This window comes from Terriglobales bacterium (assembly GCA_035651995.1).
Taxonomy (GTDB): Bacteria; Acidobacteriota; Terriglobia; order Terriglobales; family Acidobacteriaceae; genus DASRER01.
Genome location: DASRER010000002.1, coordinates 228229 through 284493 on the forward strand (window position 1 = coordinate 228229; position 56265 = coordinate 284493).

Annotated in this window: 56 protein-coding genes (2 of these 56 cut by a window edge); 29 read left to right on the forward strand and 27 right to left on the reverse strand. The window is 64.1% G+C overall.

The features are described from left to right. The 4 genes from VFA60_01150 to VFA60_01165 form a co-directional block, all read left to right on the forward strand. Nucleotides 1-625 carry the 3' portion of a hypothetical protein gene (locus tag VFA60_01150; protein ID HZQ90380.1) on the forward strand. The gene continues 41 nt to the left of window position 1, outside the view, so 625 of the gene's 666 nt are visible here — the last part of the coding sequence; its start codon lies beyond the left edge, outside the window; it ends in the stop codon at nt 623-625. Nucleotides 626-799: 174 nt separating this feature from the next. Next, nucleotides 800-3028: a hypothetical protein gene (locus VFA60_01155; GenBank protein HZQ90381.1), complete on the forward strand. Its 2229-nt coding sequence runs from the start codon at nt 800-802 to the stop codon at nt 3026-3028. 9 nt (nt 3029-3037) lie between these two features. Beyond that, nucleotides 3038-4789 (forward strand): hypothetical protein, encoded by a 1752-nt coding sequence (locus VFA60_01160; protein ID HZQ90382.1) that lies wholly within the window; start codon nt 3038-3040, stop codon nt 4787-4789. 10 nt (nt 4790-4799) lie between these two features. Then, nucleotides 4800-5096: a hypothetical protein gene (locus tag VFA60_01165; protein HZQ90383.1), complete on the forward strand. Its 297-nt coding sequence runs from the start codon at nt 4800-4802 to the stop codon at nt 5094-5096. A 19-nt stretch (nt 5097-5115) separates the two neighbouring features. Here VFA60_01165 and VFA60_01170 read toward each other — a convergent pair whose 3' ends face one another. After that, nucleotides 5116-6288 carry a curlin repeat-containing protein gene (locus tag VFA60_01170; protein ID HZQ90384.1) on the reverse strand — a complete coding sequence of 391 codons (1173 nt, stop codon included), beginning with the start codon at nt 6286-6288 and terminating at the stop codon, nt 5116-5118. 246 nt (nt 6289-6534) lie between these two features. Between VFA60_01170 and VFA60_01175 the strand changes: the two genes are divergently transcribed. The 4 genes from VFA60_01175 (at nt 6535) to VFA60_01190 (ending at nt 9259) form a co-directional block, all read left to right on the forward strand. Beyond that, nucleotides 6535-7005, forward strand: a complete 471-nt coding sequence (locus tag VFA60_01175) for a hypothetical protein (protein ID HZQ90385.1) — start codon at nt 6535-6537, stop codon at nt 7003-7005. A gap of 992 nt (nt 7006-7997) precedes the next feature. Beyond that, entirely contained in the window at nt 7998-8402 is a 405-nt protein-coding gene (locus tag VFA60_01180) for a DUF6232 family protein (GenBank protein HZQ90386.1), read from the forward strand. Nucleotides 8403-8475: 73 nt separating this feature from the next. After that, a complete protein-coding gene (locus VFA60_01185; protein HZQ90387.1) occupies nt 8476-9036 on the forward strand; it encodes a hypothetical protein in 561 nt (186 codons plus the stop codon). 37 nt (nt 9037-9073) lie between these two features. Beyond that, the gene (locus tag VFA60_01190) at nt 9074-9259 is read left to right on the forward strand and encodes a hypothetical protein (GenBank protein ID HZQ90388.1); all 186 of its coding nucleotides are present in this window, start codon (nt 9074-9076) and stop codon (nt 9257-9259) included. A 325-nt stretch (nt 9260-9584) separates the two neighbouring features. On the opposite strand, the gene VFA60_01195 is transcribed toward VFA60_01190, so the two are convergent. Together VFA60_01195 and VFA60_01200 are read right to left on the reverse strand one after the other, a co-directional pair. Continuing rightward, nucleotides 9585-9833 carry a hypothetical protein gene (locus VFA60_01195; protein HZQ90389.1) on the reverse strand — a complete coding sequence of 83 codons (249 nt, stop codon included), beginning with the start codon at nt 9831-9833 and terminating at the stop codon, nt 9585-9587. 145 nt (nt 9834-9978) lie between these two features. Further along, on the reverse strand, nt 9979-11625 hold the full coding sequence (locus VFA60_01200; protein ID HZQ90390.1) for a lactate permease LctP family transporter: 1647 nt from the start codon (nt 11623-11625) through the stop codon (nt 9979-9981). Between the two features lie 199 nt (nt 11626-11824). Here VFA60_01200 and ada point away from each other — a divergent pair, with 199 nt between their 5' ends. Continuing rightward, nucleotides 11825-12928, forward strand: a complete 1104-nt coding sequence (gene ada / locus VFA60_01205; protein HZQ90391.1) for a bifunctional DNA-binding transcriptional regulator/O6-methylguanine-DNA methyltransferase Ada — start codon at nt 11825-11827, stop codon at nt 12926-12928. A gap of 6 nt (nt 12929-12934) precedes the next feature. On the opposite strand, the gene VFA60_01210 is transcribed toward ada, so the two are convergent. Next, nucleotides 12935-14410: a M20/M25/M40 family metallo-hydrolase gene (locus VFA60_01210; protein ID HZQ90392.1), complete on the reverse strand. Its 1476-nt coding sequence runs from the start codon at nt 14408-14410 to the stop codon at nt 12935-12937. 55 nt (nt 14411-14465) lie between these two features. On the opposite strand from VFA60_01210, the gene hemE reads away from it, so the two are divergent. From hemE to VFA60_01230, 4 genes are read left to right on the forward strand one after another with little or no spacing between them, the layout of a single operon-like run. Further along, nucleotides 14466-15515 (forward strand): uroporphyrinogen decarboxylase, encoded by a 1050-nt coding sequence (gene hemE / locus VFA60_01215; protein ID HZQ90393.1) that lies wholly within the window; start codon nt 14466-14468, stop codon nt 15513-15515. Continuing rightward, the gene (gene hemH / locus VFA60_01220; GenBank protein ID HZQ90394.1) at nt 15515-16480 is read left to right on the forward strand and encodes a ferrochelatase; all 966 of its coding nucleotides are present in this window, start codon (nt 15515-15517) and stop codon (nt 16478-16480) included. Before hemE ends, hemH begins: the two co-directional genes overlap by 1 nt. Then, entirely contained in the window at nt 16477-17925 is a 1449-nt protein-coding gene (gene hemG, locus VFA60_01225; GenBank protein ID HZQ90395.1) for a protoporphyrinogen oxidase, read from the forward strand. The genes hemH and hemG overlap by 4 nt, the downstream gene beginning before the upstream one ends. A 27-nt stretch (nt 17926-17952) precedes the next feature. Next, entirely contained in the window at nt 17953-18696 is a 744-nt protein-coding gene (locus VFA60_01230) for a hypothetical protein (protein ID HZQ90396.1), read from the forward strand. Between the two features lie 4 nt (nt 18697-18700). Here VFA60_01230 and VFA60_01235 read toward each other — a convergent pair whose 3' ends face one another. Beyond that, nucleotides 18701-21199: a M1 family aminopeptidase gene (locus VFA60_01235; GenBank protein ID HZQ90397.1), complete on the reverse strand. Its 2499-nt coding sequence runs from the start codon at nt 21197-21199 to the stop codon at nt 18701-18703. 119 nt (nt 21200-21318) lie between these two features. Between VFA60_01235 and VFA60_01240 the strand changes: the two genes are divergently transcribed. The 10 genes from VFA60_01240 to fabD all read left to right on the forward strand — a co-directional run bounded on the left by VFA60_01240 (nt 21319) and on the right by fabD (nt 30153). Beyond that, a complete protein-coding gene (locus VFA60_01240; protein HZQ90398.1) occupies nt 21319-22752 on the forward strand; it encodes a hypothetical protein in 1434 nt (477 codons plus the stop codon). Nucleotides 22753-22873: 121 nt separating this feature from the next. Then, nucleotides 22874-23650 carry a SpoIIE family protein phosphatase gene (locus VFA60_01245; GenBank protein HZQ90399.1) on the forward strand — a complete coding sequence of 259 codons (777 nt, stop codon included), beginning with the start codon at nt 22874-22876 and terminating at the stop codon, nt 23648-23650. A 77-nt stretch (nt 23651-23727) separates the two neighbouring features. Beyond that, on the forward strand, nt 23728-24855 hold the full coding sequence (locus VFA60_01250) for a peptidylprolyl isomerase (protein HZQ90400.1): 1128 nt from the start codon (nt 23728-23730) through the stop codon (nt 24853-24855). Between the two features lie 207 nt (nt 24856-25062). Next, a complete protein-coding gene (locus VFA60_01255; protein ID HZQ90401.1) occupies nt 25063-26127 on the forward strand; it encodes an HD domain-containing protein in 1065 nt (354 codons plus the stop codon). Nucleotides 26128-26274: 147 nt separating this feature from the next. Next, the gene (locus VFA60_01260; protein ID HZQ90402.1) at nt 26275-26496 is read left to right on the forward strand and encodes a YtxH domain-containing protein; all 222 of its coding nucleotides are present in this window, start codon (nt 26275-26277) and stop codon (nt 26494-26496) included. A 212-nt stretch (nt 26497-26708) separates the two neighbouring features. Further along, the gene (locus VFA60_01265) at nt 26709-27191 is read left to right on the forward strand and encodes a prepilin-type N-terminal cleavage/methylation domain-containing protein (protein HZQ90403.1); all 483 of its coding nucleotides are present in this window, start codon (nt 26709-26711) and stop codon (nt 27189-27191) included. A gap of 158 nt (nt 27192-27349) precedes the next feature. Next, complete coding sequence (locus VFA60_01270) at nt 27350-27904, forward strand: DUF177 domain-containing protein (GenBank protein ID HZQ90404.1); 555 nt, start codon at nt 27350-27352, stop codon at nt 27902-27904. A gap of 24 nt (nt 27905-27928) precedes the next feature. Beyond that, complete coding sequence (gene rpmF / locus VFA60_01275; GenBank protein HZQ90405.1) at nt 27929-28114, forward strand: 50S ribosomal protein L32; 186 nt, start codon at nt 27929-27931, stop codon at nt 28112-28114. A 9-nt stretch (nt 28115-28123) separates the two neighbouring features. After that, nucleotides 28124-29179 (forward strand): phosphate acyltransferase PlsX, encoded by a 1056-nt coding sequence (plsX, locus tag VFA60_01280; protein HZQ90406.1) that lies wholly within the window; start codon nt 28124-28126, stop codon nt 29177-29179. Nucleotides 29180-29181: 2 nt separating this feature from the next. Further along, a complete protein-coding gene (gene fabD / locus VFA60_01285; protein ID HZQ90407.1) occupies nt 29182-30153 on the forward strand; it encodes an ACP S-malonyltransferase in 972 nt (323 codons plus the stop codon). 6 nt (nt 30154-30159) lie between these two features. Here the strand turns inward: fabD and VFA60_01290 are convergent, their stop codons facing one another. The 4 genes from VFA60_01290 to VFA60_01305 form a co-directional block, all read right to left on the reverse strand. Then, the gene (locus tag VFA60_01290; protein ID HZQ90408.1) at nt 30160-30423 is read right to left on the reverse strand and encodes a hypothetical protein; all 264 of its coding nucleotides are present in this window, start codon (nt 30421-30423) and stop codon (nt 30160-30162) included. A gap of 150 nt (nt 30424-30573) precedes the next feature. After that, on the reverse strand, nt 30574-31308 hold the full coding sequence (locus VFA60_01295) for a DUF433 domain-containing protein (protein HZQ90409.1): 735 nt from the start codon (nt 31306-31308) through the stop codon (nt 30574-30576). A 95-nt stretch (nt 31309-31403) separates the two neighbouring features. Continuing rightward, the gene (locus VFA60_01300) at nt 31404-31865 is read right to left on the reverse strand and encodes a hypothetical protein (protein HZQ90410.1); all 462 of its coding nucleotides are present in this window, start codon (nt 31863-31865) and stop codon (nt 31404-31406) included. A gap of 139 nt (nt 31866-32004) precedes the next feature. Then, nucleotides 32005-33204, reverse strand: coding sequence for a D-alanine--D-alanine ligase family protein (locus VFA60_01305; protein HZQ90411.1), 1200 nt, complete (start codon nt 33202-33204; stop codon nt 32005-32007). Nucleotides 33205-33317: 113 nt separating this feature from the next. On the opposite strand from VFA60_01305, the gene VFA60_01310 reads away from it, so the two are divergent. After that, entirely contained in the window at nt 33318-33965 is a 648-nt protein-coding gene (locus VFA60_01310; protein ID HZQ90412.1) for an RDD family protein, read from the forward strand. Here VFA60_01310 and rocF read toward each other — a convergent pair. Genes rocF through ggt form a run of 4 tightly spaced genes read right to left on the reverse strand, consistent with a single transcriptional unit; the run spans nt 33962 to nt 38903 of the window. After that, nucleotides 33962-34918 carry an arginase gene (rocF, locus tag VFA60_01315; protein ID HZQ90413.1) on the reverse strand — a complete coding sequence of 319 codons (957 nt, stop codon included), beginning with the start codon at nt 34916-34918 and terminating at the stop codon, nt 33962-33964. The two genes, VFA60_01310 and rocF, sit on opposite strands and share 4 nt — an antisense overlap. A 35-nt stretch (nt 34919-34953) precedes the next feature. Further along, nucleotides 34954-36288 carry an asparagine--tRNA ligase gene (gene asnS / locus VFA60_01320; GenBank protein ID HZQ90414.1) on the reverse strand — a complete coding sequence of 445 codons (1335 nt, stop codon included), beginning with the start codon at nt 36286-36288 and terminating at the stop codon, nt 34954-34956. Nucleotides 36289-36312: 24 nt separating this feature from the next. Beyond that, nucleotides 36313-37161 carry a sugar phosphate isomerase/epimerase family protein gene (locus tag VFA60_01325; GenBank protein ID HZQ90415.1) on the reverse strand — a complete coding sequence of 283 codons (849 nt, stop codon included), beginning with the start codon at nt 37159-37161 and terminating at the stop codon, nt 36313-36315. After that, the gene (gene ggt, locus VFA60_01330) at nt 37161-38903 is read right to left on the reverse strand and encodes a gamma-glutamyltransferase (GenBank protein HZQ90416.1); all 1743 of its coding nucleotides are present in this window, start codon (nt 38901-38903) and stop codon (nt 37161-37163) included. The genes VFA60_01325 and ggt overlap by 1 nt, the downstream gene beginning before the upstream one ends. Nucleotides 38904-39240: 337 nt before the next feature. On the opposite strand from ggt, the gene rsgA reads away from it, so the two are divergent. Continuing rightward, complete coding sequence (rsgA, locus tag VFA60_01335; protein ID HZQ90417.1) at nt 39241-40335, forward strand: ribosome small subunit-dependent GTPase A; 1095 nt, start codon at nt 39241-39243, stop codon at nt 40333-40335. Between the two features lie 75 nt (nt 40336-40410). On the opposite strand, the gene VFA60_01340 is transcribed toward rsgA, so the two are convergent. The 3 genes from VFA60_01340 to VFA60_01350 all read right to left on the reverse strand — a co-directional run bounded on the left by VFA60_01340 (nt 40411) and on the right by VFA60_01350 (nt 43269). After that, a complete protein-coding gene (locus VFA60_01340; GenBank protein ID HZQ90418.1) occupies nt 40411-41574 on the reverse strand; it encodes a trypsin-like peptidase domain-containing protein in 1164 nt (387 codons plus the stop codon). A 79-nt stretch (nt 41575-41653) separates the two neighbouring features. Then, nucleotides 41654-42295, reverse strand: a complete 642-nt coding sequence (coaE, locus tag VFA60_01345; protein HZQ90419.1) for a dephospho-CoA kinase — start codon at nt 42293-42295, stop codon at nt 41654-41656. 2 nt (nt 42296-42297) lie between these two features. After that, entirely contained in the window at nt 42298-43269 is a 972-nt protein-coding gene (locus VFA60_01350) for a bifunctional 5,10-methylenetetrahydrofolate dehydrogenase/5,10-methenyltetrahydrofolate cyclohydrolase (GenBank protein ID HZQ90420.1), read from the reverse strand. 386 nt (nt 43270-43655) lie between these two features. On the opposite strand from VFA60_01350, the gene VFA60_01355 reads away from it, so the two are divergent. Further along, nucleotides 43656-43895 carry a hypothetical protein gene (locus VFA60_01355; GenBank protein ID HZQ90421.1) on the forward strand — a complete coding sequence of 80 codons (240 nt, stop codon included), beginning with the start codon at nt 43656-43658 and terminating at the stop codon, nt 43893-43895. A 199-nt stretch (nt 43896-44094) separates the two neighbouring features. Here VFA60_01355 and VFA60_01360 read toward each other — a convergent pair whose 3' ends face one another. Together VFA60_01360 and VFA60_01365 are read right to left on the reverse strand one after the other, a co-directional pair. After that, nucleotides 44095-45336: an ABC transporter permease gene (locus tag VFA60_01360; GenBank protein ID HZQ90422.1), complete on the reverse strand. Its 1242-nt coding sequence runs from the start codon at nt 45334-45336 to the stop codon at nt 44095-44097. Between the two features lie 223 nt (nt 45337-45559). Continuing rightward, complete coding sequence (locus tag VFA60_01365) at nt 45560-45979, reverse strand: helix-turn-helix transcriptional regulator (protein ID HZQ90423.1); 420 nt, start codon at nt 45977-45979, stop codon at nt 45560-45562. Here VFA60_01365 and VFA60_01370 point away from each other — a divergent pair. After that, the gene (locus tag VFA60_01370) at nt 45978-46166 is read left to right on the forward strand and encodes a hypothetical protein (protein ID HZQ90424.1); all 189 of its coding nucleotides are present in this window, start codon (nt 45978-45980) and stop codon (nt 46164-46166) included. The two genes, VFA60_01365 and VFA60_01370, sit on opposite strands and share 2 nt — an antisense overlap. 6 nt (nt 46167-46172) lie before the next feature. Here VFA60_01370 and VFA60_01375 read toward each other — a convergent pair whose 3' ends face one another. The 6 genes from VFA60_01375 to VFA60_01400 all read right to left on the reverse strand — a co-directional run bounded on the left by VFA60_01375 (nt 46173) and on the right by VFA60_01400 (nt 51473). Continuing rightward, on the reverse strand, nt 46173-47120 hold the full coding sequence (locus VFA60_01375) for a hypothetical protein (GenBank protein HZQ90425.1): 948 nt from the start codon (nt 47118-47120) through the stop codon (nt 46173-46175). Nucleotides 47121-47191: 71 nt separating this feature from the next. Next, nucleotides 47192-48874 (reverse strand): M48 family metalloprotease, encoded by a 1683-nt coding sequence (locus VFA60_01380; GenBank protein ID HZQ90426.1) that lies wholly within the window; start codon nt 48872-48874, stop codon nt 47192-47194. 149 nt (nt 48875-49023) lie between these two features. Further along, complete coding sequence (locus VFA60_01385) at nt 49024-49194, reverse strand: DUF5989 family protein (protein ID HZQ90427.1); 171 nt, start codon at nt 49192-49194, stop codon at nt 49024-49026. Nucleotides 49195-49204: 10 nt separating this feature from the next. Then, on the reverse strand, nt 49205-50971 hold the full coding sequence (locus VFA60_01390; protein HZQ90428.1) for a carbamoyltransferase N-terminal domain-containing protein: 1767 nt from the start codon (nt 50969-50971) through the stop codon (nt 49205-49207). Beyond that, complete coding sequence (locus VFA60_01395; GenBank protein ID HZQ90429.1) at nt 50968-51201, reverse strand: hypothetical protein; 234 nt, start codon at nt 51199-51201, stop codon at nt 50968-50970. Before VFA60_01395 ends, VFA60_01390 begins: the two co-directional genes overlap by 4 nt. Next, the gene (locus tag VFA60_01400; protein ID HZQ90430.1) at nt 51198-51473 is read right to left on the reverse strand and encodes a hypothetical protein; all 276 of its coding nucleotides are present in this window, start codon (nt 51471-51473) and stop codon (nt 51198-51200) included. The genes VFA60_01395 and VFA60_01400 overlap by 4 nt, the downstream gene beginning before the upstream one ends. Before the next feature lie 198 nt (nt 51474-51671). Between VFA60_01400 and VFA60_01405 the strand changes: the two genes are divergently transcribed. After that, entirely contained in the window at nt 51672-52880 is a 1209-nt protein-coding gene (locus VFA60_01405) for a GDSL-type esterase/lipase family protein (GenBank protein ID HZQ90431.1), read from the forward strand. A gap of 781 nt (nt 52881-53661) precedes the next feature. On the opposite strand, the gene trxB is transcribed toward VFA60_01405, so the two are convergent. Continuing rightward, on the reverse strand, nt 53662-54597 hold the full coding sequence (trxB, locus tag VFA60_01410; protein ID HZQ90432.1) for a thioredoxin-disulfide reductase: 936 nt from the start codon (nt 54595-54597) through the stop codon (nt 53662-53664). 192 nt (nt 54598-54789) lie between these two features. Continuing rightward, nucleotides 54790-55539, reverse strand: a complete 750-nt coding sequence (locus VFA60_01415) for a hypothetical protein (protein ID HZQ90433.1) — start codon at nt 55537-55539, stop codon at nt 54790-54792. Nucleotides 55540-55601: 62 nt separating this feature from the next. On the opposite strand from VFA60_01415, the gene VFA60_01420 reads away from it, so the two are divergent. Next, on the forward strand, nt 55602-55802 hold the full coding sequence (locus tag VFA60_01420; protein HZQ90434.1) for an allantoinase: 201 nt from the start codon (nt 55602-55604) through the stop codon (nt 55800-55802). Nucleotides 55803-55823: 21 nt separating this feature from the next. On the opposite strand, the gene VFA60_01425 is transcribed toward VFA60_01420, so the two are convergent. Further along, nucleotides 55824-56265, reverse strand: the 3' portion of a protein-coding gene (locus VFA60_01425; protein ID HZQ90435.1) for a DUF4118 domain-containing protein. Its footprint extends 1007 nt past the window's final position; 442 of the gene's 1449 nt are visible here — the last part of the coding sequence; the start codon falls outside the window, past its right edge; its stop codon occupies nt 55824-55826.

Sequence of the window (56265 nt, forward strand, 5' to 3'; positions counted from 1 at the left end):
GCAGTCGCAGTTTTATGACTTGGCGACTGATCAGATGAAGCAAGTATTCGGCGACTCTTCCGCCGTGTTTGCCGATCTGCGGGATACGTTTAGGCCTATTGTGGCCGCTGGCCCGAATCAACGCGGCTTCTCGGACGAAGAGCGAGGTTCGCTCAATACGCAGGCCACTGAAGGCACAAGCAAGATTTACGAGCACGCCTCCAAGGCCCTCAACGAGGGACTGGCAGCGCGCGGCGGTGGCAATGCGTTCATCCCGAGCGGCGCTGACGAACAGTTGCGGCAGGAACTCGCCAGTTCAGCGGCGGAGAACGAAGCGAACCAAAAACTCCGGATCGTGCAGGCCGATTACGACACCGGGCGCGACAACTATTTCCGCGCTGCGACCGGCCTAGCCGGTGCGCCGAGTGTCTTCAATCCGGCCATTGGGTTTACAAACGCGGCGACAAGCGCCGGTTCAGCCGCAGCCGACACAGCGAACCAAATCACCCAAGCGAATAATTCTTGGGTAGGCGCGGTGACTGGCGCACTCGGCGGTATCGCGGGCGCGGCTGTTACAGGCGGATTTGGAAAATCTAAACCGTCCGGCCCTGCTCCTGCTCCAAGCAGCGGCGGCACATGGATGTAAAGGTGTACTAGAGGGCGCACTCCCAACCGCGTCTCGGCTCGCGCCCGCCGCTGTTGCTGCGGAACATTAGGGCCGAGACGCATTTGTCTTTCATTTCTGGCGCAACCTATGACGGCGAGCCGCGCCAGCGGGTTCTGCCCCGAATCCAGGCTCGCCGTCTTTCTTTGAGGAATCATGCTCTACGCCAACCCAGATGATGATCTGAACGCACAATCGCAAGCGGACGTACCGAGTACGCCCGCGCCGCAGCAGACTGCCGCACAGCCGGTAACGCTACAGAATCCCGGCCCTAATCAGGCTCCTGTTCAAGTGGCACAGCAGCCGAAGATCGTCCGCAATCCAGGCGTACCGGCACAAGCTCAAGATGCAAACGCGCCTGATCCTGCCGTGCAGCGAGCGCAGCAGAAGGGTACCTTCATTCGCACGCTTGCAGAATCACTAGCAGGTGGGCCGCGCTTTCAGACGGTCATCAATCCGAGCACCGGAGAGACGCGGCATGATCGCATTCCCCTTTCGCGCGGCGAGATCGGCATGGCAATCGCGCTGGAGGCGATCAGCGGCGGCTTGGCTGGCCTGAGCGCACGCGGGCCGAACGCTACGGGGCAAGCTGGCCTGCTCGGGCTGCAACAGGGACAGAAGATCAAGGCCGAGCGCCAGCAGCAACAGCAAGAGCAAGACGAACAGGCGAATAAGGATTTCGTTCGCAGGGCCGCCGTTGCTGAAGCGAACTTGCGAATGCTGAACAACGCCGTTCAGGTTGGACGGTTGCAGCGCGAAGATCACGATTCGATGGTGAGCGCCTACGCGGATCAGCTTCAGGACTTCAAGGACAACTCGCCGAATGTAATCAAAGCGACTGGCCTTTCCGAAGACGAAGCAAAAGATGTACAGAAATGGCCGCTCGCTGACTTCCTTCGCATCCCTGATGGCACGGTGCCGCGCCTTGGCCCTGACGGGCAGCAGATCAAGAGCAACGGCGTCCCGCAGTGGGATAACACGTATGCGCTCGTTGATAAGAACGCGAAGGCATCACTCACCAATGCGGACGGTCAGCCCGCACAGTGGGTAAAAGATGCGGTCGCATGGAATCTGCCGGGATACCAGCAGTCCATTCTCACAGGATTGGGAGCCGGTTCTCAGGTGTCAGCGGCAACAGCCGGAAGAGCGCAGCATCAAGTTGTGATGCTGAACGCACTGCAAAGCGAGTTGAACTCCTTCGCGGCGTCGTTCGGAAAAGACAAGGGCGGCAAGCCGGTAATGTCTCCGGTTGATCTGAAGGCGGCTCTGCAATCCGATCCGCGCTTGCTTACAGCAGTGCAGTCCTTCCAACGAGCAGCGGGTGCGAGCACACAGCCGGATCGTCAGATTGACGCGATGCGGCAAGACCCGAAGACCGCGCCGTATGCGGCCCAGATCATCAACCTGTTTGGGGCTGACAACCTGGAGAAATTCAAGAGCGCACGCGAAGCCCGCGAAGCTGCCGAGAAGACCCGCGCTGAAGCACAGGCACGCGCGGACGTTGATATTGAAAAAGAGACGAAGCTCGGGCCAATCCGTACAGCGAACGAGCTTGATAAAGAAAAGAAGCTCATCCCGGTTCGGGCTGCGACCGCTGGCGCGGAAGCGAAAGCACGCGCTGAGGCGACGGCTACGGCTCCGAAGAACGAAGACGGCAGTTGGAACATGAGCAGTGTTCCTGTTCAGCTTGTCGAGGGCACGATTGATCCTTCTCAGCTTTCCAAACGTAGTCAGCAGTACAACCAAGTCATCGAAGCCGCGAATGCGTATTCGCTCCAGAGGTACGGCAAAGCATTCGATCTGGCACAGGCACAGAGCGATTACCGTTTCGCCTCGAACCCGAGCACGCAAAACACACTGCGATACCTGAACTCCCTAACAGGTGCAGACAATCGCTCCGGTAACTTGGGCGCGTTGGTTTCGCTGTCAAACAAAATCAACCGGACGAGCTTCCCCGCGCTGAACGACGCGGCTGCATGGGCACGGCTGCAAACCGGCGATCCGCAGATGGCTTCCTATCACGCTGCTGTTACGGAAGTGGCCGATCAGATTGCGAAGATTCTCCAAGGGGGAGGCAGCGGTTCAGGCACGTCAGACGCGAAGCTGAAACAGGCTGCTGAACTCTTCGACAAAGGCTTTAACAAAGATCAGATCACGGGCGTAAGCGATACGCTGCGCACGCTGCTGGCAAACCGCAAAACGGAACTGATCGGCGACAACCGATATCTGCGTAAGCAGTTTGGGCAACCCAATTCGGCTGCTCCGGCCCTTCAGCAAGGCTTTGTGCGCTTCCAGGACTCGCAGGGCGGGCTTCACGATATTCCGCAAGCGAACCTCCCAGCGGCTCGGCAGCGCGATCCCGGCTTGCGCGTGGTTCAGCAGTAAAGGACATCCATGAGCACCAATTCACCTTTGAACTTTGACGATCTAGGCGCGAAACAGGTGTCTGTTGCACCAGCAACGGGCAGCTTGGATTTTTCCGATCTAGGCGCAAAGACGATTTCACCGGCTCCGCCTCCCACCGCACCAAACGCTCAGCCGCATTCCTTCACTGAAGACGTGGCACAGGGCTTTGGTGCGGCAGCCGGTGAGACGTTGATCAACGCGGGCAAGCTCGGCAGCAAGATTCCAGGCGTGTCCTATGTCGCTGAAAAGATCGGCGACGTTGCGGGCCTGCCCAAGCTCGCTCCCGGTACCGATCCCTACGCGGTTGTTGAACAGCGCACTGCTCCCGCGCGGGCCGCTGCGCTCAGCACAACTGCGGGGAAGATCGGCTACGGCCTGGAAGGACTCGCCGAGTTCATTGCAGGTGACGAAGCCCTCAAGGGCTTGAGCTATGGCGAAAGGCTGTTGAAGACAGCGCAGATCGCCAAGTTCCTTGAGAAGTCTCCACGCCTCGCAAAGGCCGTTGAAATCGGAATGAACGTTTTACGCACCGGTACTGTTGGCGGGACGCAGGGACTCGCTCACGGCGAATCACCGGGCGAGGCTGCTGCGACCGGAGCCGTTGCGGGTGGAACCGGTGCGGCATTTGAGTTAGCGGCAGAAGGCGCGAAGGCACTTGCTCCCACAATCAAGAAGATTGCGGGCGAAGCGATCCCCGTCCGCGCATCCCAGGAATCGAAACTGGCGAGCGCGGCTGAGAGCGTCTCACGCGAAGCCCCGTTGCAACGGTTCGATGTCGAACAGACACAGCCCGCCGCACGCAGAGCAGTCGGCAATGTCGCAACAGACGTAAAGAATACGGCTGCGCAGAAGATCGGCAGCGACACAGGCGATTTCAGGCAGGCCGTCAAGGAACTCGGTAACGGCAAGTCATTCGCCGATCTGCCCACAGGCGAGCAGAGCAAGATTCTCGCTCGCGCTCAGGAATTGAAGACCGCACGCAACGGACTGTCGGCTGCTTCCAAGGCTGCCGACTTCGGAGAAGCGGCGGATCAGATGCGAGCGCAAGCGAAGCCGATTTACGAAAAGCTGGACGAACTCACCAAAGATCAGGAAATGACATTCTCTGATCTTCAGCGAGCCGAGCGATCCGCTTTCAACAAAGGCGATTACGAAGCCGCAACGAAGGCACAGCGAGCACAAGAGAAAATCTTCGACGCCAACAAAGATCAGTTCTCCGATCCGGACGCTTACACGAACGCGCGGAAGGCATGGCGACAGGCATCAGCTTTGGACAAAATCCATGACACGATCACATCGAAGGGCGTCATGGAATCCACGCCGAACGATCTGATCCAGCGCGGTACGTCTGACCCGCGATACATCAAGGGCAAGCAATTCGCAGACACCGTTCTGTACTTGCGGGATACCGGCCTGCTCAAAGACGCGGGCCTGACTCCGCAGCACGTTCAGAACCTCCAGGACATCGCGGCGATACTGCGGAGCGGCGGAGAGGTTCAGAAAGCCAATCAGGTTGCGAAGGCTTTCAAACTCGCCAAGATCGCAGTTGGCGGGCCAGCAACAGCGGGCGCGGGTTGGGGAGCATCAGCCGTGCTCGGCAAGATTCTGACTGATCCGAAAGCGGCGGCACTGGCCGCGAAGACGCTTCAGGCGGGCGCGAAGGCTGCTCCGGCTGCTGTGTCACAAGGCGCGCGGGCGATCTTCAATGCCTCCAGGGATTCGCTCGGCGGGCAGCAGTAAAGGAACACACATGACAAAGACACTATTCCCAAATGACCAGACGAGATTGACGGTGGTTTACAGCATCACGCAGGCTGACGGGAAAAAGATCGCCTGGATTGACCACGGTTACGTAATCGAGTGGAACGGCTCAGAGATTTCGGCTGCTACGGAGTTGAAAGGTAGGAATCAGCCTCGTGATCACTTCGCTTCGTTCAATTACGTTGTTCAGGGAACAACCGGGATCGCGGCGACGGCGAGTATCAATTCGTGCGATTACACGGATGACGCGCGCTTTGCCGAGCTTGTGCAGGACATGATCGGCTAAATGGGGACTCGGCGAGTCGTCACTGTTTGCGGCCAACAAGAATTGTGATTGACACCTTGTCTGGGTTAACACCGATTTCGATCCCATTGCCGAGCGAGAACGCCTCGTCGATATACGTGCATCTCAGTCCCGCGGCTTCCGCCGCAGCCTTGAAGGTCTTGCCAGTTTCACTATTCCACTGATCTGAATAGCAGAGAATCCCGTGTACTGGACGGATGCGCATGTTGGCAGCCGTGCGCGGCCACTGCGCAGCCTTCGCTACACGAAATAATTGATCAATGAGTTCCTCAGCATCCTCGCTGATACCAGCCGGGAAAATCTTCAATGCGCCCGGAAAAGGTGCGATGGCCGCTGCAAAAGCGGGGAGGTTCGATTCATTTAGCGTGCGATCCGGCGGAGCCTCGTTAATTGTTGCGGAGTTGTTGTCGCCGATCTGGGCGATGTTATTCCTCCCACTTTGAGCAATGGTAGGTAGTGCGGCCTGTCGCACAGCCCGCGGTTTGGGCGATTGTCCTTCTGAAGAAGTGAGCGAACTTTGGTCGCCGAGTCGCCAGTGTTCACCCATCTGTCCGAGCCGGTGGTTAACCCAATCCTTAGGAAGCGGCTCAGCGCCGGTTGACATTCCTAGGCTCGCATCATGTGTCCTGATGTATTCGTTTCTCAGTTGAGAGAGAATAATTTGTCGTCGCTTCGCTTCCTCCGGGGTTGGCCCGATCACGGGGTGTTGAACGGTTGCAGTGACTTGAGCAGCGATCCCAACATGAGCGAGACTGGTATCCTCCTTGGGAAGTGTCATCTCTTTTACTCGTTCTGCGAGCCGGTCGATTGTCGCCCTGTTCTGAATGAGCGATTGACGAATATCCTGCTCGTGCGTCGGTAAGAACGTCGATCCTGCGGCGACGCCTGCCGCGATTGCAATTCCAAACGTCCAAATCTTGCTCCTTGCGCCAAATCGAGCTATGCGCTCGCCAGGAGCGATAATCGAGTCCCGTCGCGCTATGAGCACATAGACGGCCATTAACAACAATAGGCAGAAAACGCCCAAGGCGACGGTGCGAGCAATGGCAGGCGAAGTACCCGATGCGTGGGCGTTTTCAACGAAGCGGGACAGAGCTAGAAGGATCGCTCCCGAGACAACGTCGCAGAGAATCTGTTCAGCACGGTTACGAAGACGGTCGGAAACTCTAGCCATTGCTGTTCTTCAATGCTGCCGCTTTCGTTTGAACTGAAGATGGCAACACCGCATCGATTTTGCACATAACGCGCTCCTACCACTGGACAGCCGCCGCGATCAGCGATTCGGTACGCGGCGAGCTCTTTGAGTCGAACAGGTCTTCGGCGATCTTTGCCAGCAACCCGATTCCGGCCCTTCGTCCATTCAGGCATCCTAGTACTTTCGCCTTGTGTTCGCCAGATAGCCGGTGCTACTCTCCCCTTCATGCCTCACTTGTTCATCGGTTTCAGCGGGATCGCCTCTGGCGTTGGAATATTCATCATTGTGTGGCTGGTCGTGTGCTCAAGAACGGCTCAGTTTACCGCGTTCGCGTTTGACGCTCCAGGTGAGAACGGCAGATTCGAAAAACTGCTCCCCGTGTATCTGCGTGTCGCTGAGGTGATCATTGGTCTGGCGGCTGGATCGATTGTGCTTCTTATAGGATCATCCGCTTTCCGCACAGGTGGTCAGTTGCCTTGGTTCTTTGCCTCCCCGCTGTTTCTACTCGCTTTCAGCATCATCTACGGAATCTTGTTCATGGTCTTTGTGATCTTTGATTACGAAGCATATAGGCATCATCCAGATTCTCAATCCTACACCCGACTCAAGTACACCAAGAATCAAGCTTTGGGTTTCTCGGGCCTTTTCTGTTTCTGCGTTGGATACGCCTGGTTGATTATTACAGTCACCAGGTAAAGGCTTCTTCCTAACATTTACCTTTGGAGGCAGTGAGCATTTGCGAGCCAAGGTGCGGCCCAATGCCCAGTGTCCTTGCGGGAGCGGATTGAAGAGGCATCTCGATCACGTCGGGTGACAACATCCAACGAAAACAAAGTGCTATCGGCATCCCTTCCGTTCCCACTCGTCTTTCGCCTTCGCGTCCGCTGTCGTTTGCCATTGCATGTTGAACGGCGAGTCCGCCCCGCCACACGCCAACGCAATCCTGTGATCAATGACGTAACCGGGACAAGGCCCGGAACTCCTGCCGGTCGAGGGGCATGGATGTAAATGTTTGAAAGCGTCCTTCGCCGCTTCGCTTCGCTTTTCGCGTCCGCGCGAATCATGGCTAGAAAGTGAGGTGCTACGCCGATGCGTTGACGTTGCCCCTACCGGCCCGATCCTGGAAGGTGCTACGCTGCGCGTTCGGGGCGCGGCGTAATGTGTACGCGGCGTGCTGGATCGCCTTGGAGTAGTACCCGGAAGGCTGCGCGTGTGAGAGTGGACAACCGTTCCGTTGCGCCGCGTATACGTTCCTACGTGTACAGGCTTCCTCGTGCTGGAGCGACTGCTATAGCTGCGGCTGGAGTACGACCGGCTGGAATGCGCGCGGTAACTACGGCTTGAATAACCGCGAGAAGAGGAACGGGAGCGACCGCCGCGTCCCCGTCCAAAAAGAGGCAGGGCGATCAGCAGCGCGCAAAGGAAGGTGACGATAAACCGCCGCGCCATGTGCTCTCCAAACGCGAAAGCCTAACACCGGAGCACTCGCTACCCAAGAGTAAATACCCTTGAGCGCGCCCAAACGTGGTCGTCATTCCGTTGACACTATCAATGGCCTCAAGTAGGCTCCGCGAAGACTATTTCACTTCAGAGGCCGAGCAGTTATGTTCTGCAATAAGTGTGGAACAGACTTGCCTGACGATTCGCAGTTCTGTCGAAAGTGCGGCAAACCGCAGAACGCTGTCGCTATGCAGGCTGGAATTGGAGCCGCTCCCGCTCCTGCCCGTGAGGCGGAGAAGACGTTCTACCAGGGGAACGGGGTAACCGTAACCAGCACTCGTTTCATCGTTCCGGGGCAGACATACGCAATGGCGAGCGTGACGAGTGTACGGTTCGAACGGATTCCGCCCAAGAGAGGAGCGCCGATCCTAATCACGATAATCGGATTCCTCGTCCTCATGTTCCCAGAAGGACGTTGGTTCGGGGTTACGCTCTTGGTATTCGGTATTCTCTGGCTTCTCCTGTTGAAGACCAATTGTGCAGTTGCGCTTAGCAGCGCGTCAGGCGAAGTGCGCGCAATCAAGAGCACGGATTCAGACTTCATTACGGGCATCGTGGATGCGCTCAACGATGCCATTGTGTATCGCCGCTAATCTCTGATTGATGGCGGCCCGACACGCGCATCTTTTACGTGCTACATGGTGGTGGTCGTTACAGGAGCGATGAATGCCCGAATCCCTCGTTTATGAATGCGCTCCCCCTCCGTTTATTGCTCCGCCCGGAACGACTCCTCATACCGAGCAATTTGGGTCATTACTGCTGAAGGAATCGTACATTGAAGGAGACACACACCCGTACCGGCTGAGGATGGAAGCCCAACCATCCACGAAGGAGGAGGCACAACGCATCCACCATGAGGCATTGGATTTGGCAACCAACCTCGACAGGGTATGGGCTTACGTGGCAGGCGAACCGTTGTTTGCGAAACGGTTGATCTTGCGGCGAGCAGACGCGCCGGGAAAAACCGATACGCAACGTGAAGGCGCGCTATCGGCAGATGTGCGGAGCGAGTTACGCCAGTCGCTACATTGGCTATACGACATCGCAAACAATCGCCTTGAAGTCAGGCATGTGGTATCAAAAGGCAAGAGCGGCTCAGCCGGTACACTCCTGCCGAAGCTAACTGCGGCGGAACGCCGCGACTTCTTGCACGATGCAGACCTCGTGATTCGGGGCGTGGTGGAGCGGGAAATCGGAGTTCCAGCCGCAATTGTGCGAACGAGGTAATGGCTAAAAAAAAAAGAGCGGAGAAAGCTGAAGAGGAATGAGCATTACGAAGATCGAACAGATTTCAGGCGAGCTGAGCGCGACGGTATTCGCAGAGATCAGACTCGCTCCCGGCACGGCTGTGGAAGATGGCACCTACACATTGCGGTACAGCTTCGACGGGCAGCAATCAGCGACCGCCGTTCGAATCAAATTCGGACACTTGCTTGCAGCACACGGGTAGCAGTGTCCAAATTCACTGCATATTCCACTGCATGATGTTAGCCGAGTGTGGCTGATTCGACGTTATGGAGGGGATTCGAGCCGCGCTAACGCTTTGATAAGACGTGGAGCCGCTGAGGGCCTGCCGATTAGCAAACCGCCGCCTTAAGCCACTCGGCCACCTCTCCGGCGGGACGGGCACTGCTTCCAGCCTAACTTACCAGCGCTCGGGTGACAACTCTCCGCCTGAGCCGCCAGTCTTGTGAAGCTGTGTTTCATGCCGGCCGCGCGAATGTGCCGGGACTATTGTCCGTGTCCTGGAGCTGTGGAGGACGCTTCCTGCTTGGCTACATCGTCGGGCCGTAATAACCGCGCCGGGGACCGTAACGATAAGAATAGCGCTGGCCGTAGCGCCGTCCGAACAGGCCGTAGCGGCCCCAGGAGCGGAAGCGTTCGCGGCGGAGTTCACGGCGATATTGCCGTTCGGCGCGTATGCGCGCGCGGTACTCGGCGGAGCGGCAGGAGCGGGCGAAGGCGCTGCCCAGCGGCAGCGCGACGATGACGGCGAGCAGAAGCAGCAACCAGACTTTTTTCATTTGTCCCCCTCGGACTTTTTCCCTCGGACCCAGGTTGCGTTCACCCGAACTGCGGGCGTGTCGCACACCAATAGACGGATGTGCCGCACTGAGGTTAGTAACGCGAACCTGGCCGCCGCGGTTCCGGGAATGTGAGCGATCGCCCTTATTTTGGCACCAGCCCCGGCAGCCAGTAGGCGTATGCCATCACGATGGCGCCCACGATCGCGGCCAGCGCGATCGAGTGCCAGACGACGAAGCGGAAGATCAGGCCTTCGTTGCCCACCTGGTTGGTCGCTGCCGTGGCGACCACGATGGACTGCGCGTCCACCATCTTGCCCATCACGCCGCCGGCGCTGTTGGCGGCGCACATCAGGACGGGGCTCAGGCGAAGTTGCTCGGCGGTGATTCTCTGCAATCCGCCGAACAAAGCGTTCGACGAGGTGTCGCTGCCGGTCAGCGCCACGCCCAGCCAGCCCAGATATGTCCCGAAGAACGGAAACAGCCATCCGGTGCGCGTGAACGCGAGGCCGAGGACGGCGTCCATGCCGGAGTATCGGGTGACGAAACCGAGGCCGAGCATAAATGAGATGGCCAGCACGGCGAAGCGCATGCGCACCAGCGTCCGCCAGAAGATGCGCGCCATCGCCTTCGGCCCCAGGCCCAGCAGCACGCCGGAGAGGATCGCCGAAAGGAAGCAGCTCGTGCCCGTCGCCGACAGCCAGTTGAAGTCGTACTTGGCGTGCTCGGGCGCGGGCCGGGCGACCACGGGCTGGGCACGCAGCACCGCATCGTGCAGCAGCGGCACGTCCCAGCCGCCGCGCGCGAATGCCGGCGTAGTGGCCTTGTTCAGCGCCGTCTTGATGTTCGGCAGCCCCCACAGCAGGACGACGACGGAGAGGATGGCGAACGGCATCCAGGCGCGCGCAATCCGCGCCGCTGTGTGGCATTGCGTTGCCGCGGCAGCTTCAGGCGGCTCGTCGGCAAACCGGCAAATCCGCATTGGCTGCCAGAAGCGCAGGAAGATCAGCGTGGCCACCAGCGACACCACGCCCGAAGTGATGTCCACCAGGTTGCCGTCCATGTAGTTCGACCAGAAGAACTGCGTGGCCGCGAACGACGCGCCGACGACCACGATGGCCGGCATCACTTCCCAGGTCTCGCGCCAGCTCACCATGGAGCGCACCAGCCAGAGCGGAATCAGCAGCGCCGTGAGCGGCAGGATGCGTCCGATCATGGCGTTCAACTGCGGTTCGGGCAGCGCGCTCACCACCGCCAGCGTGTGCACCGGCGTGCCGATGGCGCCGAATGCCACCGGCGCGGTGTTCGCGATCAGGTTCAGCGCGGCTGCGTGGAACGGCTTGAACCCGAGCCCGATCATGAACGCTCCGGCAATTGCCACCGGCGCGCCGAATCCCGCGGCGCCCTCGATGAAGGCACCGAAGCAGAACGCCACCAGCAGCAGTTGCAGCCGGCGATCGCCGGTGATGGCGGCCACCGACTGCTTCATGATCTCGAACTGTCCGGTCTCGACCGAGATGTCGTACAGAAAAACCGCCGCCACCACGATCCAGGCGATTTTCAAAAGTCCGAAGGCGACCCCGTAGGCGAAGCTCACCACCGCCAGCGTGGCCGGCATGTGGAACGCAAGGACCGCGGCGACAATTGCCGTCACCGCGCCTGCCAGCGCGCAGCGATGCGGGCTCACGCGAAATCCGGCGAGCAATCCCAGCAGCACCAGGATGGGCAGCGCCGCGACGAGTGTCGAGAGCCACCAGTGGCCCAGCGGGTCGTAGATTTGCGTCCACGTCATGCGCGGGAAGGTGTGCGTTTGTAAGTTGTAGGAGCGGCAATGTCAAGAAACTGACCCGAGGGAGCCCCACTCAAGCCGTCTTTTGGCTTGAATGGGCTTTGCCGCCACTTTCCATTTCCCCGCTTTGACGCCACAATTCGGATAGCAGGCTTTTTCAGGCGAGGCTAGTGTGATGGCAGCGAAAAGGAGAACCGAGACCATGAGCACAGCCAACACCATCGCCTTCCCCGCCGACAGCCTGTGGCGCGCCGTGATGGAGCGCGACCACAACTTCGACCGCCGCTTCGTGTACGCGGTGCACTCCACCGGAGTGTTCTGCCGGCCGTCGTGCCCCTCGCGGCGTCCGCGTCGCGAGCAGGTCAGCTTCTATAACGACGCGCCCTCGGCCGCCGGCGCCGGGTACCGGCCGTGCCTGCGCTGCCATCCGGCGGCCGCCGAACCTCAGGCTGAGGCGCAGTTGCGCCGCGTCTGCGACTACATTGACGCGCACATTGACTCGCCCTTCCGCCTGGCCGACGCCGCCCGCGCCGCGCGCCTCAGCTCCGCCCAGGCGCAGCGGGCGTTCATGCGGTTGCTTGGAATTACTCCCCGCGCTTTCGCCGACGCGCGCCGCGTGGCGCTGCTCAAGCGCCGGCTGCGCAACGGGAGCGACGTGACCAGCGCCGTCTACGACGCCGGCTACGGCTCCAGCAGCCGCGTCTATGAGCGCGCCAGCAGCCACTTCGGCATGACGCCCGCCACCTATCGCGCCGGCGGACGCGGCGAGCAGATCAGCTTCGCCATCGCCGACTGCGCGCTGGGAAAACTGCTTGTGGCGGCAACGGCGCGCGGCGTCTGCGCGGTCCGCCTCGGCGACTCCGAAGCGGAACTTGCCGGCGGGCTGAAAGAAGAATTTCCCGCCGCCACGCTCGACGCCGGCAATCGCCGGCTGAGAGCCTGGGTACAGCAGGTGCTGGTGACGCTGGATGGTGAAGCCCCCGCCGCCGAGCTGCCGCTTGATCTGCGCGGGACCGCGTTTCAGTGGAAGGTGTGGAACGCGTTGCGGCAGATTCCCGCCGGCGAAACTCGCACCTACGCCGATATCGCCCGCTCGATCGGGAGCCCCGGCGCGGTTCGGGCCGTGGGATCGGCGTGCGGCGCAAATCCTGTCGCCCTGGTCGTGCCCTGCCATCGCGCCGTCCGCAGCGATGGCGGTCTCGGCGGCTACCGCTGGGGACTCGAGCGCAAGCGCAAGCTCCTTGCCGGCGAGCACGCACGCCGCTCGAATCCGCCGGCGGAGAAGGCTCGGCGGGCGGCTCGCTGAGCCCGGTCAGTTCTGCGGAACGATCACCGGCGGCAGATGCGGCAGATCGCGAGGGAAGTTCGCCAGCGCGTATCCCAGGACCGCCATGACGGCGGCGTTTTCCGCCAGCTCGCGCGGCACAACTTTGTCTAACGTGTCGGCGGGCGTGTGGTGGTAGTGGAAATAGGCGCGGCCGTCCTGGATGGGGCTGAAGGTCGGCACGCCGGCGGCCGCGAGGCGTGAAATGTCGGCGCCGGTATCGTCGCTGACGCGCGCAATCGTGGCGCCGATGGGTTCCAGCGCCTTGGCGATCCAGGCCAGGTCCGGCAGGTCTTCGGTACGCACGCGCGCGTTGAACCCCGCCGGATGTCCGGCGCCGCTGTCGCTCTCGATGGCGGCGAAGAGCGAACCCATCTCCGCCAGATACTCCTTGGCGTAGCCACGCCCGCCGGCGCCGCCGTTTTCTTCGTTGATCCAGGCAATTACGCGCAGCGTGCGCTTTGGCCGCAAATGAAGCTGCGTCAGGATGTGCGCCGCTTCCATCGCCACCGCCACGCCGACGCCGTCATCCATTGCGCCGGTGCCCAAATCCCACGAATCCAGGTGGCCGGAGACGATCACCACCTGCTCCGGGTGCTCCGTGCCCTTCAGGTCGGCGATCACGTTGTAGCTGGGCTCATCGGGCAATGTTTGCGGTGTGAGCAGTAGATGCATGCGAACGCGGCCATCGGCTGCGAGCGCAGCGATCATCTCCGCGTCTTCGGCGGTGACCGCTGCGGCGGGAATTTTCGCCACGTCCTTCTGATAGTTGAGCGCGCCGGTGTGCGGCAGGCGGAAGTCGGCGCTGCCCACCGAACGCACCAGCGCCGCCACTGCTCCCAGCTTCGCAGCGGCGCTCGCGCCCTCGCCGCGATATCTCACCGCCTGGCTGTACGCCGGGAACGACAGTCCCTGCTCGGCCATGCGCTTGTCGTACTTCTCATTGAACAGGACGATCTTGCCTGCCACCTGCTGCGCGCCGAGCGCATCCAGTTCGTCGAAGTTGTTGACCACTACGACGTCGGCAGTCAGGCCATCGGCAGGCGTCGAAACGCTCCCGCCCAGCGCGGTGAGCACCACTTTCTGCGACGTCCCCGGAACCTGGCCGGGGTACTCCACCAGCGACGCGCTCTCGGCTCCGCGCACCCAGTGCGGCACCATCACGCGCTGGAGCCGGACATCAAGGCCGAGTTGGCGCAACTCGCCGGCCACGTACTCCACCGCCGCCGCCGCCTGCGGCGATCCGCTCAGCCGCGGGCCAATGCTGTTGGTCAGGTGCGCAAGCTCGCGCCAGGCGTAGTCGCTGGCCAGCGCCGCGTTGCGGATGTCGTTGAGCTCGGCCATGGTGGCCGGCGGAAACGGGTTGGGCGTTTGCGATGCGCGACGCTGCGCGAACGCGAGCGGCGAGGCAAGCAGACCCACGGAGATGAAAGCAGCGCACAACCAAGCATGAATGCGGATCATGAGCAGAGTTCCCGGAACCGATACTAACATCGGCAAAAGTGCTACATTCAACCCAATGTCGGCACCCGAGTCGCGATTTGTCCGCGCCGTGCGCGGCGAGCCGGTAGACGCCACGCCCGTGTGGTTCATGCGGCAGGCGGGGCGCTACATGCCGGAGTATCGCGCCGTGCGCAAGCGCCATTCGCTGCTGGAAATCTGCAAGGACCCGGCGCTGGCGGCGGAAGTGACCATCACCGCCGCGGAAAAACTCGGCGTGGACGCGGCCATCATCTTTGCGGACCTTTTGCTGCCCCTCGAGGTGATGGGCCTGCCGTTTCACTTCGCCGCCGGCGAAGGACCGGTGATCGAGCGTCCCCTGCGCACCGCTGGAGATGTTTCCGCGCTGCGCACCGACCGCGTCGCCGAACTAGGCTATGTGGCCGAGGCTGTAAAGCGCGTGGCAGGGCACTTCGGCCCCAAGCTTCCCGTGATCGGCTTCTGCGGCGCGCCGTTTACACTCGCCAGCTACATGATCGAGGGCGGCGGATCGCGCCACTACGTCGAAACCAAGAAGCTCCTGTACTCCGACCCGCAGGTCTGGGACGAACTCATGAGCAAGCTGGTCGTGGTGCTCAGCGCCTACGCGACAGAGCAGGCGCGCGCCGGCGCCGACGTTCTGCAAGTTTTTGACAGCTGGGTCGGCTGCCTCAGCCCCGACGACTACCGCCGCTACGTGCTGCCGCACACGCGGGCGCTGGTGCGAACGCTGCAAGCCGCCGCGCCGGTGATCTACTTCGGCACCGAGACAACCGCGCTTCTTGCCGACATGCGCCAGAGCGGCGCCGACGTGATCGGCCTCGACTGGCGCGTTCCCCTCGACGAAGGTTGGGCGGCGCTGGGGGACGGCGTGGGCGTGCAGGGCAACCTCGATCCAGTGGCGCTGTTTGCCGATTGGAAAGAGCTGCGGCGCCGCGCCGAAGACGTGCTGCGCCGCGCCGCCGGCCGTCCCGGACACATCTTCAATCTTGGGCACGGAATTCTGCCGGAGACGCCGGAAGAAAACGTGCGCGCGCTGGCCGAATTCGTTCGCGAACACTCCGCGCGCCCGGCCGCGCAGGCCCGCTGATGAAGACCGCCATCCTGTTGCTCGCGCATGGTTCGCCGGACTCGACCGCCGGCATGGCCGGCTTCCTGCGTAACGTCACCGGCGGGCGCCCGGTCAGCGATGAAACCGTGAAGGAGCTGGAGCATCGCTACGACCTGATCGGCCACTCGCCGCTCACCGAGATCACGTATCGCCAGGCGCAGGCGGTGGCGCGCCAGCTCGACCTGGCGGTGTACGTCGGCATGCGCAACTGGCATCCGTACATTCCCGATGTCGTGCGGCAGATGGAAGCCGACGGCGTGGATGCCGCGGCTGCCATCTGCATGGCGCCGCAGAACTCGCGCGCCAGCGTTGGCCTGTACCGGCGCGTGCTCATGGGCGACGACGCCGCCGCTCCTGGGCGCACGCATCCGCCGATCGGCGCGCCGCCGCGCTTTCGCGTGCACACTGTCGAGAGCTGGCACGACCATCCGCTGCTGATTCGCGCCTTCGCGGAAAAACTTTCCGCCGGATGGGAGCGCGCGCGCGCCGAGGCAGGCGCCCAGCTGCCGGTCATCTTCACGGCGCACAGCGTCCCGGAGCGGACCATCAGTGAAGGCGACCCGTACGAGCAACAGGCGCGCGAAACCGCGAAGCTGGTGGCCGGCGAAGCCGGCATCGGCGAGAGCTGGCGCTTCGCCTTTCAGAGCCAGGGCAGGGCCGGAGGACCGTGGCTCGGGCCCACGGTCGAGGAAACAATTCTCGCGCTGAAAAAAGAAGGCTACTCGGGCGTCTTCATCCAGCCCATCGGATTCCTCAGCGACCACATCGAGGTGCTTTACGACGTGGACATCGCCTTCCGCCAACACGCCGAAAAGCAGGGCATGCGTTTGTGGCGCGCCGAATCGCTGAACGGCTCGCGCCTGCTCACCGCCGCGCTGGTGGACCTGGCGCGCAGGGCGCTGACGCACTTCGGCGCGGCGCAGTCGCAGGGCGCGCGCCGATGAAGCGCATCGCCATCGTCGGCGGCGGCATCGCCGGTTTGAGTGCGGCATGGCGCGCCGAGCAATTGAGGCGGCAGCAGCCGGACCAGTTCAGCTACGCCCTGTTCGAACGCGCGAACCGCCTGGGCGGCGTGATTCGGACCGAGCACGTTGACGATTGCGTCGTCGAAGCGGGCCCCGACTCGTTCCTCACCGAAAAGCCCGCCGCCGCTGAGCTCTGCCGCGAACTCGGCATCGCCGGCGAACTCATCGGCTCGAACGACGCCACGCGCAAAACGTTCATCGTGGTCCGCGGCCGGCTGGCGCCGATGCCCGATGGATTGCAATTCATTGCGCCGACGCGCTTGCTGCCCACGGCCATGTCGCCGCTGTTCTCGCCTTCGACCAAGCTGCGCTTTGCGCGCGAATACTTCTCGGGACGGGCGAATTCAGCTTCCGTTGCAGACGAATCCGTCGCCGACCTGGTGCGCCGCCACTTCGGCCAGCAAGTTGTCGACCGGCTCGCCGATCCGCTGCTCGCGGGCATTTATGGCGGCAGGGCCGACCGCCTGAGCGCTCGCGCCGTCCTGCCGCGCATGGTGGAGATGGAGGCCCGCTCGGGCAGCCTGATTCGCGGCATGCTCGCCGCGCGCAACAAGATGCAAACGGCATCCGGCGCTCGGGCACGCCCGCTGTTCACCACGCTGCGCGGCGGCATGCAGCAGATGACGGACGCGATCGCCGCTCGCCTGGATCCGCGCGCGGTCCACGCGGGAACCGAAGTGGCATCGCTCTCGCGCGAGGGCGATGCCTGGCGTCTCGGACCACCGGCACGCGCCGAGCGCTTCGACGGAATTGTTCTTGCCCTGCCGGCCCACGCCGCCGCGGAGCTGTTGCGAGCCGCGCATCCGGAGCTGGCGCGAGAGCTGGCGGCCATCCCCCACACCTCTTCGCTGACGGTGGCGCTGGCGTACGACGCTTCTGCTTTCTCCACGCCGCTCGCCGGGTTCGGGTTCCTCGTGCCGCGGATGGAAAGCCGCGCGCTGCTGGCGTGCACGTATGTGCACAACAAATTTCCTCATCGCGCGCCCGCCGGACGCGTCCTGCTGCGTTGCTTCATCGGCGGCGAGCGCGCCGACGAGATGATGAATTGGGACAGCGAGCGAATTGTCGCCGCCGCGCGCGATGAACTGCGCGGCATTCTCGGCGTTACCGCGCGGCCGCGATCTGCCCGTGTCTTCCGTTGGCCGCGCGCCATGGCCCAATACGAGGTTGGACACCTGGAGCGGGTGGGGCGCATCGGGCGGATGCGACGCGAGCTTCCGGGTCTGGCGCTGGCTGGGAACTACCTGCGCGGCATCGGCGTACCTGATTGCATACAGAGCGGCGCCGCCGCGCTTGCCGAGATTGCACAGGCCGTCAGCGGAACCGCCCAGACAGCGCAACCCCGCCCCGAGGCGCGGGTTTAGTCAGACGGGCCGTTGTCAGGAGCACTTATGAAGATCCGTGTCGCTGCCGTTCTCGCCATTCTCGCGGCGTTCGCCCTCGCTCTCCGCCTCGCCGCCGACAGTCCCAAGCCCGCGCAGGACATGCAGGGCATGGAGCACAGCGCCCTGCAGATGTCCGGACACATGGAGATGAGCGCGCACATGCGTCTCACTTCGTTGCGCGCCAAGCAGCCGGGCGACGACGAGCGCGCCGCACAGGTGGTTGCAGCAGCCCGCCGCGCCAGCGAGCGCTATCGCGACTACAAGACCGCTCTCGCCGACGGCTTCCAGATCTTCCTGCCCAACGTTCCGCAGCCGATGTATCACTTCACCAACTATCGCTACGCCATCGAAGCGGCGTTCGCCTTCAACCCTGAGCATCCCACGTCGCTGCTTTATGAAAAGCAGTCCAACGGCGGCTACAAGCTGATCGGCGTGATGTATACCGCGCGCAAGGCCGCGACCGAAGCCGACCTCGACCAGCGCATCCCGCTCAGCATCGCGCAGTGGCACGCCCACACCAACTACTGCAAGCCGCCCGACAGCGAGCGCGCCGACGTGCTGAAGCCCAATGCGCGCTTCGGCCTGCGCGGAACTATCACCACCAGGGAGGAATGCGAGAAAGCCGGCGGCACCTTCATGCCGCAGGTCTTCGGCTGGATGGTGCACGTCTATCCCGATGAGAAGGACGCCGCCGCCATCTGGTCGGTCGAGCGCCAGATGGAACACGGCGACCACGACCACATGCACTGAGTGCTTACGGGCGGCTGAGGACGGTCTTCTCCGGATCGATCAGCAGCTTACGCGCGCCCGCCGGGGCCGTGAAGCGGAAACTCGTCTCGCCCGCGTCGGCAAAAACGCGGCCCAGATAGGTTGGCTTGCCGCTTCCTGCCGCCGCCGCGTAGATCGGCACGCTGGTGATCAGCCATTCAGGCGCTTCTTTTTGCAGCAGCTTGCCGGTCACCACGGTTGATTCGCCACGCGGTGTGAACTTCACGTCGTCCACTTCGAAGCGCGGGATCGCGGCGCCTTCCACCCACCCCTGGAAAAACCAGTCCAGCGACTTGCGGCCTTCGTACTGCGCCGGCTCGGGCAACACGGCTTCGAGCGCCTTCTGCACATCCTCATTGGAAATCGTCTTGTAGCGAAAGTCGGTGACCAGCGAGCGCATGGCACGGAAAAACGGCTCATCGCCGTCAACGCGCTGCTCCACGCGCGCGCCGCGCGGGCCGCGGCGTGGACGCTCAGCCGCGGTGTCGCGCAGCATCTCGCGCAGCATGTGCAGCAGCCAGGTGCCGCGGCCATAGGTCACGGTCTCGTAGCCATCAGGAAATTTCGATGACGACAGCCGCGCACCCAGCGTGACCGGCCCGGCCTCGCGATTTTCGCGGCCCGTGTCCTTGCGCAGCAGGTTCTGCCGGTAGTGCTCCATGACGTTGCGGAACGCCGCCGGGTTCTGCTGTTCGATCATGAGCAGCGCCGCGTAGTTGGCCAGCGCCTCGGAGAGCCACTGGTCGCGGTACGTGCGCCATCCGATCTGGTCGCCGAACCACTGGTGTCCGATCTCGTGCGCTGGCATGAGCTGCTCGTACATGATTGTGCCGAAGTCGCCCAGCGAGCGGTGCATGCGCTCCTCGCGCGTGAGGAAAACGTAGCTGGAGAGAAACACCAGGCCCGGCCAGCCCTGGCTCACCGCGCCCGGCAGTTGCGTGAGCGACAGGCTGCTGTATGGAAACGGCCCCAGGCGGCGCGACAGCCAATCGACCGTGCGCGCCGCGCTATCGGCCACGTTCTGCGCCTGACGGGAAGGATCGGGCGGCGTTTCCGGCAGGGGCACCGGCTGAGGCAGCCGCGGATTTCGCGGCGGAGGGGGCAGCAGCGGCGCCTGCGGCCCGCTGGCACGCGCCGCCGCCGAGCGCTCCACCGTCTGCGTCACATAAGTGGTCACGCCCACCTCGCCCGCCTTCGCCTGCGCCCGCTCGTACTGCCCGAGATTGAAGCCGGCGACCGGAATCGGATGCTCGGTCGCATACCGCGCCACCTGCTCGCCTTCCACCGTCTCCTGCGACATTCGCTTTCCGGTGGCCACCAGCGTCCAGTTCTGCGGATAGCGGAACTCCAGGTCGTAATCGGCCATCTGGAACCCGCGATTGGGATACCAGATGCCGCGCGCGCCCACGTACAGCAGTCCGCTGCCGGCTTCGCTCATCACCGCTCCGCTGTACCGGAACCTGAGCTGCATCGCGGCGCCTGCGGGCGCTGCCCGCGGCAGGACCACGGCGATCAGGTCATTGCCGCGGCGTTCGAGCTGCGTTCCCTTCAGCGCCTCGTTCTGGATGATCTCGGCGGGCTCCTCCACCGTGCTTCCCGGATAGCGCACGGTCGCGGTCGTGACCTGCAGGAAGCGCGACAGCTCAAAGGCAAACATCCGGCGTCCGCTGCGCGGCGCTTCCACCGTGAGCCGCGCGTCGCCTTCCAGTTCGTGCGGCGGCTGCACCCGCGCACGGATCACGTACTTGCTGACCCGCAACGGCTCTTCCGGGCCGGCTGCCGGGTCAGGCGCCGCTCCCCGCCGGTTCAGCCGCTGGCCGGGACCCGATGCAAACGACGTCCACAGGTCGTAGAAGACACCTGCATCGCTCTGGGCCACCTGGCCGACCCACACGTCCTCCGGCAGGCGCCCGTCGAAGTACAGATCGAAGGTCCCGAACGCGGTTCCGCCCACGCGCACGTGCAGGGTGCGGTCGTCGCTTGCGTCGGCCGAGCGCTCGGCGGTCAAGGTGTCGAGCAGGCGCAGCGCGTCGGCGTCGGCAAGGTTCTGCGCCACCGTGTCCCACTTCTGGATGAACTCCTGCGGGTTCTCGGCCGTGCGCATGTCGGGCAAGAGTTGCTCGAAGGTGTCGTCGTTGAAGCGCAGGTAGGCCGAGGTGAACTTCTGCTCCAGGATGGCGGCGCCGGTGAACAGCGCCAGCGACGCGCGGTCCACGCGCGTCGGCGGCGACACCAGCACTTCGCCTTCGCCGGCGAAGAACGCGCCAGTAACGCGTCCTTCGATGGTCTTGGTGAAGGCGATCATGCCGTCGGCGAAGGTGACGTGCAGGGCGCGGCGGTCGATGGAGACGTCGCGCACACGGTACACCCGCGCCGGATCGAGCCCGACGGCGCGCAACTGCCGGTAGAGGGCCGGAGCGCGCCCTTCCGGAGGCGGCGTCGGCGCCTGCGCAAGCGCCGGCGCGGCCGCGGCCAGCAGCGCCACGCACATCCCCGTACATGGCCGCAGGACTTTGGCAAGCGTTTTTTTCGTACGCGTTTCTTTGGCGCGCGTTTCTTTGGTAACCCCTGGGCCCTGCATGGATGCTGCTAGAATGCGCCCTCGTGCGGCGTTCTGTCATCTTGGCGGTGCTGGTGCTCTGGGCGTGTTCGTCCCCAGCTGAAACCATCCGCCTGAAGAACGGCCGCGTGATCTACGCCGACCGTGTGAGCGAAAAAGACGGCCGCGTCAGCTACGAAGTCGGCGACAACACCTTCACGATTCCCAAAAACCTGGTGGAGCGCATTGACACCGGCGGGCAAGCGCCGGTTCCATCGGCACACCGCGCCGATGACGCTCGCCCCGCCGCCGACGACATTCCCATCGTCAATCTCGACGCCCCCGGTGCGCAGGAGATCAGCGCGCGTGTCATCCAGAACGGCCGGGTGGATGAAGACGCGCTCGCTTCAATCGAAGCGCAGCGTAACGTTCCCGTAAGCGCGCTCGCCTATGACATTGCCGGGCTGCAAGCGCAGACCAGCGGCGATAACGCGCGCGCCGCCGGCTTCTTCCGCCACGGCCTCAGCCTGGCGCCGGAGAACCCTTACCTGCTGGCGCACTACGTGGCGTTGTTGCTCAATACCCAGCGCTACGTTGAGGCGCTTCCGCACGCCGAGCACGCGGCGCGCCTGGCGCCGACATCGGCAGACGTGCTGGCCCTGCTCGGCTTCGCCTACTTCTTCAACGACCGCACCCGCGACGCGGTCACGCCATGGAAGAAGTCGCTCGCGCTGCGGCCCAATGAATCGGTGAAGCAATACCTGGCCAAGGCCGAGCGCGAGCTGGCCGCCGAAGCCAACTTTGGCCAGCAGGCAAGCAGTCACTTCACGCTGCGCTACGAGGGCAGCGAGAGCCCGCCCGCCCTGCGCCGCCAGTTGCTCGCTGCCCTTGAAGCCGACTACGACGACCTGGTGCGCGAACTCGGCGTCGCGCCGCGGGAAAGCATTCCGGTTGTGCTCTACGCCAACCAGGCGTTCGAAGACGTCACCCAGGCGCCTTCCTGGGCCGACGCCGTCAACGACGGCAAGCTGCGCATCCCGCTCGACCACCTGGCAACGGTCACGCCGGAGCTGGCGCGCGTCCTGAAGCACGAGCTGGCGCACACTTTCATCCACCAGCTCTCGCGCGGACGCGCCCCGCAGTGGCTGCATGAGGGCGTGGCGCAAGCGCTCGAGCCTCGTACTCTGGCCATGAACGGGGGCTCGAACGGCCGGTGGATGGCGCGCATCTTCGCCTCCGGCCACCAGGCGCCGTTCAACATGCTCGAGCAGCCGTTCACCAAACTCTCCGGCGAGGCCGCGCTGGTGGCCTACATGGAGAGCCTGGCCGCTGTCGAATACATCCGCAGCACCTATGGCATGGATGACGTATGCCGCGTCCTGCAGCGCATCGGCGAGGGCTCTTCCACCGAGGCCGCGCTGCGCGCCACCATCCACTCCGGTTACGACGGGTTGGAGCAGGACGTGGGCGCGTACCTCAAGCGCACCTACGGCAACTGACCCGACCAGGCGAACCCGCCGGCGCGCCCATGTTTGCGCTTCCTGGCAGACGCAGGTCCACGAACCACGCTGCGGCGCTTGCCTGAGCAGGATATGATGTGAGTTCCCCCACCGAGCCATCATGGCGTTTCTGCGCAACACAGCAGCCGGCCCCGCCCCCGCCACGCCCAAGCCTCCCGTGCGTCCGTCCGTGGAAGGCCACAGCGTTGACGCGTACTACCAGGCCGCGCGCACCGGCGGCGACTTCTTCGAGTTCGCCATAACGCCCTCCGGACGGCTGCTGGTGGTGCTGCTCGACGTGGCCGGCGAGCGCGACGAGGCCTTCGTGGTCGAGTCGGCCGTGCAAGCCCGCATGCGCGACCTCGGCCCGGAGTTGTTCTCCGATCCGGAAGGCAACGACGCCATCTCGCTCTCCAGCCTCACCATGGAATTGAACCGGACGATCATCGAGGCGGCCGGCGGCGTACGCTGCGCTCCCGGCTTCCTGGCCTGCTACGAGCCCAGCCTCGGCGCGCTCTGGTACGTCAATGCCGGACACACGCCCGGCCTGGTGCGCGATCCCGTTCACGTTGCCACGCTCGGCGCCAGCGGCGTGCCCATGGGCCTGTTCTCGCACGCCGTGCACGACGCGCAACTCAGCGTGCTGCAGCCCGCCTCCGCCATGCTGCTTGTTTCGCGGGGCACGGTGGAAGCCGCCGGGCGCCTGGAAGCGGGCCTCGAACGCGCCCGCGAAGTGCTGCAGAGTTCCGCCCTGCACTCCGCGGGCGACCTGTGCAAGGCGGCGCTGGCGGGAACGCTTGGCAAGCCTTCCCGAACGGATTCGGCGATCCACGCCCTCAAGCGCCTCGCCGGGCCGCAGGAAAACGACCGCACGGCCGTGGCGGTCATTCGCCGCTGAACTCGTTTCCCGTTTCCCGTTCCCGAAGCGACGAGAAGCCCAAACGATCCAGGTTGACGTTGTAAAATGATCTGCATATGAAGAGGTTGTTCCTTGTTCCGGGAATGCTGCTGGTAGCCGCCGTGTGCCTCTCGGCCGATACGGTGGTGGAAGAAATTGTCGCGCGCGTGAACAGCGACATCATCACCCGCAGCGAGCTGCAGCGCAGCCGCCAACAGCTGCTCCAGGAACTGCGCCAGGGAGGTCCGCAGGAAGAAGCCAAGCAGCCCGAGCGTGAACGAGACCTGCTGCGCGACCTGATCGACCGCCAGCTGCTTCTGCAGAAGGGCAAGGACCTGGGGATCACCGGCGATACCGAGGTGGTGAAGCGCCTCGACCAGATGCGCAAGCAGATGAACCTCGACTCGATGGAGGACCTGGAAAAGGCCGCACAGCAGCAGGGCGTCTCTTTCGAGGACTACAAGCAGAATTTGCGCGACAGCATCATCACCCAGGCGGTCATCAGCCGCGAAGTCGGCTCGCATATCCAGATGACTGCCGAGGAAACCAAGGCCTTTTACGACCAGCACCAGAAAGAGCTCGAGCGCCCGGAAGAAGTCCGCCTCAGCGAAATCCTGGTCTCCACCGCGCCCAAGCCGCCGGCGAATGCCTCCGGAGATGCCAACGCTCAGCAACCCGCGCCGGCCGGCGACGATCCGCAAGCCATCGCCACCGCCGAAACCAAGGCCAGGGCGCTGCTCGACAGCATTCGTAAAGGCGCGGCTTTTGACGATGTCGCCAGGAAGAATTCCGACGGACCGACGGCCGCGCAGGGTGGCGACATCGGCTACTTCAAGCGCGGCACACTCGCCAAGTCGCTGGAAGACGTCACCTTCGGCCTGAAGGCGGGCGAGGTCTCAGACGTGATCCGCACCAAGCAGGGCTTTGTCGTGCTGAAGGTGACCGAGCACATCATGCCCGGCGTTCCGCCCATGAAGGATGTGGAGCAGAACATTCAGGAAGCCATCTACTACCAGAAGCTGCAACCGGCCCTGCGCTCCTATCTCACCAAGCTGCGCGAAGAGGCCTACATCGACATCAAGCCGGGTTTCGTCGATTCCGGCGCCAGCCCCAACCAGACCAAGCCGGTCATGACCGCAGCCTCCGCAGAGCAGGACAAGGACAAGGGCAAGCTGAAGAAGAAAAAGCATTTTATTTTCTTCTAGCGCTCCGCGGCGGCGCTGCCAACGAGTCCTAAGTCCCCATTCCAGAGTTCCTCTCTTGCGATCCGCCAAAGGCATTCGCCCGCTCCGCCGCCGCTTCCGAGTGATGTACGATTGACAAGCCGGCGAGGCCGGCTCGCGCGCTGCTGCGCTGGCTGACCTGGGGCGCCTTAGTCTTTGGTGGAGCGACGCCGATCGGCGGTAAAAAAAATGAAAGACTTCTATATTTGCGACGCGGCCCGGCACGAGAACAAGACCATCACTTCCACCTTCGTCGTCGCGTCCAAGCAGGTCCGCCCGCGCAAGAGCGGCGAGCTGTTTCTCCAGCTCACGCTCGCCGACCGCACCGGCCACCTCGACGCCAAAATGTGGGACAACGTGGCCGACGCGCTCGGCGCCTTCGAGCAGGACGATTTCATCAAGGCCAAGGGCCTCATCAACCGCTTCAACAACAAGTTCCAGTTCACTATCCACAAGCTGCGCCGGCTGGAAGAAGCGGAAGTTGACTACACCGACTACCTGCCAAAGACGACCAAAGACGTTGACCAGCTCTGGCAGAAGGTGGGCGAATTCGTGGCTTCATTCCAGAACCGCCATCTGAAGGCGCTGGTCGAGTCCTTCATGGCCGATCCGGAAATCGCTTCGCGCTACAAGCAGGCGCCGGCGGCCAAGACGCTGCATCACGCCTTCATCGGCGGACTGCTCGACCATGTGGTTTCCCTGTCCCAGCTCTGCGACCTGGCTTGCCGCAACTATCCGCAGATTGATCGCGACCTGCTGCTGACCGGCGCGTTCCTGCACGACATCGGCAAGATCTACGAGCTCAGCTACAGCCGGTCGTTCACTTACACCACGCGCGGCCAGCTCCTCGGCCACATGATCATCGAGCTGGAAATGCTGCAGGCCAAGCTCGCTGCCCTGCCGGACTTCCCGGCCGAGCTGAAAACGCTGATCGAGCACCTCATCATCAGCCATCACGGGCAGTACGAGTTCGGCTCGCCCAAGCTGCCCATGTTCCCCGAGGCGCTGATGCTGCACTACCTCGACGACCTGGATTCGAAGATGGAGAGCATGCGCGCGCACCTGGAGCGCGACAGTGGCATCGAGGGCGAATGGGCGGGATACAACCCGTCCCTGGGGCGCCCACTGCTGAATCCCAGGAAGCTGCTGGAGCGCGCCAGGCCGGCGCAACAGCCCGAGCCTGCTTCTGCTCAGGAAAACGCCTCCGCGGTTGCCGCCGGCAGCAGCAACGGCCCTGATCCGAAGCAGACCTAGCTTCCCTGCGCGAAAAACCCTGGATTTGCGCCCATTCCGCTGCAGCCGGCGGTTGCGGCAACCCTCGCACCGCGGCTGGACTCTAGTGTTGATTGACGCCCTGGATCCTTTTCAGGGCCTGCGTTTCGCCATTCTGAGGGAGGACCTATGAAAAGCTTTCTGGTGGGTTTGGGTGTGGGCATCGGCCTGGGGGTGCTGTTTGCGCCGATGAGCGGCGAAGAGACGCGCCGCAATCTGAGCGAGAGAGCGTCTGATCTGGCCGATTCGGCGCGCGAGACCACCGGCGAAATCGCCGACCGCGTGCGCTCCGGGATGAGCGCCATCCGCGGCGGCGCCGAGCGCGCCAGCGAGCGTGTGGGTGGTCTCTAAGCGGCGATCCTCCCCACCCCACCCAGCCGGTCCGCCCGGGCCGGCTGGTCCCGGCGGGGGCAGGCCGCCCTGCGATGGCCTTTGGTAACGCCCGCCCCCAATCAATTCCCATTGTCAGGCAATTTCAGAATTGCTATTCTTGGGCTCTCCCCGTACTCTTCTCCCCGGGAATAAGCCACAAAAGGCACAATTCTGCTTGCATGGTGGGAGATATGCGTAAACAAGCTGGCTTCTCACTGATTGAGCTGCTGATCGTCGTAGCCATCATTCTGATCCTCGCGGCCATTGCCATCCCCAGCTTGCTGCGTTCGCGTATTTCTGCGAACGAGTCGTCCGCCGTGGCCTCCATTCGCAGCATCAACACCGCCCAGGTCACGTACAACGTCACCTATCCGGACCAGGGGTTCTCCGACAACCTGGCCAAACTGGGCAGTCCCTCGGGCGGAACGCCAGTCAGCAGCGCGGCCGCCGGCCTTCTCGACTGGGTCCTCGGCTGCGCCACGCAGCCTTGCCCCAAAAGCGGATACCAGTTCGCCATCACCGGTGTCTCTGGCACTCCGGTCAACACATATAGCGTGCAGGCCGTCCCTCTGATCCCGGGCCAGACTGGCTACCGCGGGTTCTGCTCCGACCAATTGAGCCACATGACCTACGATCCCGCAGGGGGAAACAACTGTACGGCCGCCCTGCAGTAGGCATCGGTTTGGGCCAAAACCGCTGATTTCCTTGACGCTTAGGCGGCTTCGCCGTTATTCTTGAGCCTTGCCCCAATGCTCCGGGTCGCCGTCGTGCGGCCGTGCTTTTCCCGCCTACAGTTGCTGGACAAGGCTGCGAGTCCGAAGGGGAAAGTGCGATGTTTATCAGCGTTAAGGAACTCAGGGTCGAGCAACGGGAGTTTGACGAGCACTTTCGCCCCGGCGCCATCGACCTGGGACCCGACATCCGGCAAACCGCCACGCTCGACGCTTCTGGCCGGGCCGAACTGGTTGAGGAGCACCGCGGAGGGCGCCAGGGCACTATCGCCGATGTCCGGCTGGTGGGCCAACTGGCGACCCGGATCGAACTGACCTGCGCCCGCTGTCTGGAGCCGGTGGCTCGCAGCCTGGAGCGCAGCTTCGATCTGCTTTACCGCCCCACTGGCGTTGACCGGCGCGGCGACGAAGTTGCGATTCACGAAGCCGACACCGAGATCGGATACTACTCCGGTGACGGCATTCAGGTGGAAGACGCCCTGCGCGAACAGGTGCTGCTCGCCGTTCCCGTGAAGGCCGTCTGCCGCGAAGATTGCAAGGGCCTGTGCCCGCATTGCGGGCGCAACCTGAACCAGGAAACCTGCGACTGCGCCGCGCCCGTCCTTGACGAGCGCTGGTCGGCGCTGAAAGACCTGAAAGACAAGCTGCAGAGCTGAGATTTTGAAATTGAGGTCGAAATCATGCCTAATCCAAAACGGCGGCATTCCAAGTCGCGCACCGGGAAGCGCCGCTCGCACGACTTCTTGAGGACCGCTTCCCTCTCCGAGTGCCCGAACTGCCACGAGCGCAAGCTGCCGCACCGCGCTTGTCCCAAGTGCGGCTACTATAAGAACCGCGAAGTCATGGACGTGGAAGAAGCCAGCTGAACTCCGCCGATGCCGACGGTCATCGCGCTCGATGCCATGGGATCGGACCGGGCCCCCCGGCCCGAGGTCGAAGGCGCCATCCTCGCCGCTCGACACCATGACGTCTCTGTCCTGCTGGTCGGACCCGAAGCGCAGCTTCGCTCCGAACTTCACGCGCATCCGTCCGCCGCGGGACTGCCCATCAGCATCGTGAACGCCACCGAAGTCATCGGCATGCACGAGAAGGCCGCGCAGGCCGTCCGCTCCAAGCGCGACTCCAGCATGCGCGTGGGCGTGCGCCTGGTGCGCGAGCATCGCGCCGCCGGCTTCGTCACTGCCGGAAACACGGGCGCAGCGATGGCCACCGCCAAGCTGGTGCTCGGCGCCCTTCCCGGCGTGGACCGCCCGGCGCTGGCCGCCGTCTTTCCCACCGCCGCCGGCACTGCCGCCATCCTGGTGGACGTGGGCGCCAACGTCGACACCAAGCCGCACAACCTGGAGCAGTTCGCCGTCATGGGTGAGATCTACTCGCGCAGCATCTTCGGCATCGCGCGTCCACGCGTTGGCCTGCTCTCCAACGGCGAAGAAGAATCCAAGGGCAACGAACTCACGCGCGAGGCCTACAAGCTGCTCAAGCACCACAGCCTGAATTTTCTCGGCAACGTGGAAGGCCGCGACCTGTACAACGGCAAGCTCGACGTGATCGTGTGCGATGGCTTTGTCGGCAACGTAGCCCTGAAGATCAGCGAAGGCATGGTCGAAGCCGTCCGCCACCTGCTGAAGGAGTCGCTGAATTCCACGATCACCAGCCAGGTGGGCGCGCTGCTCTCGCGCCGCGCGTTTGCCGATTTCAAGAAGCGCCTTGACTACTCCGAATACGGCGGCGCGCCGCTGCTGGGCATCAAGGGCGTGTGCATCGTGTGCCACGGCTCGTCGAACGCCAACGCCATCAAGAACGCGCTGCGCGTGGCCGCCGAGTTCGCCAACCGCGGGATCAACAGTAAAATCGAGCAGGAACTGGCCACCAACCACCGCCGCGAAGCGGCCGCGCCTGGCGCCGCCGGCGCCGGCGCAAGCACTCAGTAAACATGTCGCACTCGCGCACACATCCGCCGCTCGCCTTTTTGTTTCCGGGACAGGGCTCGCAGTACGTGGGCATGGGCAAGGAACTTGCCATCATGTACCCGGCGGCCCAGCAGGTGTTCGACGAAGCCGATGCTGCCCTGGGCACTCCGCTCAGCGGCGTCATCTTCAACGGTCCCGAGGATGCGCTCAAGCTCACCGAAAAAACGCAGCCTGCCATCCTCGCCGTCTCCATCGCGATCTTTCGCGTGCTGCGCGAAAAAGGATTCAGTCCCAGCTACGTCGCCGGACACAGCCTGGGCGAATACTCTGCCCACGTCGCCGCGGGCACCATGGACTTCGCCGACGCCGTGCGCACCGTGCGCCAGCGCGGGCGCTACATGCAGGACGCGGTGCCGGTCGGCGTGGGCGCGATGGCCGCCGTCGTCGGCCTGCCGCTCGACAAGCTGCGCGAGGTGTGCAAGCAGGCGGCACAAGGCGAAGTCGTTTCGCCGGCCAACATCAACTCGCCCGACCAGATCGTGATCTCCGGCAACACCGGCGCAGTAACACGCGCGGCTGAACTCGCCAAAGAGGCGGGCGCCAAGCGCGCCATCATGCTGCCGGTGTCCGCCCCGTTCCACTGCCCGCTCATGGCGCCGGCGCAAAAGCGCCTCGCCGCCGACCTGCAGCACGTCCGTTTCCGCGAACCGGAGATTCCCGTCATCAGCAACATCGACGCCGAACCCACCAGCACCGCTTCCTACTCGCGCGATGCGCTTGTCCGCCAGGTCACCGGCGCCGTTCGCTGGGAGCAGTCCATGCGCAAGCTGATGGCCTTGGGAGTTGAAAATTTCGTGGAAGTCGGCCCGGGACGCGTGCTCACCGGCCTGATGCGGCAGATTGACAAAGAGAAAACCTGCCTCAATATCGAAGACGAAGCATCACTGCAGAAATTCCTGAACCACTTTGAACCCGCCCGCGCCGAAGCGGAGTAGCCGCTGCTAGCGAATCAGGTACTTTGAGAGCCGCGTAGAGGTCAGCAACATGGTGACGACACCGGCGCGGCTCACCTTGGCAATGAATGGACCGCTATTGCCAATCGAAAAGCGAATGATCCTGTCAGCTGCTCGGACGAACACATCGGCCATTTCAACGCCCGACAGATTACCGGAAGAGAGGTTGAAAACCTTGACCCCCGAGTTTGCAACGGCAGTTGTTCGACGGTTCGATTCTGAATATGTCGGTCCTTGGTAAGGACCAACCAATTGCGTTTCCCCACTTCGGCCAGCCAGAACGCGTCAGGACAGTCGGCAGGAAAAACGTCGTCGTGCACTTGAACAGCATGCCCGGCCTTCCGCAGCGCAGACGCGACAGTTTGCCTGCCCAGACAACGGTCTACGAAGAACGTTGTCGGGCTATGCGGCTTCAAGCTGCAACTCGCAGCGGATTGCCTCTTCTATCTCCAGACGCTGACGTCCGTAGTCTGCTGCGAGCTCTTCGACGGAGTCGCCACCCTTGTAGCGCTCAGCAACGAGAGCTGTGGGGATCCCCGTGCCCGCCAGGACAGGCCGCCCGAACGAGAGGCTGGGATCTATCACCACAGCTTTTGGTTCTTCGGCGGCGCGTTTTCTGGTGAATGGATAAAGGCGAACGGCCCTGCCGGACGCATCCCACTCAACACGTCGCAGGTGGGAGACGATGAGTTCTCGCATCGCGATCTGTCCAGCCCGACTGATATTGATGAGCTGCCCGTACTTTGTAACGAACAAGTCTAGGCCATCGGTCTCGAGGCGGTAGTCCGCCAATGGATGTTCGGAACCAAACTGCTTGCGGAGATAGTCGAGTGCAATGCGGATTCTGTCCAACGCAATGTGGTGCTCCCGACGAATCGCATCTAAGACGTGAGTCTCTACTAAATTCGTGAAGGAGAGCGACAAACTTGATGCGTTCGGTAACCGAACCACCGGTTTAAAAAAACGTGTTCCGTCCAGAGCTGGGTAGTGCCGGCCTGCCACCCAAGACCTTACTGTGGCCCGCGGCACCAGAAGATAGTGCGACGCCTCCGAGATACTGTAGCTCGGAAGATCTCTTACATCGGTGAATTTGCGCCTCGGATTGAAGTCTGGTAACCGGTTTTCAGCTCTGTGCACGCAGCGGAGTATAGCACTGCCATCGGGAAAACCGGGTTAGCGGACCTGAGGCGTAGACCGTTAGCTGCCGGCGACGATCAAATCTCCAGCGGGTCTTAGTGCGTCACCGGATACGGTGAAAACGTGAGCGTGTTGTTGGCTTTTTCCACCCAGAGCGCGGCCGGCTCGGCGCGATTGTTGACCGTCACCACGACCACAACGCCGCTGCCGCCGCCCCTCGGAACTTCGGACCCGTCCACGTGGTAGCTGTTGATGAGGCCCCACTCTCCGCCCGGGCCCCAATCCTGGTAGAACTCGTTGTAGGAGTACTTCGGATACCGCTCGGGATGCTGCTTCCATTCCGGATCGGCCATCCAGATTCCGTACGCGCGCTCCCAGTCATGCTGCTGCAGCGCGTGGAAGAAATTCCCCACGATGCGCTCCTGCTGCCAGTGCCGGTAGCGCCATGCCAGCGCCCCCAGGATGGCGACTGCCAGCGCGATCGTGATCAGCAGTCGCTGCCGCCGGCGCGCGCGGGCTGGATCGTACTGCGGCGCTTCGAAGAGCGTGGTGGACATTTTGCTTACATCATACCGAAGCCAACTGCTCAGCGTTCAGCGGCAACAAAGCTCACCGCGGATTTGCAGCTGAAAACGGATTCCTGTTCTCGTTGATCCGTGCCGTCCGTGTTCATCCGCGGTAACCGTGGTTTTGCAGTTACCGTGCGTACCGGTTCTTCTTTTTTTCGGCGTGCCGCTCCAGGCCAAGCTGAATCAGCCGGTCAATCAGCTTCGGATACGCCAGGCCTGACGCCTCCCACAGCTTGGGATACATGCTGATCGCCGTAAAACCCGGCATGGTGTTGATCTCGTTCACGTAGATCTTCCCCGACCTCGGCTCCATCAGAAAATCCACGCGTCCCAGTCCCGAGCCATCCACCGCCTGGAAGGCGCGCACCGCCATTTCGCGCACCTGCTTGCCCTGCGCCCGCGAGAGCCTGGCCGGAATCACCAGCCTCGATCCCTCGTCAATGTACTTGGCGTCGTAACTGTAGAAGTCGGCCGCGGGCACGATCTCGCCGGGCACCGAGGCCTCGGGCGCATCATTGCCCAGCACCGAGCACTCGATTTCGCGGGCCTTGCCTTTCGTGCCTCCAACACCCTCTTCGATGATCAGCTTACGATCGAACTTCGCGGCTTCGTCCATCGCGGCAGCCAGCTGTTTGCGCTCGCTGACCTTGGAAATTCCCACCGACGATCCCAAATTGGCCGGCTTCACGAAAACGGGATAGCGCAGCGCTTTTTCGATCTTCTTGCGGACGACATTCGGTTCCCGCTCCCACTCGCTGCGCAGGATGGTGAGGTGCTTCACGATCGGCAGCCCCGCCTCGCGGAAGAGGCGCTTCATCACGTCCTTGTCCATGCCGGCCGCCGAACCCAGCACGCCCGCGCCGACGTAGGCAATGTCGGCCAGCTCGAGCAGACCCTGGATCGTGCCGTCTTCACCGAAGGTGCCGTGCAGCACGGGGAACACCACGTCCACGTCAATGGCCCGGTCTTCGGCCCGGCGCCGCGGTGTCTCGAATGCCTCCAGCGCCTGCCCGCCATCGCCCACCGGCACCGGCGGGACCACCACCGCATCGCCGCGCGCCAGCACCGCCGCGCCGGCGGTCGCCTCCGGATCGCCTGCGCGCAGCGCGCGCGGCTCAACGGGCGGCTTGCCGTCGAGCAGGCGCTCGGCGTTGGCCGCCGTCAGCCACTTGCCTTCTTTGGTGATACCGATGGGAACAACGTCGTACTTCGACTTGTCGATTGCCTTCAGAATGGACGCGGCCGAGAGCAGCGACACCTCATGCTCCCCACTGCGCCCCCCGAACAGGACACCAACCCGGAGTTTCTTCACGAAAGCCAGTTTCAAGTTTCCAGTTTCAAGTTTCAAGTAGCCGGGCGGACACGCCCTTCCGGCCCGCCAAATACAAGGTGTTTCGTCAATTGACACCGAAGCTGGCCTCGAAGTATCAATTTCAAACAATGTCAACTCCCACTCCTGCCGTCGTGGCGCCCGAGCTTTCGCTGGGCGGCTATCTCTCTCAACCGGGCGACCTCGAAGGCGTAGGGTTCTGGCCGCGCGTCGGGGCACGTCTGATCGATACCTTCGTGCTCGCCTGTGTCAGCTCTATGACCGCATTCGTGTTCACGGTTGTCGCGGTGGCCGCCGCCGCTGCCAATCACCAATCCGCCACGGCTGTCGGGCAGAAGCTGGGCACGGTCTCATTTACGGGGCTCGGGTTTGGGCTACTTGGTGATATTGCCTACCACACTATTTGCGAAGGCCTGCACGGCAGCACGGTTGGCAAGCGCCTGCTGGGAATGGTTGTCGTGCAGGAAGACGCTTCGCCCTGCCGCGTGTGGCCGGCGGCTCTCCGATCGCTTGCCTACTACATCGACTCACTCTTTTTCGGTGTAGTCGGCTACTTCGCGATGCAAAAGACGCTCAAGCAACAACGCCATGGCGACGCGTGGGCCCATACCGTCGTATGCAAGCGGACCGCCTTGCCGGCGGAGACGTTGAGGAGTGGCGGCAGGTTTTTTGGCGCGATCCTGCTGGCTTTCGCGGCTGAGGCGCTGGTAATTCTTGCGTCGCTGCTGATCAAGCTCGCCAGCCAGCCGCGCCCTTAGAGGATCTTCTTGCCGAACGCGCTCAGCGTCAGCTCCACTGCCAGGCTGGCGGTGCGGTTGTGTTCGTCGATCACCGGGTTGACCTCGACCACCTCGAAGCTGGTCATGCGGCCGTGGTCGGCGATGATCTCCATCGCCAGGTGCGCCTCGCGGTAGGTGACGCCGCCGCGCACCGGCGTGCCCACACCCGGCGCGTCCTCGGGGTCGACCCAGTCCATGTCGAGCGAGATGTGGTAGCCCGCGGTCTCGCGCCCGGCGATGCGCAGCGCCTCTTCGATCACCGTGCGCATGCCGCGCTCGTCGATGTCGCGCATGGTGAAGTACTCCACTCCGGCGCGGCGGATGTTTTCGCGCTCGGTCTGGTCAATATCGCGGATGCCGACGAGCACGCAATTCTCCGGCGCGATCTTGGGCGAGAAATTGAAGATGTTGGCCAGCTCCGGCGGGCCCAGCCCCATGATGGCCGCCAGCGGCATGCCGTGCACGTTGCCGCTGGGCGACGTCTCCGGCGTGTTGATGTCGCCGTGCGCGTCAATCCAGATGAGCCCGATCTTTTCGTTCTTTCGCCGGTGGAACTCGGCCACGCCCGCCACCGTTCCGGCCGCAACCGAGTGGTCGCCGCCGAGCACGATCGGCGTCTTGCCTGCCTCGAGCGTCTTCAGCACCAGTTCGGCGTGCTTGGTGCACGTGGCGGTGATTTCCTTCAGGTACTTCGCGTTGGGCGCGCCCTCTTTCTTCTGCTCGGCGATGGCGACGTTCACGTTGCCCGCGTCTTCCACGATGTGACCGAGCGACTCCAGCCGCGCCTCCAGCCCCGCCACCCGCACCGCCGACGGCCCCATGTCCACGCCACGCCGTGACGCGCCCAGATCCAGGGGCACGCCGATCACGCGGATCTTCTTGTGATGCGTCGGCGGAAGGGCGATGCTCGCGGACTGCTGAATAGCTGACATCTCTGTGTTCTCTGCGCCTCTGCGACGGACTGAACCTACGGATAAATTTTGTGCAGCATCCTGGGAAACGGAATCGTCTCCCGCACGTGCTCCAGGCCGCAAATCCACGCCACGGCGCGTTCGATGCCCATGCCGAAGCCGGCGTGCGGCACGCCGCCGTACTTGCGCAGGTCCAGATACCACTTGAACGCCGACTCCGGCAGGTTGTGCTCGTGGATGCGCTTCAGCAGCAGCTCGTGCGACGCCATGCGCTGCGATCCGCCGATGATCTCGCCGTATCCCTCCGGGGCCAGCACGTCCACGCACAGCGCCAGCTCCGGACGCTGCGGGTCAGGCTCCATGTAAAACGCCTTCACCTGCGCCGGATAACGATGAATCATGACGGGGCGATCGAACTGGCCTGAGATGTAGGTTTCGTCGGGCGAGCCGAAGTCGCCGCCCCACTCGAACTTGGTTTCCAGGGCGCCCTTGGCGAAGCCTTCCTGCAGGAGTTTTACCGCCTCGTCGTAGGTGATGCGCGGGAACGGCGCCTTTACCGTCTCCAGCTTCGCGATGTCGCGCCCGGTCAGCGCCAGGTCCGGCCTCCGGCGCTCCAGCACGCGGGCGACGATGAAGCTGATGAACTGCTCGGCCAGGTCCATGAGGCCGTCGAGCTCGAGATACGCGACTTCCGGCTCGACCATCCAGAACTCGGTGAGGTGGCGGCGCGTCTTCGATTTTTCCGCGCGGAACGTGGGCCCGAACGAGTACACCTTGCCGAGCGCCATCGCCGTGGCCTCGATGTAGAGCTGGCCCGACTGGGTCAGGTAGGCCTGCTCGTCGAAGTAGTCCACCGGGAACAGCGTGGTCGTGCCCTCGCACGCCGCCGGTGTGAGGATGGGCGGATCGGTGAGCGTGAAACCGCGCTCGTCGAAAAAGTCGCGCGCCGCCTTGATGATCTCGGCGCGAATCCGCAGGATGGCCGCCTGCCGCGGCGTGCGCACCCACAGGTGGCGGTGCTCCATGAGGAAGTCGACGCCGTGCTCTTTGAGCGAAATCGGATACGGATCGTCATCGGGCACGCGCTGAATGACGCGCACATCGGTCACGTCGAGCTCGTAGCCGCCGGGCGCGCGCTTGTCGGCGCGAACTTTACCGGTCACCACCACGCTCGACTCCTGCGTGAGCCCCTTCAGCCGCTCAAAGGCTTCCGGCGCGGCGTTCTTCGCTACCACGCCCTGGATCACGCCCGAGCCGTCGCGAAACTGCGGAAAAAGCAGCTTCCCGCTTTCGCGCAGGTTGTACAGCCAGCCCTGAATGGTGACGGACTCGCCCTCGTGCTTTCCGATCTGGCTGATGCTGGTGACCGGCGCTTCAGTTTGCGTTTGCATCGTTGTGTTCACAAATCCTCGGTTCTAGCGCTTCGCCGCGCTGGATCCGGCGCTGGCCGCATGTTCCAGCCGGCTGAATGCTTCGGCGGACTTGTTCGCGACGTCCTGCTTTTCGCCGCCTTCGATTTCGAACAGCAGCGGCGGCACGTGCGGCGCCGAGCGCAGCAGCGACATCGCTTCGGTCCAGTCGATCGAGCCCTCGCCCGGCCACAGGTGCGCGTCGCGATCGCGCGCGTTGTCGTGAACGTGGGTGGAGCGGATGCGCGGCTTCAGAATGCCGAACGCCTCCGCCACGCTGCTCATGATGTGCGCATGCCCGACGTCGAAACACACGCCCACATCGGCAAAGTGCGCCGTATCGAGCAGCTCAACGAGTTTGTCGGGCGCCGACAGTTCGTTCGGGATGTTCTCCACCAGCAGCGTCACCCCCAGGGGGCGCGCGAACGCACGCAGGTGCTCGATCGCCGTGATCGCCGCTTCAAACTTCCGCGGATCGAAGCGTTCGCCGCCCGTGCCCACGTGCTGCACCAGGAAGCGGAACGGCGCGACCTCGGCCACCTCGATGGCGCGCTTGATTTCGTCCATGCTCTCGATCCGCCGCCGCTTCTCCCGATCGACAATGTTCACCGGCTCCGACCCGTCGCGTCCCCAGTCGTAATCGCCGTGCATGGGCGAGTGCATGGAGTTGAATGTCACTCCGGTGGACTGGAACCAGGCGGCAATTTCACGGACGTGCCCGCGGTCGGTGTAGTCGAAGTGCCCGCGCGCCCCGAATATTTCGACCGCCTCGGCCCCGCCGCGCGCCAATTGATCGAGCAGCCCGGGATGCAGCCGCTGCTTCACGAACACGTAAGTGGACGCGGCCCGAATCATCAGTAGCCCACCGCCTTCCCGGTATCGTTGCGCGGATCGCTGGCCCCCAGCCGCTCCCCGTTCTTGGGATCAATCATGATGCACTCACCGTCGCTCCATCGCCCGCTCGGCGAATCCTTCTCCACCGTCACGATGTGATGGCCGCGCTGCTCCAGGATGCGCTGCGTGTCGGGCGAAAACCCGGTGCGCTCCATGTAGAGCAGATCGGGCAGATATTGATGATGGAAGCGAGGCGCGTTCACCGCCTCCTGGATGTTCAGCCCGTGGTCCACCACGCCGGTGAGAATGTTCAGCACGGTCGAGATGATGCGCGGCCCGCCCGGCGAACCGAGCACCAGGAACAACTTGCCGTCTTTCAACACGATGGTCGGCGTCATCGCCGAAAGCGGACGCTTTCCCGGCCCGATCGCGTTCGCCGGCCCCTGGATGAGCCCGTAGGAATTCGGCACGCCTGGCTTGGTCGCGAAGTCATCCATCTCGTCATTCATCAGGAAGCCGAGCCCCGGCAGCGTGACCTTCGATCCGAATCCGCTGTTCAGCGTGGTCGTGACCGCGACCGCGTTGCCGTCCTCGTCAACCACGGAGTAGTGGGTCGTCTCGCTCGGCTCTGCGCCCGCAGCCGCGAACGACGCCACGCGATCCAGATCGTGAAACGCTTCCGGACGCCGCAGGCCGGCGCTCAGCGTCGCGCGCTGCGGCGCGATCGAGTCGCGCCAAGCCGCCCCGTACTTCTTGTCAACCAGCGACGCCACAGGGACCTTCGCGAAATCCGGATCGCCCATGAACTCCGAACGATCGAAAAACGCACGCCGCATCGCCTCCGTCGTGACGTGGATCGCATCGGCCGACCCGGCGCCCATCGCGCGCAGGTCGTAGCCTTCCAGGATGTTCAGCGCCTCAATCAGCGCCACGCCGCCCGACGAGGGCGGCGGCGCGCCAATGATCTCCAGCCCGCGATAGGTGCCGCGCACCGGCGAACGCTCCTTCACTTCATAGGCTGCCAGGTCTTCCGTCGTGATGAGGCCGCCGCCCTGTTGCACTGCCGCGGCAATCTCTTTCGCCAGCGCACCGTGATAGAACTCATCGGGATTGGCTGCGATCCTCTCCAGCGTCTTGGCCAGCTCCGGCTGACGGAAGATGTCTCCCTGCTGGTAGTAATTCCCCTCGCGCTGGAAAATCCGCTTCGACTCGGGGAACTCGGTCAGGCGCCTGTTCCGGAAGCTCGACGCGTCGTTGTAACTCAGCGCGTAGCCTTCGCGCGCCAGCCGGATGGCCGGCTGCATCACGCGGGCGAGCGGCAGCTTGCCCCACTTCTTTTGTGCGTACGCCAGTCCGGCGACCGAGCCGGGCACGCCCGACGCTTTGTATCCCACCGTGCTTGCATCTTTGATGACGTTGCCTTCGGCGTCCAGATACATGTTCGCGGTGGCCCGCGCGGGCGCCTTCTCACGAAAGTCGAGGAAGCGCGCTTCGCCGTTCGCCATGCGCATCAGCAGGAATCCGCCACCGCCAATGTTCCCGGCCACCGGGTGCACCACGGCGAGCGCAAATCCTGTAGCGACCGCCGCATCCACCGCGTTGCCGCCCGCCTGCATCATCTCGACCCCGGCGCGGGAGGCCAACTCGTGCACGCTCACCACCATCGCCTTCGACGCGTGCTCGGGACGCACGCCCGCGGCCAGCGCTGCCGAGCTGAGCAGCAGCACCGTAACTACGGCTGAAATTGGCCGGATCGGCTTCAATCAGGGTCCTCGCGGCTTGTCCCTAACCTACTGTTCCAGAAGAACTTGGGAAGAGCATGACGTGGCGCCCAGCCGCCGCGCCGTGGGGACGGCGAAGCTTGAGGCTAGCCCAGCGGAGAAGGTGGCGTCAAATGCGAAAACCCACTTCAAACCGCCGACGCCGGGGACTACAAGATGCGATGGCTGGGTGGCTTTTGCTACCCTATCGCCGATCGCTTCTGCCTATGACTGCCATCCTCTAACCCGCAGCGGTAACTGTGCCGGGCCGGCGCCAGAGTTGCGCCTCCACTGCTCGGTGCGCGGGTCTGGTTGTCTCCCAACAAATCGAGAGGATGAAATGCAACTCACGCGACTGGGTTGGAACCCGTTGATTGCATCGCAGTTTTCTGAGGTTGCCGCGCCCGGCATCGAGCCGGCGCGGGTCACGCTCCGCCACAGCCAGATCTATCGCGTCAGCGCCGAGCGCGGAGACCTGCTCGCCGAGGTCGCCGGACGCCTCCGCCACCACGCCACCGGTGCTCACGAACTACCCGCTGTCGGCGACTGGGTTGCCATCAAGCCCGCCGGCGCCGGCAAGGCCATCATCCGAGCGGTGCTGCCACGCTCGAGCAAGTTCTCGCGCAAGGCCGCCGGACGCGTGAGCGAGGAGCAGGTTGTCGCCGCCAACGTTGACACCGTGCTCCTCGTGGCCGGCCTCGACAACGACTACTCGCCCCGCCGCATCGAGCGCTATCTCGTCATGGCCTACGAGAGCGGAGCGGTACCCGTCGTGGTGCTGAACAAGGCCGACCTGTGCCCGGACGCTCAGATCGAAGCTCGCGCCGCCGAAGTCCGGTCGGTCGCGCTGGGCGTTCCCGTACACATCATGAGCGCCGCCGGCGGCGCGGGACTCGAGCAGCTCGCGCGTTATGTCGTTCCGGGCCGCACGGCGGCGCTGCTTGGCTCATCGGGCGTGGGCAAGAGCACCATCATCAACCGCCTGCTCGGCGCCGACGCTCTTCCCACGCGACCCGTTCGCGAGCATGACCAGACCGGCCGGCATGCCACGACGCATCGCGAGCTGCTGATCGTGCCGCCGGGCCCGCTCACCCCGGAAGGAGGCCTCATCATCGACACGCCGGGCATGCGCGAGCTCCAACTCTGGGACGCGGGCGAAGGCATGCACGCCGCGTTCGACGAAATCCAGACGCTCGCCGCCGCCTGCCGCTTCTCCGGCTGCTCGCATCACGGCGAGCCCGGCTGCGCCGTCGAGCAGGCCGTCATCGCCGGCGGCCTCGCCGCCGAACGCCTGGAAAGCTTCCGCAAACTGCAGCGTGAACTCGCGTGGCAGGAGACGCGCATTGACAAGTGGGCCGAGCTGGAGCGCAAGCGCAAGTGGAAGACGATCCACAAAGCGGCGAGGAAGTATGTGAAACCGAGGGACAGTGGATAGTGGACAGTGGATCGTGAAAGGCGCGGGCCAACCGCGCTTTCAACTATTCACCGTCCACTGTCCACCCTCCACTCCTTACGCCGTCTGCTGGGCTTCGCCGAGCACGACCTTGAAGGTCATCTTCTGCTTGCCGCGGAAGACGGTCACGGTAACGGTGTCGCCGGTGCGATGGCGGTTCATCATGTCGTTGTAGTCCTGCAGGCTGCGCATCTCCTTGTCGTCGATGGCCACGATCAGGTCGCCGCCCAGCATGATCTCCATGTTGCCGAGGTAGGCTCGCTTGTTGCCGCCGCGCAGGCCGGCGCGCTCGGCGCTGCTGCCGGGCGTCACGTAGATGATCAGCAGCCCGGAATCGGCCGCCAGGCCCATCTCGTCGGCCAGTTCCGGCCCGATGGGCAGCGCGCGCACGCCCAGCGAGGGACGGCGCACGTGTCCGTACTGCCGCAAATCTTCCACGAACACCTTGGCGCTGGTGATGGGAATGGCAAAGCCGACGCCCGCGCTCTGCTCCACCCCGCCCTGTCCGGTGGCGATGAACGTGTTGATCCCGATCACCTCGCCCTTGGAGTTCAGCAGCGGCCCGCCGGAGTTTCCGGGGTTGATTGCGGCGTCCGTCTGGATCGCCTTATCGATCACGGCGCCGCTCGGCGAGCGCACCGATCGGATCGAGCTGATGATGCCGCGCGTCATCGTCCCGTTCAGCCCGAAGGGATTGCCGATGGCATACACCTTCTGTCCGACCAGCAGGTTGGCGGAATCTCCGATCGGGATTGCCGGCAGGTCCTTGGCATTGATCTGCAGCAGCGCCAGGTCGTTGGTGCGGTCGTAGCCGACCACTGCCGCCTTGTACTTTTTCTGGTCGTGCAACGTGACCTCGATCTGCCGCGGGTTGAGCGAGATCACGTGGAAGTTCGTCAGGATGTGCCCTTCCTTGTCGATGATGAAACCGGAACCCTGCCCTTCTTCCGGCACCGGGCCGTAGAAGAAGTCCCACGCCACCGCTTTCGACGTGACGTTGACCACTGACGGCACCACGCGCCGGTACACATCCACGTTGTTCTGTTCATCCGAATCCAGCGCGACGGGCGCCGCCGCGTGGCCCACTTCGATGTCCGCCGGCGGCGTCACCCACGACGGAGTGCTCCCGCCCGAGGTCGAACGCGTCACCGGCCGGTTCGTGACCCAGTAGAAGACGCCCACCAGCGCCATCGCAAAAAGCAACGGTCGTATGCTCTTCATAAGTGCAAAACTCACGCTTGCTGCCCGGTTCATCCGTCAGGGTGCCTCCTGCTGCTCAGACGTACCGGGCGTTTCGAGGTTATCGGGGTGCAGCCCTCGTCAGCCCGCGCAGCTGTTCGAGCACTTTTTCGGCCTGCGCTTCCGCATCGGCCGGCGTGCCGCAGTTATGGATTACGTAGTCGGCCGCGCGGATCTTTTCCGAATCGGGCAACTGTGCCGCGCAGATGCGCTCCACTTCCACTCGCGCCGCTTCCAGCGGCATTCCGGTGCGTCGCGCAAAGCGCTCCACCTTCTGCTCCGGCCGGCAGGTGACGACAACCAGCTTGTCGAAGCGCCCCGCGACGCCCGCCTCCAGGATCAGCGCCGCCTCCACCATCGCAATCGCGCCGGGCTCGCGCTCGCCCACCTGGCGCATCCACTCGTCCTGGCGCGCGATCACCTCCGGATGCACGATCGCATTCAGCTCCGCGACACGCGTGCTGCCGTCGGCCGCGGGAGTGAACACCGTGGCGGCCAGCAATGGCCGGCTGATCAGGCCATCCGGCTGGAGAATGCCCCGCCCGAAGCGCCGCACCACTTCCTCGTAGGCCGGCTGCCCGGGCTGCATCACCTGGTGCGCGATTTCATCGGCCCGCGCCACGTGCACGCCGCGGCGCGCGAACATCTCCGCCACGGTGCTCTTGCCGCACGCCACGCCGCCGGTCAGGCCAACGCGCAGCAAGCTCAGCGCCGCCCGCCGGCGGTGACCGGCGCGGAAGCCTCCCCTGCTTCCGCGGCTTCTTTCTCGCGGCGCAGCCGCGCCGCCTTCACCGTGTTCGACATCAGCATTGCAATGGTCAGCGGCCCAACTCCGCCAGGCACCGGCGTGAGCGCGCCGGCAACTTCGGCCACCTCGGGATGTACATCGCCCACGAGTACGCTTCCCTTGTTTGCGAACTGCTCGGCCTTCTTCCCGTTCCCGGCAAAAAGGCGCTCGAACTCGGCGCGGTCAGTCACGCGGTTCATGCCCACGTCCACCACCGTGGCGCCCGGGCGAACGAAATCGCGCGTGATCATGCCCGCGCGTCCAATCGCTGCCACCAGGATGTCTGCCGAGCGGCACACGCCGGGCAGGTCGCGCGTTTTCGAGTGGCACACCGTCACGGTCGCATTGGCGTTGATCAGGAGCATCGCCATCGGCTTGCCCACAATGTCGCTCCGTCCGACTACCACCGCGTTGCGGCCTTGAACTTCGATGCTGTTCCGCCGCAGCAGTTCCATGATCCCCGCCGGCGTACATGGAACCAGCCCGGGACGCTGCGTCGAGAGCCGGCCCACGTTCATCGGATGGAAGCCGTCCACGTCCTTGTCGGGCGAAACCGCCAGCAGAACTCTCTTGGCGTCCACCTGCGCCGGCAATGGAAGCTGCACGAGGATCCCGTCAATCTCCTCGCGCCGGTTCAGATCGTCCACCGCCTCCAGCAGCTCCTGCGTGGTCACCGACTCGGGTGGCGTGATCTGCTCGCTGTAGATTCCGACCTGCTCGCTTGCCTTGATCTTGCCGCGAACGTAGATCTCCGATGCAGGATTGTGCCCAACCAGGATTACCGCCAACCCGGGCCGCATTCCCTGCGCCGCCATCTCGCGCACGTGCTCGGCCGCCTCAGCCTTGATCTGCGCTGCCGCTTTTTCTCCATCCAGAAGGATCGCTGACATGTTTTTTCTGATTCTAATGCAGCGCCGCCGGACCCAGCGAGCTGCCGACAGGGTCTCTGGGCCTTCTTCTGGGCGAACAGGCCACCTCCGAGCTCCCGAAAGCTGGCCAGAGTACCCGTGCCAGATTGTCACCCGCGGGCCAAACCGGCCAACCCATGAGGTTCAGCAGCTAAGCTGTTCATTTCATGATAGATGCCGTGGTGCCAGCGGCTTTTCCCACCACCAGGGCGTAAATAGTTTTGCACATCCTGTGCGGTCGTCCGTTCCGTATATAGAGCAAGGACATTATTTGCTGGGCTTTACCCGGCTTTGGAGTGGCAATTAATTTGCACGCAACAAACTAAGGTGCAGCCGAGTCTAATGGGCAGAGGGTCCAAGGGTCGGAGGTGGAGACGGTGACGATTGAACGGTTTTCCGTACCCGAGCTGACGGCTCTCCGGAACGAACTGGTTCAGGGAGGGCTCGATACGAGGCAGGCGGCCGAGTTGCTCCAGGTCTTCCTGTCGGGACGCGGCTACGGTGTTTCCCCGGAGGCAGCGTTCGATGCTTCCATTCGCGTGGAGGGTTCCGGCTGCTCGCTGGAATCCATCCAGAAGGAACTGGAAAATTTGGCTCTGGTGATGTAATCCCGCCTTCCAAACGGGAGGGCGCCGACCAGGTCCAACCAGAAAGCCGGGCGAACCAGCCCGGCTTTTGCTTTTGTACCTCGCTGCCGGCTGCTGGCAAGAGCCTTCGCGTCCTTTGTGCCTTGTAGTGCCCTTTGTGTCCGCAGTTGGTCTTGCCTTTGTGTCAGCCAGAAGCCAGGAGCCGGCCGCCAGCAGCAACTCATTCGTAGCGCAGGCTTTCGATCGGGTCCAGCTGCGCCGCCCTGGTCGCCGGCACGGTGCCGAACAGCACGCCCACCAGCGACGACACCGCGATCGCGATGACCGCCGACAGCCCGGAAATGGGAATCCTGAAGCTGGTGAAGAACCGCACCGAAAACGGCAGCGCCAGCCCGATCACCGTCCCGACAAAGCCCCCCACCAGGGCGATGAAAACGGCCTCGGTCAGGAACTGTGTGCGGATTTCGCGCCGCGTGGCGCCGATCGCTTTGCGAATCCCGATCTCACGAATACGCGCGCTCACGTTGGCCAGCATGATGTTCATGATACCCACGCCGCTCACCACCAGCGTCACCATCGCCACCAGCATCAGCACCAGCGTCAGTGCGTTCGCCGTCTTTGCCGCCACGTCGAGCAGTTGCGTCAAATTCTGCACCTTGTAGACCGACTCGGGCCGGTGCCTGCTCTTGATCACTTCGCCGATGGCATGGCTGGCCCGCGGCACGTCCGATGAATCCGACGTCGAGAAAAACAGCTGCTTGGTGAAGTCCGTTCCGGTGAAGTAGCGCGCCACCGTGTACGGGATCAGGATGGTGTCGTCGGAAACTTCCGACTGTCCGAATGTCTCCACCTGTTCGCGGAAGGTACAAATCACCGTGAAGGGCAGGCCGGTGATCTTCAGCGTCTGGCCGATCGCCGCGTCCTGGCTGCCGTAGGTGCGCTCGGCGAACTTGTCGGTGACGCACGCCACCTTGTTGCGCGAGGCCGTATCTTCCGAATCGAAGAAGCGCCCGGCGGGCAGCGCAAGATTTCGGATCCAGCGATAGTCCGGGCTCACGCCCAGCACCTGCACGTCGCGCTCCTTGCCGCCGCCCACCGGAATGCGCTCCTGCAACTCCATCATGGGCGAAGCGGCGCGCAGGCCCGGCACCTGCTCCTGCACGGCGCGCATGTCGTCAACCGTGAGGTAGTCCTGCGGCACCGCGCTCACCGCGCTGTTCCCGCCGCCCGAGTACTCGGCGATGATCATATTGGCGCCGATCCCCTGGATCAGGCTCAGCACGTACTGCTTGCCGGTGAGCGCGATCGTGGTCACCAGGATCAGCGACATGGTGCCGATCACCATGCCCACCGCGGTCAGCGCGAAACGCACCTTGTTCAACTGGAACGAGTCCATCGCCACGCGGCAGACTTCGCTGAACAGCATGCGCGAACCGCAGTTCTCGAGGATCGGATTCTGCATAGAACTATGATCGCTCCGGCGCGACTCGATTGCATCTTGTTTGATGCACTCAGTACCGATACCGCGCCATCTGCTTCGCTCAGTTACCGTGAACGTTGTGGCGTCGGGCGCCCGCGCCCCAGGGCCACTGTCCCGGACCATGTGGCGCGGACGCCCTCGCCGGCGAGCAAGCCGCCGCTGCTTTTCAGGTCCAGGACTCGAAACGTGAAACTCGAAACCTGTTTTACGGCCTCACAATCATCACTTCCGTCGCTTTCACCAGCGCGGCCGCCGTGTCGCCGCGCTTCAGGCGCATCTCGCGCGCCGCGTCGGCCGTGATGATCGCCGTAATCTTCTGCCCCCCGATGGAAAGCCGCACCTGCGCCAGCAGGCCCTCGATGCGCACTTCGAGCACGCGCCCGATCAGCTGATTGCGTCCACTGATGTGCCGGAAACCCTGCCGGCTGCCCTCAGGCTGACGCGCCGCGGCGCGGTGCAGGAATTTGTCGAGCTCGCTCTCGGGAATGCGGTGATGCCCGCCGGGTGTGACCACCGTGCGCAACCGCTTCTTGTAGATCCACTGTTTCAGGGCGGGATAGCTCACGCCAAGGACCGCCGCCGCGTCACGCGGCTTCAGCAGCGTTCCCGAAGGCTTGGCGGGCATGCCGCGAATTCTACAGGCCCGCAACGCGCCGTCCAACCGCCTCGGCGCCTGCGCCGACGGCAATCCCGACAATTTCGCCTTTCCGCCGACCTCGTGGGACGCCTGCGTGGCGCAGATTGCCAGCCGCCGCAGGCTGGCGCGCCGCGCTCTGGGGAAGCTTTGTCAGCCGGGCGTGAACGCCGTGTAGCCGCGGCTACGGCTGCCACGCAAGCAAGCCCTCACCCGCCGGTCCCACCGTAAGCAGCAGGCGCTTCTCCGGCTGCTTGCAGTCGAGCAGCGTGCTGCCCTGGTACCACGGCTGGATGGGCAGCTTGTAAGGCGCGTCCTTCAGTTCGATCTGCATCACCACCGCTCCGGAAGGAAGCTGAAGTTGCGCCGCGCCCTCGCCGTTGATGGACGTTGTCTCGTCGCGATTGTTCACCAGCAGCGTGTACGCCTTCGACGACACATTGCGCTTGGTGTAGCGAATGCGCAGCTCGATGTTGCACTTCTCGGAAGCCGCATTCACGATGTTCGGCGCCGTGCCCGTCGGCACCAGCATGGGCGCCTGCTCGATCGTCTGCTGGCTCACGTCGTGCGCAAACCCACGCGCGATCTTGCCGATGGGCTGTTTCTCGAACGGACGCGGTCCGCTCGAGGCAAACCACGAGACCGGCGGACCGAAGTCCCACCACGGATTCAGCGCCATCGCTGCCGTCAGCGCGGTGAAGTCCTCTTTGCGCAGCACCTGCGTGAACTCGCGCTTGGGACCGGATTTGCCGTTGGCGGTCTCGCGCAGCGTCGCCGTGATCTTCAGCGTCGTCGGCCCGCGGCGGTTGCGGTCACTGTCAAACTGCGTGACCAGCACCGCGTCAACGTTGGCGTTGCGCGCGTAGTCCTGGATCCAGTCGTCCGCCGCCGGCGTGTACACGCCTCCGGGCATAAGCAGCACCGGCTCCACCGATCCGCTGCCCTGCAACTCGCGGTACAAAATGAAGGTGAGGTTGCGGGCGAAAACGTCACCGAACGACTCGCCTGACATGTCGTACACCGGCATGATCCCGACCAGCACCTTCGCTTGCGGCGGCGCGGCAAACAATGCGGGCGCTGATGCAACGACCGTCAGCAACAGCACAGCTCCAACCAGGTTCCGTGTTCGCATATTCCCTCGAAAAGCTGCGTCGAAAATGCGGGGCGCTCCCCGCCGGAGCGCCCGCTTGTCTGCGTGCCGGGCTACTTTGTCGCCGCGCTCGCCTTCTTCACCGCGGGCGCAGGCCGCGCCGGCGATGACGTGCTGCTCGGCCCCTGCTGCGCCGGCGAATCGGTCGCGACGCCGATCATTTGCGGCAGCGTCTTCGGCGAGCTGCCGGTGGTGTTCACCGGATCAACCCACTTGGTCGAGACCACCGATGCCGGCGGCACATACCAGCTCGTATCGCCCGCCAGCAGGAAGTAGTCATAAAGGATGTGCATGTTCCCCGGCAGCGCGCCGCCGTGGTCGCGCTGGTAGAGCAGCACGAACGTCTTCAGCTCCTTCAGGATCTCGCCTTGCGGCGGGTTCGGCTGATTGATGAGGTACAGCGCGTAGTCCAGGTGCGGATCGGCGAAGGCGAGCCGCCCGGCGTCGAGCTTGATCGCCGCCTGGAAGTATTTCACCGCCTGCTGCTTGTCTTCCTGCGTGCGTCCGGTAAGCGCCAGCACCTTGCCGAGGTAGTAGTGCGCCAGCGGATCGTTGGAGCGCTGCGAGACGGCTTCTTCCAGGTTGTCGCGCGCCTCGGCGAACAGATCGTAGTCGAGCGCCACAATGCCGTTGTCGCGCTTCAGCGCCGACATCACCAGGTTGTACTCGCCGCTCGATCCGGTCAGCCCGGCGTCTTTGAGACGCTTTTCCAGGTCGGCCTTGTACTTGTCCCCCAGCATCGCCTGGATCTTCGATGTGCGCTCTTTCACACGCGCAGGATTCCCGATGAATCCCAGACCCAGCCTTGGGTCGGCCTTCACCACGCGATCGAGCGTGGCGTACAGCCGCGGCACCTCGCGCGCGTCGTAATTCTGTTCGAGCATGTACTTGAGCGCGTTCTCGTCGGCTTCGTCTTCGTAAACCACGGACCAGTTGGTGGGGATGAATTTATTGCGAAACAGGTAGCTGCCGGCGATGTAGCCGGTCAGCGTTCCCAGGCCCGCGCCGGTGAAAATGTCGCGCGCCGAGCCGCCCGCGCCGCGGCCGATCAATCCGCCGGCCACGCCCATGCCCAGGCTCAGCAGCGCGCGCTTCTTCTCCGCGCTCTCTTCTTTCTGCTGCCAGTAAATCTCCTCGATGATGCTGTTGCGCAGCTTGTTATAGAAGTGATTGCGCTCCACGTGCGCCACTTCATGCGCCAGCACGTAGGAGAGCTGCGCTTCGTTGTCGAGCATGGCGATCAGCCCGGTGGAAACGTAAATCGTTCCCGTCGAAATCGTCTCGGCTCGCGGTTCGGGATCGAGCAGCACACGGAAGGCGAAGACGTTCGGGCTGTCTTTCGGCACCAGCCGCTGTCCCAGGCTGTTCACGTAACGCGCCACGATGGGATTGTCGTAGAGTTGGCCGAAGTCGTTGCGAAAGTCGGCCACCTGGAGCGCGCCTTCCGTCAGCCGGTTCGAGAGGTTCACGCGGTAGGCAAAGTCCAAGTCGCGATGCCGCAGCTCCGACCAGGCCGACTCGATGCGGTCCTTGGTCTCCTGCTGCTGCGCGATCTTGTCCATCTCCTGCTTGTCTTTGTCGGTGTAATCGGGCGCGGCGCCCACCGCGGCGGGCTTGTTGTCCGGCTGGTTTTTCTTACCGCCGGGAATCACCTTGCCGAACTGTGCAACCGACGGCGTGGCGAACGCGAAAAGCGTGAACAGCAAAATGGCGAAAAACGGTCGGCGGGCAGACATGTTCCTCCTTGGCTGGCCGGGTAATCGCTGAAAGGGGGAGGCGCCCAACTAGCTTGTGACGCGTGTCGCGGGAACTATACACCCGCCAGAGTAGTTGCTCAACGAGAAGGCAGCAGCAGCCGCGCGCGAATCGCGCCCGAGGGAGAAGTCTAGAAACCTGGATACACGAAGCGCGTGACGGCTGAGAATTGCGCGAAGACGATCAACAACCCGGTGAGCAGAACGATGACCAGCAGCGGAATCAGCCACCACTGCTTGCGGCCGCACACGTAGCGAAACAATTCGACGACCGTTCCCAGCCTGCCTTCAACTCCTGCCAATTGGGGACCCTCACTGCTTTTTTAGCACGCAGTTGCCCAGCACCAGAACATCGAGACCGCTGTTGCGAAATGTTTTCAGGGCGTCGGCCGGCGTGGCGACCATGGCTTCACCGCGCAAATTGTAGCTGGTGTTCAGCAGCACCGGCGTGCCCGTCGCCTGGCCGAATGTTTCCAGTAGCCGGTGATAGCGCGGGTTCCATTCCGGCCGGACGGTTTGCAACCTCCCCGTCCCCATGTGGTTCACCGCGGGCAGCCGCTCGCCCGCGTCGCGCCGCCACGGATGCACCACGAGCATGTAGCGCGCCAGATATCCGCCGAGTTGGTGTTCGGGCACTTCGAAGTAGCGCGGCGCTTCGGTCTCGGCGATCACCGGAGCGAACGGCCGGAACGGCTCGCGGAACTTGATCTTGGTGTTGACCACGTCCTTCATCTCGGCGCGGCGCGGATCGGCCAGGATGCTGCGGTTGCCCAGCGCGCGCGGTCCCCATTCGAAGCGTCCCTGGAACCAGCCAATCACCTTGCCGCTCACGAGTTCGCCGGTGACTGCGGTGATGAGCTTGTCGTCGTCATGAAAGACCTCAGCGCCGATTCCCTGCTCGCGCAGGAACGGCGCGATCTGCTCGTCGTAGCTCTCGCCGAGGTAAGCATCTTCCATCACGAAGCTGCGGCGCGCGCCCAGCACTGCGTGGCACACGTAGAGCGCCGCGCCCAGCGCGCCGCCGGAATCGCCCGCCGCCGGCTGGACGAAGACGCTCCTGAAGCCCGACTCGCGCACAATGCGTCCGTTGGCCATGCTGTTCAGCGCCACGCCGCCCGCAAAGCAGAGGTCCTCTTCGCCGGTGTCGCGGCGCAGCGCGCGCGCCATCTTCAGCAGCACGTCCTCGGTGAAGCGCTGAATGCTGGCGGCGACGTCGGCGTAATGCCGGTTCCGGCGCAGCGCCTCCGCCGCATGCTCGGCGCCGGAGACGAAGAACTCGCTTTCCGGCGGGCGCGGCTCGCCGAACAGTTCGACGAACCTGGGTGAGTAGGGCACGCGAATCGAACTCTGGAAGCGAAAGTAGCTCAGGTCGAGTTCCAGCGAGCCGTCGCCGGCCACGCGCGCGATCTTCTCCACCCGATCCAGGTAGCGCGGCTCGCCGTACGGCGCCATGCCCATCACCTTGTACTCGCCTTCGTTCACTTCGAAGCCGAGAAACGCGGTGAACGTCGAGTAGAGCAAGCCGAGCGAGTGAGGGAAGCGCATCTCGCGCCGCAGCACGATGGAGTTCCTGCCGCTGCCGTCCCAATCGGCTTCGCCGGTTCCCCAGGTCGCGGTGGACCATTCGCCGACGCCGTCAACCGTGAGCAGCGCGGCGCTGCGGTACGGCGAGCAGAAGAAGGCGCTGGCCGCGTGCGAAACGTGATGGTCGGCAAACAGGATGCGTTCGGCGGGCAGTCCGAGGGCAGACATCAGCTTGCTCTTGATCCAGAGCTTCTCCTGCATCCAGCCGATCATCGCTTCGGCGAAGAACTCGCGCGACGCGGGAAAGGCGCCGATCGCGGTGGTCAGGATGCGCTCGAACTTGGCGAAGGGGCGCTCGTAGAAGACGGCGTAATCCAGGTCGCGCGCGGTGATTCCGCCGCGGCGCAGGCAGAACTCCGCGGCGCGCGCGGGAAACGCGCGGTCGTGCTTGATGCGGCTCAGGCGCTCTTCTTCCGCCGCGGCGACGACGCGTCCGTCCCGCACGAGCGCGGCGGCCGAATCGTGGTAGTAGCACGAAATCCCGAGGATGTTCATGCGCCCTGTCGCCTGGCGTCGTCCAGCGTCGCGTCGGGCGGCTTGCGCTCATGCGTGAACGACGCGCCGCGGAACTTCGGCAGCAGCGGATTGCCGGAAATCCGCGCCAGCAGCGCGATCGGGCCGAGAACCACGACGTAGACGACCGACAGCCACAAGCGTCCCTGGAAGGCGGCGACATCGCGGCTGAAGTCGAGCCAGTGGTTCCAGAACTGGCGGGCGCGCGTCATTGCGTGAGGCCGTGGAGACCGCGCGGCAGGCGCTTGAGCCACTGCACGAGCGCGCCGCAGCCGAGGCAGATCGCCAGCCACGCGAAGAAATTCGGCCCGAGCACGCGCAGCCGAACGTAGTACGCGGCGCCGAGCAGGGCCCCGAGCAGAGCGATGTCGGCGAGCGCCGGAAGCGCAGGCACGCGGCGACCGGCGCGAATGCGCGTGCCGATCACCGCGCCCGCCGAAACTCCAAACAGAGCCAGCGAAATGGCGACCAGTGCGTTCAGCATAGCGGGAAAGCAAATCTTACCTTGATTCCCGCGAGTGCGGCGAATGCCGCAAGAGGCGCTGCCGGCTTCCGGCTGTTCGCCCAAACCAAACGCGACGGGCGCCCCACTCAAGCCCTCTGTTGGCTTGCGAGGGTGAGTTCACCGGGCGGCGTCACACGCTCGCACCGGGAGCGTGATAAGTTGACGCGACCGCGAGACATGCCTGCTCCCACGTCCACGCCCTCACGCGCCGCGCCTGCTCCGCTCGTTCAGCGCATCGCGCTGATGGCGCCGCTGCTCGTCTCGGTCGCCGCCGGCCTGCTGTTCGGCGAGCTGATGGTGCGCGTCTTCCGCCCGACGGTGATCCGCGGGCCGATGTTCGACTACGTGAACGGCCTCAGGTCGATGACGCCGGACACGCGCGCGCGTATCTACGTTCCCGGCCAGTTCGACACCATCCAGACCACCGGACCGGAGCGCTTCCGCGGCGCGCGCAGCTACGCGCGGCAGCCCGCGCCGGGCGTGGCGCGCATCGTCGCGCTGGGCGACAGCTTCACCTTCGGCGAGGGCGCCAACGACGACGAAAGCTATCCCGCCGCGCTCGAGCGCCGGCTGCGCGAGCGCGGATGGAACGCGGAGGTCGTCAACGCGGGTGTCGGCGGAACCGGCACCGGCGAGCAGGCGCTCTATTTCGACGAGTACGTTCGCCAGTTCCAGCCGAGCATTGTTCTGCTCGGCGTGGTGGGCAACGATCCCGATGACGACGCCAACCGCGGGCTCTTTCGCCGCGACGGGGCGGGAAAGCTCGCGCCCGTGCCTGCTTCGGAGCGGGAGCGAGCGCAGGGGCGCGCGTTCCGCATCTCGCGCGCGGTGCATCGCTTTCCGCCGGTGGCGTGGCTTTACAACCACTCCGAGCTGATCACGCTCGCCGAAGACCTGCTGCGCGCCGCGCTGCAACCGCGCGGCGCGGCGGCGAGCGGGACGAGTTCTTTCAGCGGCGCTGCCGCGGCCGAAGCCCGCGAACGGCGCTGGGACCTGAAACTCACCGCCGACGAAATCGCCTGGCTCGCCGAGCGCGTCCGCACGACGGGCGCGCAGCTCGTCGTTGTTTACCTGCCGGCGTACACGTCGGTGTACAGCGTCTCCGGCAACGCCGACGAAGAAAAACGGCGCCAGCAGGAGGCGCGCATCGCCGAAGCCGCGGCGGCCGGCGCGCGACAGGCGGGCGCGCCGTTTCTCGATCTGCGTCCGAGTGTGCAGCAGGCGTACGCCGCGGGACATCCGAGGCCCGGCGCGAAAGCGCCGGGGCCGGCGCTGTATCACCGCGGCCTGGACGAGCATCCGACCGCGGCAGGATACCGAGCGTTCTCCGATGCGATCGCGGGGTGGCTGGCCAGCAGCGGCGTGCTTGCGCGGCCGCAGAAGTAAGTCCCGCCCAAGAGCGCCACCCGGGACGCCTCCCTCGCGCTGCTCAGTCGGCGCTCCGGGTGGCAATGGAGGGGAGCAGCCCCGGCCTTGCCTGGCGCCAGGCCCCGGGGTTGAAGCCCCTTTGCCTATCGGCTGTCGTTTCACCAGCCTGAAGGCCGGTGCTCCCACTACCCGGCGAGGACGCCCACGCAACGCAAGCCGCATTGCGGGACGCTTGCGACGAGGTATCCCCCTCCCCCTCGGTCTTTGCGAATCAATGCTGTAGCGGAAAATTCCCGCTGATACAGGCGATGCAAAGGACTTAGAGGCAAATACAGTCGCCGTAAGGACTTAGCGGGCGATTTTGAGTTGTCAAAGAGCTTTGTGCCAAAGGCGAATCGAGCGGGATAGACGAACATGTGGCAGGACTGCCTCTTGACATTTAGGGCCGCGGCTGAAGCCGCACATTCAGGAAGACCGGGATTTCACCGGGCTGAAGCCCGGTGCTTCCACCGACGCCGGCCTGGGGCTCCAATCACAAATTTCCTGAGCCCGCTGGGATGCCGGCTCAGGGGTGGCTCCTCTTGGGTTTTGTTCGTGCAGGGTCGTTCAGCCGGCTTTCCGGCCGAAATTGCAACAACGGGATGGCCCGCGAGGCCCGCGGATGTGGCTGGCGCAGCGGGACCCTCTCAGGGTCAAGCGTCAAGGGTCATCCGGGCAATCCGGAAAAATACGGTGGCTACGGGTGGAGGCGGCGTGCTGCCGTCCGGTGTGGATGAAAGAGTGCCGCTGGTGTCCGTGGTCAGCGTCCGTGCTCTTCGAGGAACTTTTCCACCTCGATGGCCGCCATGCAGCCGGTGCCGGCGGCGGTGATGGCCTGGCGATAGCGGCGGTCCTGCACGTCGCCGCAAGCGAAGACGCCGGGGACGCGGGTGAAGACGTAGTCGCGCGTGCGCAGATATCCGTCCTGGTCGGTGTCGAGCTGGCCGGTGAACATGGCGGCGTTGGGGATGTGTCCGATGCCGAGGAACATGGCGCTGGTGGGAAAGTCGGAGACGGCGCCGGTCTTCAGATTGCGCAGCTTGAGGCCGGTGACTTCTTTCTTCGCGACGTCGAAGACGTCTTCGACGACGGTGTCGGTGAGGAACTTGATCTTGTCGTGGGCGCGGGCGCGCTCGAGCATGATCTTGCTGGCGCGGAACGTGTCGCGACGATGGATGATCGTGACCTTGGTTGCAAACCGCGTGAGAAAGAGCGCTTCTTCCATGGCCGAGTCGCCGCCGCCGATGACGGTGATTTCCTTCCCGCTGAAGAAGAAGCCGTCGCAGGTGGCGCAGGAAGACACGCCGTGCCCGATAAGCGCCTGCTCGCTGGGCAGCCCAAGCCAGCGCGCTGACGCGCCGCTGGCGATGATGAGCGTGCGGGTGCGCAGTCCGTTTCCTCCGCCGAAGTCGAGCGTGAACGGGCGCTTGCTGAGGTCGGCGCGGACGAGGTGCCCGGTGCGGTATTCGGCGCCAAAGCGCGCGGCCTGCCTGCGCATGTTGTCGATCAGCTCGGGCCCCTGAATACCTTCGGGGAAGCCGGGGAAATTTTCCACCAGCGTAGTGAGCGAGAGCTGCCCGCCGGGCTCGTGGCCTTCGATGACGAGCGGCTTGAGGTTGGCGCGCGCGGCGTAGAGCGCGGCGGTGAGCCCGGAACATCCCGAGCCGATGATGATGGTGTCGCGAATGTCAGACATGGGGGTGATTGAGTAGATTCAGCAGCGACGGCTTTTGATTCGGGTCCGAAATCCGAGGACCTTCAACGCAGAGGGCGCGGAGGACGCTGAAGAACGCAGAACGGCAAAGCTCTTCCCGACAAAGGACACGAAGGCAGGTTGAACGGCGCCGGCGAGGCTGCGCACTTTCCCGCGAGTTTGGGCGGGCCGGTGTCATTTGGGTGCGGCGGCAGTTGCCGAAGCTTTCTTTGCAGGCCCGGAATTCGTGGCCTTCGCCGCGGGAGCGGTTTTTGCGCCAGCCGTCGTGCCGGGCACGCCGAGGCGCGCCAGGTCGGCGGCAACGGTGCGCGGAGCGTCCATGGCGCGGCGGTAGGCGCTCATCAGCCTGGTGGCGCCGGCAAAGAGCGGCTCGTAGGCGTGCTGGTCCACGTCTGGACAGCGCGAGAGCGAGTACGCGCCCTTGCCCAGGCGCTCGATGCGGATGCGGCTGGCCGGCGTCTGGCTGGCGAGGACGGCGGCGGGCATGCCGCTGGTGACTTTGTCTTCCAGGGCGACCTGCACCAGGTCGGCGGGATCGCGCAGCCGGAAGACGAGCGTTTCCGCCATGCCGAGCGCATCGTGGCTGAAGGTGTACTGCGCGGTGACAAAGGGCGAATCGGCGGCGAACTCGCGGCGCAGGCGGACCCAGTGGGAGACGGGCGCGTCGGGCGCGGTGCTGCGTCCGCGGGCGACCTCGAAGTCGGCGACAAAGCGCGGGCGCTCGGGAATGCGCGCCAGCGCGGCCGCGATTTCCTTCTGCTGGTCGGCGTCGGGCATGCAGACGTTCAGGTAGTTCACCTTGACGGGCGGCGTGGACTTGGCTCCGGGCTGCCGAGCTTGCGGCGAAGTTGCCGGTGGCGCCGCGGTTTGCGCGAAAGCAGCCGCGCTGAGAACCGCAAAAAGAAGGATGGGGAGGGCGCGCACGTGCGGCATTGTAAACCACGCGCGGAAACGGCCCGGCGACCGCCACTTGCTAGAATCGCATCATGGCGAAGCTGGCACTGGTGTACGGCATGCGGTTGCTGCCGGCCGATGAAATCGTGCAGCTGGGCGACGCGCCGGTGAAGCTGAAGAACGGACGCGAGGCGCGCGTCACCCTGCATCTGCTGGAGGGCAGCAAGGAAGACATCGAAAAGCAGCTCAAAGGCAGCCTCGAAGCCTTCTTCGATTTCTATCCCGAGATCTGACCGTGCGCGTGCCCCGGCGGGTCAGCCCCGCGGGTCGGCTGGAACCGTGAACCAGAACACCGAGCCGTGTTCGCGCTGGCTCACCACTCCAATTTGCCCGCCGTGGGCCTCGACGATCGCCTTCGCGATGGCCAGTCCCATGCCGGTGCCTTGCACGCGGTAGCGCTGGTCGCGTCCGCGGTAAAACTTATCGAAGATCAGCGTCTGCTCGAAGTCGTCGATGCCGGGGCCGGCGTCGGCCACGCTGAAGCGCACCGCCTTCTCGCCGTCGCGCTCGGCGGTGATCCGGATCGGCGCCTCTTGCGGTGAATACTTCGCCGCGTTTTCCAGCAGGTGCAGCAGCACGTCGCGGATGCGGCCGGCGTCCACGCGCACGTTGGGCAGGCCGCCGGGCGCGTCCACTTCAACGCGGCGTCCTTCCAGGGTTGCGCCGGCTTGGCGCACGGCGCGCTCGATGACCTCG

Excerpts from the sequence above, each read along its gene's own strand:
- plsX (HZQ90406.1), top strand. The coding sequence starts at position 28,124 with ATGCCGACGGTCATCGCGCTCGATGCCATGGGATCGGACCGGGCCCCC.
- VFA60_01200 (HZQ90390.1), bottom strand. The coding sequence starts at position 11,625 with ATGACGTGGACGCAAATCTACGACCCGCTGGGCCACTGGTGGCTCTCG.
- VFA60_01360 (HZQ90422.1), bottom strand. The coding sequence starts at position 45,336 with ATGCAGAATCCGATCCTCGAGAACTGCGGTTCGCGCATGCTGTTCAGC.
- VFA60_01210 (HZQ90392.1), bottom strand. The coding sequence starts at position 14,410 with ATGATCCGCATTCATGCTTGGTTGTGCGCTGCTTTCATCTCCGTGGGT.
- VFA60_01155 (HZQ90381.1), top strand. The coding sequence starts at position 800 with ATGCTCTACGCCAACCCAGATGATGATCTGAACGCACAATCGCAAGCG.
- VFA60_01350 (HZQ90420.1), bottom strand. The coding sequence starts at position 43,269 with ATGTCAGCGATCCTTCTGGATGGAGAAAAAGCGGCAGCGCAGATCAAG.
- hemG (HZQ90395.1), top strand. The coding sequence starts at position 16,477 with ATGAAGCGCATCGCCATCGTCGGCGGCGGCATCGCCGGTTTGAGTGCG.
- VFA60_01185 (HZQ90387.1), top strand. The coding sequence starts at position 8,476 with ATGCCCGAATCCCTCGTTTATGAATGCGCTCCCCCTCCGTTTATTGCT.
- VFA60_01325 (HZQ90415.1), bottom strand. The coding sequence starts at position 37,161 with ATGATTCGGGCCGCGTCCACTTACGTGTTCGTGAAGCAGCGGCTGCAT.
- VFA60_01310 (HZQ90412.1), top strand. The coding sequence starts at position 33,318 with ATGTCAACTCCCACTCCTGCCGTCGTGGCGCCCGAGCTTTCGCTGGGC.
- rsgA (HZQ90417.1), top strand. The coding sequence starts at position 39,241 with ATGCAACTCACGCGACTGGGTTGGAACCCGTTGATTGCATCGCAGTTT.
- ada (HZQ90391.1), top strand. The coding sequence starts at position 11,825 with ATGAGCACAGCCAACACCATCGCCTTCCCCGCCGACAGCCTGTGGCGC.
- VFA60_01230 (HZQ90396.1), top strand. The coding sequence starts at position 17,953 with ATGAAGATCCGTGTCGCTGCCGTTCTCGCCATTCTCGCGGCGTTCGCC.
- VFA60_01245 (HZQ90399.1), top strand. The coding sequence starts at position 22,874 with ATGGCGTTTCTGCGCAACACAGCAGCCGGCCCCGCCCCCGCCACGCCC.
- VFA60_01195 (HZQ90389.1), bottom strand. The coding sequence starts at position 9,833 with ATGAAAAAAGTCTGGTTGCTGCTTCTGCTCGCCGTCATCGTCGCGCTG.
- VFA60_01395 (HZQ90429.1), bottom strand. The coding sequence starts at position 51,201 with ATGACGCGCGCCCGCCAGTTCTGGAACCACTGGCTCGACTTCAGCCGC.
- VFA60_01400 (HZQ90430.1), bottom strand. The coding sequence starts at position 51,473 with ATGCTGAACGCACTGGTCGCCATTTCGCTGGCTCTGTTTGGAGTTTCG.
- VFA60_01255 (HZQ90401.1), top strand. The coding sequence starts at position 25,063 with ATGAAAGACTTCTATATTTGCGACGCGGCCCGGCACGAGAACAAGACC.
- rpmF (HZQ90405.1), top strand. The coding sequence starts at position 27,929 with ATGCCTAATCCAAAACGGCGGCATTCCAAGTCGCGCACCGGGAAGCGC.
- VFA60_01170 (HZQ90384.1), bottom strand. The coding sequence starts at position 6,288 with ATGGCTAGAGTTTCCGACCGTCTTCGTAACCGTGCTGAACAGATTCTC.
- fabD (HZQ90407.1), top strand. The coding sequence starts at position 29,182 with ATGTCGCACTCGCGCACACATCCGCCGCTCGCCTTTTTGTTTCCGGGA.
- rocF (HZQ90413.1), bottom strand. The coding sequence starts at position 34,918 with ATGTCAGCTATTCAGCAGTCCGCGAGCATCGCCCTTCCGCCGACGCAT.
- VFA60_01160 (HZQ90382.1), top strand. The coding sequence starts at position 3,038 with ATGAGCACCAATTCACCTTTGAACTTTGACGATCTAGGCGCGAAACAG.
- hemH (HZQ90394.1), top strand. The coding sequence starts at position 15,515 with ATGAAGACCGCCATCCTGTTGCTCGCGCATGGTTCGCCGGACTCGACC.
- VFA60_01265 (HZQ90403.1), top strand. The coding sequence starts at position 26,709 with ATGCGTAAACAAGCTGGCTTCTCACTGATTGAGCTGCTGATCGTCGTA.
- VFA60_01390 (HZQ90428.1), bottom strand. The coding sequence starts at position 50,971 with ATGAACATCCTCGGGATTTCGTGCTACTACCACGATTCGGCCGCCGCG.
- VFA60_01405 (HZQ90431.1), top strand. The coding sequence starts at position 51,672 with ATGCCTGCTCCCACGTCCACGCCCTCACGCGCCGCGCCTGCTCCGCTC.
- VFA60_01365 (HZQ90423.1), bottom strand. The coding sequence starts at position 45,979 with ATGCCCGCCAAGCCTTCGGGAACGCTGCTGAAGCCGCGTGACGCGGCG.
- trxB (HZQ90432.1), bottom strand. The coding sequence starts at position 54,597 with ATGTCTGACATTCGCGACACCATCATCATCGGCTCGGGATGTTCCGGG.
- VFA60_01260 (HZQ90402.1), top strand. The coding sequence starts at position 26,275 with ATGAAAAGCTTTCTGGTGGGTTTGGGTGTGGGCATCGGCCTGGGGGTG.
- VFA60_01180 (HZQ90386.1), top strand. The coding sequence starts at position 7,998 with ATGCAGGCTGGAATTGGAGCCGCTCCCGCTCCTGCCCGTGAGGCGGAG.
- VFA60_01420 (HZQ90434.1), top strand. The coding sequence starts at position 55,602 with ATGGCGAAGCTGGCACTGGTGTACGGCATGCGGTTGCTGCCGGCCGAT.
- VFA60_01300 (HZQ90410.1), bottom strand. The coding sequence starts at position 31,865 with ATGTCCACCACGCTCTTCGAAGCGCCGCAGTACGATCCAGCCCGCGCG.
- hemE (HZQ90393.1), top strand. The coding sequence starts at position 14,466 with ATGTCGGCACCCGAGTCGCGATTTGTCCGCGCCGTGCGCGGCGAGCCG.
- VFA60_01175 (HZQ90385.1), top strand. The coding sequence starts at position 6,535 with ATGCCTCACTTGTTCATCGGTTTCAGCGGGATCGCCTCTGGCGTTGGA.
- VFA60_01250 (HZQ90400.1), top strand. The coding sequence starts at position 23,728 with ATGAAGAGGTTGTTCCTTGTTCCGGGAATGCTGCTGGTAGCCGCCGTG.
- VFA60_01270 (HZQ90404.1), top strand. The coding sequence starts at position 27,350 with ATGTTTATCAGCGTTAAGGAACTCAGGGTCGAGCAACGGGAGTTTGAC.
- VFA60_01380 (HZQ90426.1), bottom strand. The coding sequence starts at position 48,874 with ATGTCTGCCCGCCGACCGTTTTTCGCCATTTTGCTGTTCACGCTTTTC.
- VFA60_01340 (HZQ90418.1), bottom strand. The coding sequence starts at position 41,574 with ATGAAGAGCATACGACCGTTGCTTTTTGCGATGGCGCTGGTGGGCGTC.
- VFA60_01190 (HZQ90388.1), top strand. The coding sequence starts at position 9,074 with ATGAGCATTACGAAGATCGAACAGATTTCAGGCGAGCTGAGCGCGACG.
- VFA60_01370 (HZQ90424.1), top strand. The coding sequence starts at position 45,978 with ATGCCGCGAATTCTACAGGCCCGCAACGCGCCGTCCAACCGCCTCGGC.
- VFA60_01165 (HZQ90383.1), top strand. The coding sequence starts at position 4,800 with ATGACAAAGACACTATTCCCAAATGACCAGACGAGATTGACGGTGGTT.
- asnS (HZQ90414.1), bottom strand. The coding sequence starts at position 36,288 with ATGCAAACGCAAACTGAAGCGCCGGTCACCAGCATCAGCCAGATCGGA.
- VFA60_01375 (HZQ90425.1), bottom strand. The coding sequence starts at position 47,120 with ATGCGAACACGGAACCTGGTTGGAGCTGTGCTGTTGCTGACGGTCGTT.